40 protein-coding genes and 1 tRNA gene are annotated in these 48,322 nt (G+C 71.7%); 33 read left to right on the top strand and 8 right to left on the bottom strand.

The window, feature by feature from the left end:
* The first annotated feature begins 72 nt into the window (after window positions 1-72).
* The 5 genes from DEJ17_RS14780 (at window position 73) to DEJ17_RS14760 (ending at window position 5,990) form a co-directional block, all read left to right on the top strand.
* Complete coding sequence (locus tag DEJ17_RS14780; RefSeq protein WP_110894941.1) at window positions 73-1,104, top strand: NAD(P)-dependent alcohol dehydrogenase; 1,032 nt, start codon at window positions 73-75, stop codon at window positions 1,102-1,104.
* A gap of 130 nt (window positions 1,105-1,234) precedes the next feature.
* Complete coding sequence (locus DEJ17_RS14775) at window positions 1,235-2,617, top strand: MFS transporter (RefSeq protein WP_110894940.1); 1,383 nt, start codon at window positions 1,235-1,237, stop codon at window positions 2,615-2,617.
* A gap of 130 nt (window positions 2,618-2,747) precedes the next feature.
* On the top strand, window positions 2,748-4,175 hold the full coding sequence (gene glmU, locus DEJ17_RS14770) for a bifunctional UDP-N-acetylglucosamine diphosphorylase/glucosamine-1-phosphate N-acetyltransferase GlmU (RefSeq protein WP_110894939.1): 1,428 nt from the start codon (window positions 2,748-2,750) through the stop codon (window positions 4,173-4,175).
* Window positions 4,176-4,236: 61 nt separating this feature from the next.
* A complete protein-coding gene (locus DEJ17_RS14765; protein ID WP_110894938.1) occupies window positions 4,237-5,214 on the top strand; it encodes a ribose-phosphate diphosphokinase in 978 nt (325 codons plus the stop codon).
* On the top strand, window positions 5,211-5,990 hold the full coding sequence (locus DEJ17_RS14760; protein ID WP_110894937.1) for a putative protein N(5)-glutamine methyltransferase: 780 nt from the start codon (window positions 5,211-5,213) through the stop codon (window positions 5,988-5,990). The genes DEJ17_RS14765 and DEJ17_RS14760 overlap by 4 nt, the downstream gene beginning before the upstream one ends.
* 345 nt (window positions 5,991-6,335) lie before the next feature.
* Here the strand turns inward: DEJ17_RS14760 and DEJ17_RS14755 are convergent, their stop codons facing one another.
* Complete coding sequence (locus DEJ17_RS14755) at window positions 6,336-7,970, bottom strand: molybdopterin-dependent oxidoreductase (RefSeq protein WP_110894936.1); 1,635 nt, start codon at window positions 7,968-7,970, stop codon at window positions 6,336-6,338.
* Window positions 7,971-8,079: 109 nt separating this feature from the next.
* Here DEJ17_RS14755 and DEJ17_RS14750 point away from each other — a divergent pair, with 109 nt between their 5' ends.
* Window positions 8,080-8,817, top strand: coding sequence for a hypothetical protein (locus tag DEJ17_RS14750; RefSeq protein ID WP_146239732.1), 738 nt, complete (start codon window positions 8,080-8,082; stop codon window positions 8,815-8,817).
* A gap of 82 nt (window positions 8,818-8,899) precedes the next feature.
* On the opposite strand, the gene gndA is transcribed toward DEJ17_RS14750, so the two are convergent.
* Window positions 8,900-10,357, bottom strand: a complete 1,458-nt coding sequence (gndA, locus tag DEJ17_RS14745; protein ID WP_110894934.1) for an NADP-dependent phosphogluconate dehydrogenase — start codon at window positions 10,355-10,357, stop codon at window positions 8,900-8,902.
* Window positions 10,358-10,469: 112 nt separating this feature from the next.
* Here gndA and DEJ17_RS14740 point away from each other — a divergent pair, with 112 nt between their 5' ends.
* The 3 genes from DEJ17_RS14740 to DEJ17_RS14730 all read left to right on the top strand — a co-directional run bounded on the left by DEJ17_RS14740 (window position 10,470) and on the right by DEJ17_RS14730 (window position 11,763).
* Entirely contained in the window at window positions 10,470-11,009 is a 540-nt protein-coding gene (locus DEJ17_RS14740; RefSeq protein WP_110894933.1) for a gluconokinase, read from the top strand.
* A 122-nt stretch (window positions 11,010-11,131) separates the two neighbouring features.
* Window positions 11,132-11,389, top strand: coding sequence for a ribbon-helix-helix domain-containing protein (locus tag DEJ17_RS14735; RefSeq protein WP_258366833.1), 258 nt, complete (start codon window positions 11,132-11,134; stop codon window positions 11,387-11,389).
* Window positions 11,386-11,763, top strand: coding sequence for a type II toxin-antitoxin system death-on-curing family toxin (locus tag DEJ17_RS14730; protein ID WP_110894932.1), 378 nt, complete (start codon window positions 11,386-11,388; stop codon window positions 11,761-11,763). Before DEJ17_RS14735 ends, DEJ17_RS14730 begins: the two co-directional genes overlap by 4 nt.
* A 23-nt stretch (window positions 11,764-11,786) precedes the next feature.
* Here the strand turns inward: DEJ17_RS14730 and DEJ17_RS14725 are convergent, their stop codons facing one another.
* The 3 genes from DEJ17_RS14725 to DEJ17_RS14715 all read right to left on the bottom strand — a co-directional run bounded on the left by DEJ17_RS14725 (window position 11,787) and on the right by DEJ17_RS14715 (window position 15,086).
* The gene (locus tag DEJ17_RS14725) at window positions 11,787-12,386 is read right to left on the bottom strand and encodes a class I SAM-dependent methyltransferase (RefSeq protein ID WP_110894931.1); all 600 of its coding nucleotides are present in this window, start codon (window positions 12,384-12,386) and stop codon (window positions 11,787-11,789) included.
* Between the two features lie 157 nt (window positions 12,387-12,543).
* Window positions 12,544-13,983: a glucuronate isomerase gene (gene uxaC / locus DEJ17_RS14720; protein WP_110894930.1), complete on the bottom strand. Its 1,440-nt coding sequence runs from the start codon at window positions 13,981-13,983 to the stop codon at window positions 12,544-12,546.
* 11 nt (window positions 13,984-13,994) lie between these two features.
* Window positions 13,995-15,086 carry a LacI family DNA-binding transcriptional regulator gene (locus tag DEJ17_RS14715; RefSeq protein WP_181421223.1) on the bottom strand — a complete coding sequence of 364 codons (1,092 nt, stop codon included), beginning with the start codon at window positions 15,084-15,086 and terminating at the stop codon, window positions 13,995-13,997.
* 120 nt (window positions 15,087-15,206) lie between these two features.
* Between DEJ17_RS14715 and DEJ17_RS14710 the strand changes: the two genes are divergently transcribed.
* From DEJ17_RS14710 to mfd, 16 genes are all read left to right on the top strand, one after another.
* A complete protein-coding gene (locus tag DEJ17_RS14710; RefSeq protein ID WP_181421222.1) occupies window positions 15,207-16,562 on the top strand; it encodes an ABC transporter substrate-binding protein in 1,356 nt (451 codons plus the stop codon).
* On the top strand, window positions 16,562-17,584 hold the full coding sequence (locus DEJ17_RS14705; RefSeq protein ID WP_110860751.1) for a carbohydrate ABC transporter permease: 1,023 nt from the start codon (window positions 16,562-16,564) through the stop codon (window positions 17,582-17,584). Before DEJ17_RS14710 ends, DEJ17_RS14705 begins: the two co-directional genes overlap by 1 nt.
* Entirely contained in the window at window positions 17,581-18,540 is a 960-nt protein-coding gene (locus tag DEJ17_RS14700) for a carbohydrate ABC transporter permease (RefSeq protein ID WP_220033660.1), read from the top strand. The genes DEJ17_RS14705 and DEJ17_RS14700 overlap by 4 nt, the downstream gene beginning before the upstream one ends.
* A gap of 93 nt (window positions 18,541-18,633) precedes the next feature.
* Window positions 18,634-19,470, top strand: coding sequence for a sugar phosphate isomerase/epimerase (locus tag DEJ17_RS14695; RefSeq protein ID WP_110894929.1), 837 nt, complete (start codon window positions 18,634-18,636; stop codon window positions 19,468-19,470).
* Window positions 19,467-20,666, top strand: a complete 1,200-nt coding sequence (locus tag DEJ17_RS14690; protein ID WP_110894928.1) for a Gfo/Idh/MocA family protein — start codon at window positions 19,467-19,469, stop codon at window positions 20,664-20,666. The genes DEJ17_RS14695 and DEJ17_RS14690 overlap by 4 nt, the downstream gene beginning before the upstream one ends.
* On the top strand, window positions 20,663-21,550 hold the full coding sequence (locus DEJ17_RS14685; protein ID WP_110894927.1) for a sugar phosphate isomerase/epimerase: 888 nt from the start codon (window positions 20,663-20,665) through the stop codon (window positions 21,548-21,550). Before DEJ17_RS14690 ends, DEJ17_RS14685 begins: the two co-directional genes overlap by 4 nt.
* The gene (locus DEJ17_RS14680) at window positions 21,547-22,830 is read left to right on the top strand and encodes a mannitol dehydrogenase family protein (RefSeq protein WP_110894926.1); all 1,284 of its coding nucleotides are present in this window, start codon (window positions 21,547-21,549) and stop codon (window positions 22,828-22,830) included. Before DEJ17_RS14685 ends, DEJ17_RS14680 begins: the two co-directional genes overlap by 4 nt.
* A complete protein-coding gene (gene manD / locus DEJ17_RS14675) occupies window positions 22,827-24,179 on the top strand; it encodes a D-mannonate dehydratase ManD (protein ID WP_258366832.1) in 1,353 nt (450 codons plus the stop codon). Before DEJ17_RS14680 ends, manD begins: the two co-directional genes overlap by 4 nt.
* A 46-nt stretch (window positions 24,180-24,225) precedes the next feature.
* Window positions 24,226-25,383 carry a glycosyltransferase gene (locus tag DEJ17_RS14670; RefSeq protein WP_181421221.1) on the top strand — a complete coding sequence of 386 codons (1,158 nt, stop codon included), beginning with the start codon at window positions 24,226-24,228 and terminating at the stop codon, window positions 25,381-25,383.
* A gap of 25 nt (window positions 25,384-25,408) precedes the next feature.
* The gene (locus DEJ17_RS14665) at window positions 25,409-26,329 is read left to right on the top strand and encodes a hypothetical protein (protein ID WP_110894924.1); all 921 of its coding nucleotides are present in this window, start codon (window positions 25,409-25,411) and stop codon (window positions 26,327-26,329) included.
* 84 nt (window positions 26,330-26,413) lie between these two features.
* Entirely contained in the window at window positions 26,414-27,661 is a 1,248-nt protein-coding gene (locus DEJ17_RS14660; protein ID WP_110894923.1) for a sensor histidine kinase, read from the top strand.
* Window positions 27,658-28,314 carry a response regulator transcription factor gene (locus DEJ17_RS14655; protein ID WP_110894943.1) on the top strand — a complete coding sequence of 219 codons (657 nt, stop codon included), beginning with the start codon at window positions 27,658-27,660 and terminating at the stop codon, window positions 28,312-28,314. The genes DEJ17_RS14660 and DEJ17_RS14655 overlap by 4 nt, the downstream gene beginning before the upstream one ends.
* Window positions 28,315-28,322: 8 nt before the next feature.
* Window positions 28,323-29,297, top strand: coding sequence for a hypothetical protein (locus DEJ17_RS14650; protein WP_110894922.1), 975 nt, complete (start codon window positions 28,323-28,325; stop codon window positions 29,295-29,297).
* Window positions 29,298-29,624: 327 nt separating this feature from the next.
* On the top strand, window positions 29,625-30,254 hold the full coding sequence (locus DEJ17_RS14645) for a 50S ribosomal protein L25/general stress protein Ctc (protein ID WP_110894921.1): 630 nt from the start codon (window positions 29,625-29,627) through the stop codon (window positions 30,252-30,254).
* Window positions 30,255-30,283: 29 nt separating this feature from the next.
* A complete protein-coding gene (gene pth, locus DEJ17_RS14640) occupies window positions 30,284-30,868 on the top strand; it encodes an aminoacyl-tRNA hydrolase (protein WP_110894920.1) in 585 nt (194 codons plus the stop codon).
* A gap of 69 nt (window positions 30,869-30,937) precedes the next feature.
* Window positions 30,938-34,546, top strand: coding sequence for a transcription-repair coupling factor (mfd, locus tag DEJ17_RS14635; protein WP_110894919.1), 3,609 nt, complete (start codon window positions 30,938-30,940; stop codon window positions 34,544-34,546).
* 159 nt (window positions 34,547-34,705) lie between these two features.
* Here mfd and nhaA read toward each other — a convergent pair whose 3' ends face one another.
* Entirely contained in the window at window positions 34,706-35,884 is a 1,179-nt protein-coding gene (gene nhaA / locus DEJ17_RS14630; RefSeq protein ID WP_110894918.1) for a Na+/H+ antiporter NhaA, read from the bottom strand.
* Between the two features lie 90 nt (window positions 35,885-35,974).
* Between nhaA and DEJ17_RS14625 the strand changes: the two genes are divergently transcribed.
* From DEJ17_RS14625 to DEJ17_RS14590, 8 genes are all read left to right on the top strand, one after another.
* Window positions 35,975-36,670: a MazG family protein gene (locus DEJ17_RS14625; RefSeq protein ID WP_110894917.1), complete on the top strand. Its 696-nt coding sequence runs from the start codon at window positions 35,975-35,977 to the stop codon at window positions 36,668-36,670.
* A 290-nt stretch (window positions 36,671-36,960) separates the two neighbouring features.
* Complete coding sequence (gene hisS, locus DEJ17_RS14620) at window positions 36,961-38,205, top strand: histidine--tRNA ligase (RefSeq protein ID WP_110894916.1); 1,245 nt, start codon at window positions 36,961-36,963, stop codon at window positions 38,203-38,205.
* Window positions 38,206-38,328: 123 nt separating this feature from the next.
* A complete protein-coding gene (gene eno / locus DEJ17_RS14615) occupies window positions 38,329-39,612 on the top strand; it encodes a phosphopyruvate hydratase (RefSeq protein WP_027464494.1) in 1,284 nt (427 codons plus the stop codon).
* Window positions 39,613-40,083: 471 nt separating this feature from the next.
* A complete protein-coding gene (locus tag DEJ17_RS14610; protein WP_110894915.1) occupies window positions 40,084-40,617 on the top strand; it encodes a septum formation initiator family protein in 534 nt (177 codons plus the stop codon).
* A gap of 76 nt (window positions 40,618-40,693) precedes the next feature.
* Window positions 40,694-41,242, top strand: coding sequence for a DUF501 domain-containing protein (locus DEJ17_RS14605; RefSeq protein WP_071406119.1), 549 nt, complete (start codon window positions 40,694-40,696; stop codon window positions 41,240-41,242).
* A 40-nt stretch (window positions 41,243-41,282) separates the two neighbouring features.
* Entirely contained in the window at window positions 41,283-42,758 is a 1,476-nt protein-coding gene (locus DEJ17_RS14600) for an NAD(P)/FAD-dependent oxidoreductase (RefSeq protein WP_110894914.1), read from the top strand.
* A gap of 71 nt (window positions 42,759-42,829) precedes the next feature.
* Window positions 42,830-42,903 (top strand) — tRNA-Leu (locus DEJ17_RS14595).
* 62 nt (window positions 42,904-42,965) lie between these two features.
* The gene (locus DEJ17_RS14590) at window positions 42,966-44,306 is read left to right on the top strand and encodes a threonine/serine exporter family protein (protein WP_110894913.1); all 1,341 of its coding nucleotides are present in this window, start codon (window positions 42,966-42,968) and stop codon (window positions 44,304-44,306) included.
* 67 nt (window positions 44,307-44,373) lie between these two features.
* Here DEJ17_RS14590 and DEJ17_RS14585 read toward each other — a convergent pair whose 3' ends face one another.
* Together DEJ17_RS14585 and DEJ17_RS14580 are read right to left on the bottom strand one after the other, a co-directional pair.
* Window positions 44,374-46,035, bottom strand: a complete 1,662-nt coding sequence (locus tag DEJ17_RS14585) for a class I adenylate-forming enzyme family protein (protein ID WP_110894942.1) — start codon at window positions 46,033-46,035, stop codon at window positions 44,374-44,376.
* 223 nt (window positions 46,036-46,258) lie between these two features.
* A complete protein-coding gene (locus tag DEJ17_RS14580; RefSeq protein ID WP_220033659.1) occupies window positions 46,259-48,115 on the bottom strand; it encodes an Ig-like domain-containing protein in 1,857 nt (618 codons plus the stop codon).
* Between the last annotated feature and the right edge of the window lie 207 nt (window positions 48,116-48,322).

Genomic DNA, 48,322 nt, shown 5'->3' with positions numbered 1-48,322 from the left:
AGATGTGTATAAGAGACACTCCACCACCCACACGTCCGGCCGCGACGACGCGGCCGAGGAAGCGAGAACCGCATGACCTCCACCCAGCGCACCAGCGTCCTGCTCGGCACCCAGGACCTCACCGTCGAGGACCGCCCCGTCCCCGCCGTCGACCCCGGCGACGTGCTCGTCCGGGTCGCCGCCGTGGGTGTCTGCGGCTCCGACGTGCACTACTACCGCCACGGCCGCATCGGCGACTTCGTCGTCGAGGAGCCCCTCGTCCTCGGGCACGAGCTCTCCGGCACGATCGAGGCCGTCGGCGAGGGCGTCGACCCGTCCCGGGTGGGGGAGCGCGTCGCCATCGAGCCGCAGCGCCCCTGCCACCGCTGCGCGCAGTGCCTGGCCGGTCGCTACAACCTCTGCCCGCACATGCGCTTCTACGCGACGCCGCCGGTCGACGGCGCCTTCACCGAGTTCGTCACCATCGAGGCCGAGTTCGCGCACCTCCTGCCCGACACCGTCTCGTTCGAGGCCGGCGCGCTCCTCGAGCCCCTGTCCGTCGGCATCGCCGCGGTCCGCAAGGCCGGCATCGTTCCCGGATCGTCGGTGCTCATCGCCGGTGCCGGTCCGATCGGCATCATCTGCGCGCAGGTCGCGAAGGCCTTCGGCGCGTCGCGCATCGTCGTCAGCGACCTGGTGCCGGAGCGTCGTGCTCGGGCGCTCGAGTACGGCGCCACCGAGGTCGTCGACCCCACCGCCGTGTCCGTCGCGTCCGACATCGTCCCCGTCGACGCGTTCATCGACGCCAGCGGAGCGCCCCGCGCGGTGTCGGACGGCATCAAGGCGGTCGGTCCGGCGGGTGCCGCGGTGCTGGTCGGGCTCGGCAACTCCGAGATGTCGCTGCCGGTCGAGCACATCCAGAACCTCGAGGTCACGGTCACCGGGATCTTCCGGTACACGAACACGTGGCCGGTCGCCATCGAGCTGGTCGCGTCCGGGCAGGTCGACCTCGACTCGCTCGTCACCGGTCGCTTCGGGCTCGACGACGTGCGCGAGGCCCTCGAGAGCGACACCGACCCGGAGTCGCTCAAGTCCGTCGTCTACCCCGGCGGCGTCCCCGCCTGAGCGCGCGGGCTCTCGACGCACCCACGGTGCGGACTGGAGGCACGGGGCGGGCCCGTCCCGCGCCTCCCGTCCGGCGCGTGACCCGGAACGGGGCCACCGGCGCGTCACCGGGACGCGCTACGGTTCGCGCATGACCGCTTCACCGGCCGCCGTCGTGCCGCAGCGCACCGACCGGCGCGCGCTCGTCTCCTGGGCGCTCTGGGACTGGGGTTCCGCCGCGTTCAACGCGGTCGTCACCACCTTCGTGTTCAGCACGTACCTGGCCAGCCGGGCGTTCGTGGACCCGGCGCTCGTCGGCGACACGTCGGCCGCGGGCAAGGCGGTCGTGGAGCGGGAGCTCGCGCACAACGCCGCCGTCGTGTCCACCGCACTGACCATCGCGGGGATCGTCGTCGCGCTCGTGGCGCCGGCCATGGGGCGGCTCGCGGACTCCTCCGGGCACCGCCGCCGGTCGGTCCTCATCGCCACGATCGGCGTCGCGTTGTCGATCGGCGGCATGGTCTTCGTCGCGCCGAGCCAGCCGTACCTGCTGCTCGGCGCAGCCCTGCTCGGCATCGGGACCGTCGCGTACGAGATCGCGAGCGTGGGCTACAACGCCATGATCGGCCAGGTCGCCTCCGGGGAACGCACCGGCCGCGTCTCCGCGATCGGGTGGGCCGCCGGGTACTTCGGCGGCATCGTGCTGCTCGTGCTGCTGCTCGTGCTCTGCATCCAGGACTTCCGGGGCGACGGGGTCGTCGGCGGGCTCCTGCAGCTGCCGGCGACGGTCGCCACCGGGCAGTGGGACGTCCGCGTCGCGATCGGCATCGCCGCCGTGTGGCTGGCCGTCAGCTCGATCCCGCTGTTCCTCACCGTGCCCGAGGCGGTGCCCGACCGCACCCGTGGAGGCGGCGTGCTCAGTGCCTACGCGGACCTCGGCCGTGACATCGCACGGCTGTGGCGGGAGCGGCGCAACGTCCTCGCGTTCCTGCTCGCCAGCGCGGTGTTCCGCGACGGCGTCGGGGCCGTCTTCACGTTCGGCGGGATCGTCGCCGCCCAGGTGTTCGGGTTCAGTCCGTCCCAGGTCATCCTGTTCGCCATCGCCGCGAACGTGGTCGCCGGCATCGCGACGTTCGTGTCCGGACGGCTCGACGACCGGTTCGGGTCGCGTGCGCTCATCATGGTCTCGCTCGTCGGACTCGCGCTGTGCGGGATCGGGGTCTTCGCCGCCGGCAACGAGACGCAGTGGTTCTGGGTGCTCGGGCTGACGCTCGCCGTGTTCGTCGGCCCCGTGCAGTCGTCGTCCCGCGCCTACCTGGCGCGGCTGGCGACCCCGGGCCGCGAGGGCGAGCTGTTCGGCCTCTACGCCACCACGGGCCGGGCCGCGTCGTTCCTCGCGCCGGCGCTGTTCGGCGTCGCGGTGACCGTCGGCGGGTCGACCCGTTTCGGGATCCTCGGCGTGGTCGTCGTCCTCATCGCCGGGCTGGTGCTGATGGCCTTCGTCAAGCGGGAACCACAGGTCCCGCTGCCCTGACCCGGCGTGCTGTCGGCCCGGCCTGGAGGCGCAGCGTGCCTCCCTCCACAGGCTGCGGTTGTGCGCACGGTTCCGCCCAGGGCCGTGGTCGCGTCGCGCGTCCCGGGCCGCGGTGCGCCAGGATGGGTGCATGACCGACCAGCGCATCGCCGTCGTCGTCCTCGCCGCCGGGCAGGGCACGCGCATGAAGTCGTCCACGCCCAAGGTGCTGCACCGGCTCGCCGGGCTGCCGCTCATCGGGCACGTCCTGCGCACGGCGTCGTCGCTCAGCCCCGAGCACGTCGCCGTCGTCGTGCGGCACGAGCGCGACCGGGTGGCCGCCGAGGTCGTCGAGCGTGCCCCCGACGCGATCGTCGTCGACCAGGACGACGTCCCCGGCACCGGCCGTGCGGTCGAGGTGGCGGTCGAAGCGCTGCCCGCCGACTTCGACGGCGCCGTCGTGGTGCTCTCCGGCGACGTCCCGTTGCTCGACGCGGCGTCGCTCCGGCTCCTGGTCGACGCCCACGTCGGCGGAGGCAACGGGGCGACCTTCGTGAGTGCCATCGCCCCGGACCCGACCGGCCTCGGACGGATCGTTCGGGATGCCTCCGGCGCCTTCGTCAGCGTCGTCGAGCACAAGGACGCGACGGCCGAGCAGCTGACCATCACCGAGGCGAACGCGGGCATCTACGCGTTCGACGTGGCACGCCTCCGCGCCGCCCTGCCGTCGCTCACCACGGCGAACGCCCAGGGCGAGAAGTACATCACCGACGCCCCCGCGCTGATCAGCGAGCGCGGCGGGCGCATCGACGTGGTCACCCTGACCGATCCGTGGCTCGTCGCCGGCATCAACGACCGCGCGCAGCTGTCCGACGCCGCACGCGAACTCAACGCCCGGATCGTCCGCCGCCACCAGCTCGCCGGCGTCACCGTGCAGGACCCGGCGACCACCTGGATCGACCTCGACGTCACCATCGAACCCGACGCCGAGATCCTGCCCGGCACCCAGCTCATCGGTGCCACCGCGATCGCCGCCGGTGCCGTCGTCGGGCCGGACTGCACGCTCCGCGACACCGAGGTCGGTGCCCGCGCCACGGTGAACCGGGTCGACGCGACCCTCGCGGTGATCGGTGACGGTGCCTCCGTCGGCCCCTTCGCCTACCTGCGGCCGGGCACGATCCTCGGCGACGACGGCAAGATCGGCACCTTCGTCGAGACGAAGAACGCCCGGATCGGCCGCGGCAGCAAGGTCCCGCACCTGTCCTACATCGGCGACGCCGAGGTGGGCGAGGACTCGAACATCGGCGCGAACACCATCACCGCGAACTACGACGGCGTGCACAAGCACCGCACCGAGGTCGGCTCGAACGTCCGTACAGGCTCGCACAACGTGTTCGTCGCCCCCGTTAGGATTGGTGACGGTGCGTACACCGGCGCCGGGACCACCGTCCGCAAGGACGTTCCGGCTGGATCGCTCGCGATCAGCTACGCCCCACAGCGCAACACCGACGGATGGGTCGAGGAACACCGACCCGGCACACCGGCGGCCGAGGCTGCTCGGCTCGCGAACGGCGAATAGATCCCGGCGACCACCCGTCGCCGACATCGACCCCTCGTGGGTCAGGGAGTGAGCACCGCACTTGTCCGGAATCAAGACAACCGGCCAGAAACGACTCGTCCTCGTCTCGGGGCGAGCACACCCGACGCTCTCTGCCGAGATCGCGGAGGAGCTCGGGGTCGACCTCGTGCCGACCGATGCCCGGACCTTCGCGAACGGTGAGCTCTACGCCCGCTTCGACGAGTCGGTCCGTGGCTGCGACGCCTTCGTCATCCAGTCGCACACCGCGCCCATCAACGAGTGGCTCATGGAGCAGCTCATCATGGTGGACGCCCTGAAGCGTGCCTCGGCGAAGCGCATCACCGTCGTCGCGCCGTTCTACCCCTACGCCCGCCAGGACAAGAAGGGCCGCGGCCGCGAGCCGATCTCGGCCCGTCTCGTCGCCGACCTGTTCAAGGCCGCCGGCGCGCACCGGATCATGAGCGTCGACCTGCACGCCGCGCAGATCCAGGGCTTCTTCGACGGCCCGGTCGACCACCTGTTCGCCATGCCGGTGCTGCTGGAGCGCTTCCGGCAGATCCTCGACCCGAAGACCCTGACCGTCGTGTCGCCCGACATGGGCCGCGTCCGCGTCGCTGACATCTGGTCCGAGAAGCTCGGCGCCCCGCTCGCCATCATCCACAAGCGCCGTGACCCGCTCGTGCCGAACCAGGTCTCGGTGCACGAGATCGTCGGTGACGTCAGCGGTCGCGTGTGCCTGCTCGTCGACGACCTCATCGACACCGGCCGCACGATCGCCAAGGCGGCCGAGGCGCTCAAGAACGCCGGCGCCACGGGTGTCGTCGTCGCCGCGACCCACGCCGTGTTCTCGGACCCCGCCACCGAGCTGCTGCAGAGCGAGTTCATCGACCGCGTGGTCGTGACCGACACCCTGCCGCTGCCGATGGAGAAGCGCTGGGACCGCCTCGAGGTCCTGCCGATCGCCCCGCTCATCGCCCGTGCCATCCACGAGGTCTTCGACGACGGCTCGGTGACCTCGATGTTCGACGGCGCCGCTTGACCCACCCCGCGCGTGACGCCCTCGCGGCCCGGCTCCGGGCCGCGGGGAGCGTCTTCGCCGAGGACGAAGCCGACCTGTTGCTCGAGGCCGGCGACGGTGAGCCGGTGCGGCTCCGGACGCTCGTGCAGCGCCGACTGGCCGGTGAGCCGCTCGAGTACGTGCTCGGTTGGGCCGCCTTCGACGGGCACCGCATCCGGGTGACCCCCGGGGTCTTCGTGCCGCGCGCCCGCACCACCGTCGTCGTCGAGCAGGCTGTGCGGCGGTTGCAGCGCTACGACCGCGTGGTCGACCTGTGCTGCGGCGCCGGTGCGATCTCGGTCGCCCTGTTCGGTCGTGTCGGCGCACTCGACCTCGTCGCCACCGACATCGACCCGGACGCCGTCGACGTCGCGGCCGAGAACATCGGCGACCGCGGCATCGTCGTCGCCGGTGACCTGTTCGCGCCGCTGCCGGAGCGGTTTCGCGGGGCCGTGACGGTCATCGCGGTGAACGCCCCCTACGTGCCGACGGGCTCCATCGAACTCATGCCCACGGAAGCGCGCGAGCACGAACACCGCGTCGCCCTCGACGGTGGTGCGGACGGCCTCGATCTGCACCGGCGGATCGCGGCGGGCGCGGGGGAGTGGCTCCGCCCCGGTGGCGCCGTCGTGATCGAGGTGTCCGAGGCCCAGGCCGAGGCGTCCGCCACTGCTTTCTCGGCCGCCGGCTTCTCCGCCGTGGTCGAGCGGGACGCCGAGGTCGACGGCACCTGCGTCGTCGCGACCCTGCCTGCCTGACCCTGAGCCTGCCCGCCGAACCCCGGCGTCGAGCGGTCACGACATGCCGCTCAGGTTCGCTGAGGCGGCACGAAGTGTCGCCTGCGCGTCCGCGAACCGACGCTTTCTGCACCCCCGGCGCGAGGCACGCAGCGTGTCGCGAGGCCCAGGGTGAGGGGCGGGACGGGCCGGCACCGGGCCTCCAGGCCGTGGCGTGATGGGAGCGCGCCGGTGCCGAGCGGTCACGACATGCCGCTCACGTTCGCCGAGGCGGCACGAAGTGTCGCCCGCGCGCCCGCGAACCGACGCTTCCTGCGCCCCCGGCGCGACGCACGTGGCGTGTCGCGCCACCCCGTTCCCGCACCGTCAGCGCGCGTCGACCGTCACCGTGTGCCAGCCCGTCGCCCCGTTCGGTGCCGGCGGCCGGTCCACGCTCGTCTGCACCTCGCCGTCGGCGCTGGTCGCCCGCACCTCGATGCGGTGCGAACCGGCGGGGGGCGTCCACCGCACCACCCACTGTCGCCAGGTGTCCGCGGAGACGGAGTCGGCGAGTTCGGCGCGCTGCCAGTCGCCGCCTCCGACGCGGACCTCGACGGCCTTCACGCCCTTGTGCGGCTGCCACGCGACCCCGGCGATCGCCACGGGCTTGCCCGCGGTCACCGTCGACCCGTTCCGCGGGGTGTCGATGCGGGACTCGAGCTTGACCGGGCCACGCTCCGACCAACCACGCGGTGTCCAGTAGCCCTGCGCGTCGGCGAACCGGGTGACCTCGAGCTCGGTGACCCACTTCGTCGCCGAGACGTACCCGAACAGGCCCGGCACGACCATCCGCACCGGGAACCCGTGCTCGGTCGGCAGGGGCTCGCCGTTCATCCCGACCGCGAGCAGCGCCGCGGTGCCGTCGTCCTGCAGCACGTCGAGCGGGGTGCCGGCGGAGAATCCGTCGATGCTCCGTGAGAGCACCATGTCGGCATCGCCCGTCGGACGTGCCTGGGCGAGGAGCTTCCGGATCGGGTAGCCCAGCCAGCGGGCCGTGCCGATGAGGTCACCGCCCACCTCGTTCGACACGCAGCTCAGGGTGGCGACGTGCTCCTCGAGGGGCAGCGCGAGCAGCTCGTCCCACGTCAGCGTGATCTCGTTCTCGACCGCGCCGTGGATGCGCAGCGACCATTCGGCGGGGTCGACCATGGGCACACGCAGGGCCGTGTCGATCCGGTAGAAGTCGGCGTTCGGCGTGATGTACGGGGTGATGCCGTCGACGTCGAGCGACGCACCCGCGGGGACCGCCGGTGCAGCGGCCGCCGCCGCGGGCAGCCGGATGGCCCGCCTGGCAGCAGCGGCCGCCTGCATCGCGGACGAGCCCAGCCGGGAGGCGGTACCCACCACGACCGCGACGGTCGCCGTCGCGACGCCCCAGACCAGGAACGTGCGGCGCTCCGCCGAGGCGGGGCGCGGTGCCGCCGTCGGCACGGTCGCCGCGGCCTCCCACCGGCGCAGCCGCTGGAGCAGCAGGCGCAGGACGACCACGGCCGCCGCGATGCCGAGGACCGTCGGGGCGCCGTCGAGCGTCCCGCTGCCCGAGCGGGTGCTGACGGCCAGCAGCGCCAGCACACCACCGGCGGCGAACACGAGGGCACCGAAGGGTGGGCGCACACGTTCGAGGACACCGGCACCGGCACTGATCGCGATGACGATCACCGTCATGAGCACGAACAGGGCGACCTTGTCCCCGGTGCCGAACACGGCGACCATGAAGTCCTTCGCACCCGGGGGCGCGAGGTCGATGACAGCGGACCCGACGGCCACCAGGGGGCTGCCCGCTCCGCCGAGCAGCAGCGCGCCGAACTCGGCGACACCGAGGAACGCAGCGGCGGCCACGACGCCGACGACGGCGGCGATCAGCGTCCACGATCGGGTGGTACGGCCGTCGGGCCAGCCCGGGCCGTCCGACGGGCTCGCCGTCGGTCGACCGATCGGTTCGTCCGTCGTCTCGGTGGTCACCGCCCGAGCGTAGGTCGCCCGGCCGCTCGTGGGCTGTGTGTGCGTGCTTCCCCGCGCGTTCATCGGGATCGGCCAGCAGGTGGCGCGCGGCTCGTGGGAGGATCGGACCGTGCTGCAGCGTCCGGATGGTGTCCCGCGGTCCGGTCGTGCCCGCGGTGCACGGCGGACACCGATGTCTCCGGCGCGTCGACTGGCCACCCTGCGCTGGGTCATCGTCGCCGTCTGGCTGGCCCTCCTGATCACCCGGATCGTCGTCGTCTCGACGGCGCCGGGTGTCGACCTCTCCTGGTACGGCATCGTCGAGTTCGGCGCGATCGCCCTCGGCGTCGTGGTCATCGTGGTCGCTGTCGTGCGGACCGCGACGGCACGGCGGCGGCAGGCGGACGAGGCGCTCGCGCTCGCCATCCGGCGGATCGACCCGACGGTGTGGCTCGTGCCGGCGGCGCCGACACCGGAACTCCGTGGCGTCGTCGACGAAGTCCGTCCGGACACCCACCTCGGGTCCCGCGTGACCTGGGCCTTCGGCGCCACCGAGGCCTCCCTGTGGGAACTCGACGAACGACGGGCGACCCGGCTGCTCGTGATCCGGTGGAGTCGCGTCGTGCACGTGGGGCTCGAAGACGTGGCGGAAGGCGTCGACGGCTCGGACGGCTCGGGGCGATCCGGCGGTTCCGGTGGTGCTCGCCGCGCGTGTGCGGTGGCGATCCACCACGTGCGGCCGGATGACACCCCGGCCGTGGCGACCTTCTTGGTCCGGACCGCTCCGGGTTCGCGTCGGCTGCTCGGGCGCGGTCCGCGGCTGGATCGACTCGTCGCCGACCTGGCGCGGGAACGCATCGTCGCCTGACGCGGCGGAGGGCCCCGGGGTCAGCGAGGCCCTCCTTGCGATGACCCTTACCGACCTCGGTGGTCGGCAGCGGGCGCGGTCATCAGTGCGTGGACGGCTCCTGCTCGACCTCGCGGCGATCGTCGTCGGACCACAGCGTGTGGAAGGTGCCGTCCTTGTCGATGCGCTGGTAGGTGTGCGCGCCGAAGAAGTCGCGCTGGCCCTGGATCAGCGACGCCGGCAGACGGTCGGACGCGAGCGAGTCGAAGTACGACAGCGCGGACGAGAAGCCCGGCGCGGGGACGCCCGATGCAGCCGCGATGCCGACGATGCGGCGCCAGGCGGCTTCGCCCTCGGCCACCGCGTTCGCGAAGTACGGGTCGGCCAACAGCGACTCGAGCTTCGGGTTCTCGGCGTACGCCTCGACGATGCGGTTCAGGAACTGGGCGCGGATGATGCAGCCGCCCCGCCAGATCCTCGCGACGTTGCCGAGGTCGATGTCCCAGCCGTACTCCTTCGCCCCGGCGATGATGAGGTCGAAGCCCTGCGCGTACGCGACGACCTTCGAGGCGTAGAGCGCCGCACGGACGTCGTCGGCGAAGGTGTCCGGCACCTCGGCGATCTGCGGACGGTTCTTGATCGACTGCTGCACGGCGGCACGCTGCGTCGGCTTCGACGAGACGGCGCGGGCGAACACGGCTTCGCCGATGCCGGAGACGGGGATGCCGAGACCGACGGCGTTCTGCACGGTCCAGACGCCGGTGCCCTTCGAGCCGGCCGCGTCACGGATGACGTCGACGAGCGGCTTGCCGGTGTCGGCGTCGCGCTGCTTGAGGACCTCGCCGGTGATCTCGATCAGGTAGGACTCGAGGTCGCCCTTGTTCCACTCGTCGAACACCTGCACCAGGTCCTCCACCGAGAGCCCGCCGACGCGACGGAGCAGGTCGTACGACTCGGCGATGAGCTGCATGTCGGCGTACTCGATGCCGTTGTGCACCATCTTGACGAAGTGGCCGGCGCCGTCGGTGCCGATGTGGGTCACGCACGGTTCACCTTCGGCCACCGCGGCGATCGACTTCAGGATCGGCCCGAGCGTCTCCCAGGCCTCCTTCGAGCCACCGGGCATGATCGACGGGCCCTTGAGCGCACCCTCTTCACCACCGGAGATGCCGGTACCGACGAAGTTCAGGCCCTTCTCGCGCAGGTCGTGCTCACGTCGGATGGTGTCGTGGAAGTTCGCGTTGCCGCCGTCGACGATGATGTCGCCCGGTTCGAACCGTTCGGCGAGCTGCCCGATCACGGCGTCCGTGCCCTTGCCGGCCTGCACCATGATGATGGCGGTCCGGGGCTTCGACAGCGAGGCGACGAACCCGTCGATGTCCTCGGACGCGATGAACCCGGCGTCGCCGTGCTCCTGGAGCAGTTCCTCGGTGCGGGCGTACGTGCGGTTGTAGACCGCCACCGTGTTGCCTTCGCGCGATGCGAGGTTGCGGGCGAGGTTCGAGCCCATCACTGCGAGTCCGACGACTCCGATGTTCGCCTGACCGTTGTTGTCTGCCACGAGGGTCTCCTTTGTCCTGACGTTGGCGCCCAACCTACGACCGGTGGTCTGGGATCGCACAGGTGTTCCGGGAACTGAGGACCAGAGTTCACCGGAGCAATACTGTGGAGGGATGAGCGAGCTCGCTGTCCACCCGCCCGTCCTCGTGATGGGGGTCTCCGGCTCCGGCAAGTCCACCATCGGCCAGGCGCTCACCGACGCCCTCGTCGCGCAGGGCGAACCGTGCGTCTTCGTCGACGCCGACGACCTGCACCCGGTCGCCAACAAGGAGAAGATGCGGCAGGGCATCCCGCTCACCGACGAGGACCGTTGGCCGTGGCTCGATGCCTGCGCCGAACGGATCGCCGCGGTCGAGTCGGACGGGTCGCGGTGCGTGATGGCGAACTCCGCGCTCAAGCGCGCCTACCGGGACCGTCTGCGCGAGTCCGCGCCGGGTCTCGTCATCGCCTTCCTCGACGGGTCGCGCGACCTCATCGCCGAACGGCAGTCCCACCGCCAGCACGAGTACATGCCGACGACGCTGCTCGACTCCCAGTTCGCGACCCTCGAGCGGCCGCAGCCCGACGAGGCCGCCGTCGCGGTGTCGATCGACGGATCGGTCGACGACACCGTGCGGGAGATCCTCGCCGCGCTCGCGGTCACCGCCGGCTGACGAACCTCGACGACCTGCGACGGATCCTGGCAGTTCCTCCACAGGGCGCAGCGCGGCCGTCGTCATCCCCAACCGATCCCCAGCACCGTCCGCGTCGAGGGGGACGCTCGTACCGTCGCTCCATGACCACGATCACTGCCGCCCGTTCAGGTACCACCTTTGATACCATCGACCCCATGGCCATGACCCTCCGACTCGACGATGCCGAGGCAGCGGCGTTGCGCAAGCGTGCTGACCTCGAGGAGCGCTCGATGCAGGACGTCGCCCGCGCCGCCATCCGCGAGTACGTCGAGCAGCACAGCCGCAGCGATCTGATCGACGGCATCCTCGACCGAGAACTCCCGCGCTACGCCGAGGCGCTCGAACAACTCGGCAAGTGATCTACCTCACGACCGACGAGGCATTGCACGTCGCTCGACGGACCCTGGGGGCCGACTCCGCGATCCGCGACGTCGGACTGCTCGAGGCGGCGGTCGCGCGACCCGCCGCGTCGGCGGGCGGGAGCGACGCCTACCCGACGCTGGTCGAGAAAGCAGCGGCGCTCGTCCACTCCGCCGTCCGCAACCACGCCCTCGTCGACGGCAACAAGCGCCTCGGGCTGATGCTGCTCGTGGTCTTCCTCGGTGTGAACGGGGCCCGGCTCCACGCCTCCAACGATCAGGCGTACGACTTCATCGTCGCGATCGCCGAGGGGGAACTCGATGCCGTGCCGGAGATCGCTGCGGCTCTGAGCACGATGGTCGCGGACGCCTGACCCGCCGCTGGAACGGACAGCGATCAGCGGCGCACCGCACTGATCGCCCCGTGCGGCCGGTGCCCCGGGTCCGTGCGGGTACGGACGTCCACGACGTCGAAGCCCGCTTCGTCCAGCAGCGCCACCAGGGACGCGACCGGCCAGCGGTACGCGAGGACGACCGCGTGGTCGAACGCTTCGGCCGCGGCGCCCTCGAAGAACCCGAGCAGCAGCCCGCCGCCGGTGGTGAGCACCCGGCGGAACTCGGCGAGTGCCCCACCGATCCGCGACGGTTCGTGGTGGATCACCGAGTACCAGGCCAGGACTCCGTCGATGCTGCCGTCCGCGAGCGGGAGCACGTCGAGCGAACCGACCCGGAAGTCGACCGAGGCGCCGTGCGTCCGTCGTGCGTGCTCGACGAACTCCGGCACCGCGTCGATGCCGCTGACACGGTGCCCCTGCCGTGCGAGGTGCGCCGTCCAGTGCCCGGGGCCGCACCCCGCGTCGAGCAGGGGACCGCTGCGACCGGCTGCCCAGGCGTCGACGAGGGCTCGGTCGTCCGGGTGGACGGCGTCCATCGACCCGAGCAGCGCCGCGTACTCGTCAGCTCGAGCGCTGTACGCCGCCGGCACCCGCTCCGTCATGCGCCGACCGTACCGCCGCAGCGCCGAACCGTGCGAGGTTCCGTGTTCCGTGCGACCCGGCAGCCCTCGCACCGAGCACGGAACCTCGCACCACCCAGCAGCACCAAGCACGGAACCTCGCACCGCGCGGCAGCACCCCCGCCGCGGCCACCCCGCGTCAGAGCTTGAACGTCGCCCGCGGGATGTCGGAGACGATGCGCTGCGCGGTGCGCACGGCGTCCTCCTCGGAGACCTGGCGCGTGACCACGAGCGATGCCAGGTACGCCGCGTCCGCCCGCCTGGCCATGTCGTGCCGCGCCGGGATCGAGCAGTACGCGCGGGTGTCGTCGATGAACCCGGAGGTCTTCGTGAACGACGCCGAGTCGGTGACGGCCGACCGGTAGCGGCCGATCGCTGCGGGGGTGTCGATGAACCACCACGGTGCGCCCGCGTACACCGCGGGGTAGAAGCCCGCGAGCGGTCCGATCTCGCGCGAGAAGACGGTCTCGTCGACGGTGAAGAGCACCAGGTGGAACCCGGGAGCGGTGCCGAAGGACTCGAGCAGCGGCCGGAGCGGCTCGGTGAAGGACCCGACGGCCGGCAGGTCGTGCCCGGTGTCCGGCCCGAAGCGCTCGAGCGTCGGGGTGTGGTGGTTCCGGATCACCCCGGGGTGCAGCTGCATGACGAGGCCGTCCTCGACGCTCATCTCCGCCCAGCGGTAGAGCATGTCGTGCCGGTACGCCGTTGCCTCGGCCTCGGTGACCGACGACGCATCGTGCAGCGCCGCCGCGTGGATGCGTTCCCGCTCGTTCGACGGCAGGGGAGCGGAGCCCGCGTCGAGCACCCCGGTGTCCGTGGCGGTCGCGCCGTGCTCGATGAAGTACCGGCGACGTGCGCGGAGAGCCGCCAACAGCCCTGCGTGGGTGCCCGTGTCGATGCCGGCGGCCTCGCCGATCGACGCGACCACGGGCCTCCAGTCCGACCGCGTCGGGTCGAACACGGCGTCCGCACGGAACGTGGGGAGCACCCGGCCGGTGAAGCCGCGGTCCGCCGCGAGCTGCGCGTGCGCAGCGAGGTCGTCCGCCGGGTCGTCCGTGGTGGCGAGCACCTCGATGCCGAAGGCGTCGAAGAGCGCGCGTGGCCGGAAGGCGGGGGACGCCAGCAGGCCGGCGATGTGGTCGTACTGGTCGTCCGCGTTCGCGGCGGACGGCGCCTGGTCGAGTCCGAAGACGTCGTGCAGCTCCGTCTCGAACCAGTAGCGCACGGGGGTCCCGAGGAAGTCGTCCCAGTGCTCCGCCAGCTGCCGCCAGATGGTTCGGCCTGGAGGCACGCCATGCGTTCCCGACAGGTCCGCGCGTCCCAGCGCGGCCAGGTCCACCCCGTTCGCGTGCAGCAGGCGGAGTACGTAGTGGTCGGGGGTGATGAGCAGCGACGCGGGGTCGCTGAACGGCTGGTCCGAGGCGATCAGCGCCGCATCGACGTGCCCGTGCGGCGAGATGATCGGGGCATCCCTGACCGTTTCGTACACGGTGCGTGCCACGGCTCGCGCCCCGGGGTCGGCGGGGAACAACCGATCGGGGTGCGGTGTGAGCCGGGTGGTGCTGCTGGTCTGGGTCATCATCGACTCCTTCAGGACGGACGGTGTGCCGAGGCGGGTGCGGGCCCGGTCGACTCGCGCACGGTCAGGTGGGTGGGCAGGGCGACCGCGCCGGACATGTGCTCCCCGGGCAGTTCGTCGGCGGGCAGGGCGCCGAGCCGTCCGAGCAGCATCCGGATCGCGACCCGGCCGGCCCGCTCGATCGGCGACGTCATCGTGGTGAGCGGTGGGTTGCAGAAGTCGGCGCCGAAGATGTCGTCGCAGCCCACGATGCTCATGTCCTCGGGGACGCGGAGCCCGCGCTCCCGCAGTCGGGCGAGCATCCCGATGGCGATCAGGTCGTTGAAGGCGATGCACGCGGTCGCACCGGCGTGCACGGCGGCGTCGGCGGCCGCGGCGCCGGAGTCGACGAAGGGTGCGTGCGGCCCGACCCGGGCGACGCGGATCCCCAGGCGCTTGGCGACCTGCACGAGCGCGCGCCAGCGACGCTCGTTGGACCACGAGCTGTCCGGCCCGGCGACGTACAGGATCTCCCGGTGTCCCAGCGACACCAGGTGCTGCACCGCCTGCTCCACCCCGCCGGGGGTGTCGATGAGCACCGAGGGCACGCCGGTGGGCCGACGGTTCACGACGACCAGGGGGACCCGCTCGGCGAACCGTGCGATCTGCGCGTCGGACAGGCGTGACGCCGTGAGCACGACCCCGTCGGCCTTCGCCCCCACGGCGGTGAGTGCGGCCATCTCGGCGTCGGCGGACTCCTCGGTGTCGACGAGCAGCTGCGTCCAGCCGGCCCCGGCGAGCTGGTGCTGGGTGCCCCGGATGACGTCGAAGTAGAACGGGTTCGTGATGTCGGACACGAGCACGGCGACGGCGCGGGTGCGGCCGGAGGTCAGCGCCCGGGCCTGCGAGTTGGCGACGTAGCCGAGCTCGCGGGCCGCCCGCTGGATGCGCTCCTGGGTGACGGGGTTGACCCGGTCGGGCAGGGACAGGGCGCGGGAGACGGTGGACGCGGCGACCCCGGTGGCGTCGGCGATGTCGCGGATGGTGACGCGACGCGCGGCACCAGCGGCGGTGCCCGCGGCACCGCCCGTGCGCCCGCCGCCGTCCGTCGAGAGGTCCTTCACGAGGCCGAACGTATTCGCGTCTGGCAACAAGTGGCAACCGGTTGCCGCATGTTGCCAACGGCGGAACAGTGGTGCCACCGAGCAGCGCCGCTCGGAGGAGGTCTCGAGGAGGAAACCCCCGTGAAGACGCGAAGACTGCAAGTCCGCACCCTCATCGGTGCCGTCGCCGTGGTCGCCCTCACCGCACTGTCCCTGCAGGGATGTGCCGTGGTGAACGGCAGCGGCGACGACCCGAACACCCTCCGCGTGATGATGGGCGCGGACACCACCTACCCCAAGGAACGCAAGCAGTGGCAGCGGGAGACCGCCGCCGAGTTCAAGCGCACGACCGGTGCGGACATCCAGTGGGAGACCTACTCGTCCGCGCAGGAGGAGTTGACCGCGATCCAGACGAGCGTCATCTCCGGGCAGGGCCCCGACGTCTACGCGATCGGCACCACCTTCACCCCGACCGCGTACGCCACCGGTGCCTTCGTCGAGATGGGCACGAAGGAGTGGGACGCGATCGGCGGCAAGGACCAGTTCGACCCCGCGTCGTTCGGCATCTCCGGTCCGAGTGCGTCGAAGCAGATCGGGATCCCGTTCGCCAGCCGTCCGTTCGTGATGGCGGTGAACAAGGACCTGCTCGCGAAGGCCGGCATCACCGACATGCCCACGACGTGGGACGAGCTGACTGCCGACGCGAAGGCCACCACGGGTGACGGACGCCACGGTATGGCGATCGCCTACGCCGACGGCTTCGACCCCTGGAAGTTCGTGTGGGGGATGGCCCAGAACGCGGGCAACACGATCGTCGACGGTTCGAAGGCCGAGATCGACAGCGAGGCCGTCGAGAACGCCTACCGCACCTACTTCGACTGGGTGACGAAGGACGGTGTCGTCGACCCGGCCGCGATCGGGTGGAACAACGCCCAGGCGCTCGCACAGTTCACCGAGGGCAAGGCGGCGTTCTTCCCGATGACGACCACCACCGCCATCAACTCGTTCCAGGACACCGAGGTCGACGGCAAGTACGAGTTCGCCCTGCTGCCCACCGTCCCGCCGGGGGCGTCCGAACGGCCGTCCGACGGCATCGAGGCAGCCAGCATCCTGTCCGGCGACAACTGGGTCGTCGCCGACTACGGCACCAAGCAGGAGCTGTCGTTCGCGTTCGTCGAGCAGCTCAGCGCCCCGAAGGCCCAGCTCGAGTACTACGACCTGTTCGGCAACCTGCCGACCAACGCCTCGGCCGCCGCCGACCTGGCGGCCGACAACCCGCAGCTCAAGCCGATCATCGACGCCGGTCGCCTGTCCAAGCCGACCGCGTTCACCGGCGCCTGGTCCGACATCCAGCTCGCCCTGGTCGACGTGGTCGTGCAGTCGATCCCGTCGCTGAAGTCCGGCGAGGTCACCGACGACCAACTCCGCAAGCGACTGCAGGACGCCCAGAAGGACGCCCAGGCCACCCTCGACCGTCAGAAGAACGGAGGTCTGTGATGACCAGCACGCAGACCAGGCCCCGCACCGACGCGGCGCCGCCCCGGCCGGTCCGCCCGGCCGGCAAGACGCCCCTCTACAAACGGGAGCGCCCGCTGTGGATGCTCCTGCCCGGCGGGGTCCTCATGCTCGCCGTCATCGTGGTGCCGCTCCTGGTGGGCTTCTGGATCGCGATGCTCGACCTCGACCAGTACACGCTCCGCCAGTGGTTCAGCGCCCCGTTCGTCGGGCTGGCCAACTTCACCGAGGCGTTCACGAACTCGCCGCTGCTGCACTCCATCTGGATCTCGGTGTCGCTGTCGGTGCTCGTCACGGCGGTGACCGTGCCGATCGGGGTCGCCGCCGCGATCTCGACGCAGAACCGGTTCCCCGGTCGCGGGCTCGTCCGTTCGATCTACCTGATCCCGTACGTGCTCCCCGCGTTCGTCGTCGGCACGTTCTTCCGCACGATGCTCCAGCCGCAGGGGGTCGTGAACTCGATCCTGCACACCGACGTGCTGTGGCTGAACGGCTCGGCGTCGTACTGGGCGCTCGCCGGCGTGATGATCTGGACGAGCTGGCCCTTCGTCTACCTGCTGTCCCTGGCCGGCCTGCAGGCCGTGGACAACGAGGTGCACGAGGCCGCCGCGCTCGACGGGGTGACCTGGTGGGCGAAGCTGCGGTACATCATCTTCCCGTACCTGCGCGGACCCCTCAGCCTCGCGGTGATCATCTCGATCCTGCACAACATCAACAACTTCACGCTGCCGTTCGTGCTGTTCGGCATCCCGCTGCCGTCCAGCGTCGAGGTGATGCCCGTCCTGACGTACATCGCGAGCTTCCAGTCGTTCCGCTTCGGCCTGTCCGCGGCGATGGCGATCTGCTCGCTCGTGATCGTGGCGATCCCGCTGTTCGTCTACCTGCGGGCGGTCAAGCTCGACACCGGCGACGACGCCGGCCCCAACCGGAAGCAGCGTCGCGCCGACCGCGCCACGCTCGCAGCCGCCCCGACCGCCGCCGACATCGACGGAGCACGCGCATGACCACCCCGAGCACGTCCTTCAGCACCCGCACCCGCCCCACCGCGACGCTCACCGAGAGCATCACGACCGGCGACGGCGGGCGACGGAGCAAGCGCCCCTACGACACCGACGTCACCCGGCTGCTGCCGCGCTGGCTGCTCGTCACCGTCATCGCGGTGATCATCGCGTTCATCGCCGTCCCGGTGCTCTACATCCTGTTCGGCTCGGTCAACTCCGACGTCGCCGTCGCCCGCGGCGAGTACTTCCCGTCCGAGTTCACCCTGTCGAACTACGTCGAGATCTGGTCCACCGTCGCCCTCGGCGAGGGACTGGTGAACTCGATGCTCACCGCCGGTGCCGTCGCCGTCGCGAGTGCCGCGCTCGCCGTGTCGACGGCCTACGTGCTCGTCCGGTTCCGGTTCCTCGGGCGGCTGACCATCCTGCGTGGGCTCCTCGCCCTGCAGTCGATCCCGGGCACGCTCCTGCTCCTGCCGGTCTTCGTGGTGTTCTCGAACATCGCCAGCGCCACCGGCGTGCAGATCATCGGCACCCGTTGGGGCCTGTTCGTCACCTACCTGACCTTCGCCCTGCCGTTCTCGACGTGGGTGATGGTCACGTACCTGCGCGGCCTGCCGAAGGAACTCGAAGAAGCGGCGCGCATCGACGGCGCCAGCTCGACGAAGATCCTGACGAAGATCGTGCTCCCGCTGTCGTGGCCGGGCATCGTCGTGTCCGCGATCTTCGCCTTCCTGCTCGGCTGGAACGACGTCCTGTTCTCCACGATCATGACGACCCCGAACACCCGGACGGTCGCCGTCGTCCTGCAGGTGCTCGGCACCACCCAAGAGGGCGGCGCCGTCCCGATCTACGGCCAGATGATGGCCGCTTCGATCGTCTGCGCGGTCCCCGTCGTCGCCCTGTACCTGATCTTCCAGCGCTACCTGGTCGGCGGGCTCACCGCCGGCTCCGTCAAGTAGCGCTGTGCAGTCTGCCGATTTGTCCACAGACTGCCTGGAGGCGCGGTGCCAGCCCGCCCCGCGCCTCCAGGCTGGTCGCATGAAGGGAATGCAATGACCCAGCCCAGTTGGGAACTCTCCGGTTTCGGCGACGAGATCGACGCCGACCCGGTCGTCCAGGTCGCGGTCCTGCAGGCGCTCGGCGCGAGCGCCATCGAGGTCCGCAGCGCCTGGGGTGTGAACGTCGTCGACCTCGACGAGGACCAGCTCGCCGGCCTGCACCGCTTGTTCGAGGAGCGCGGACAGACCGTGTCCGCGATCGCGTCACCGATCGGCAAGGTGCCCGTCGACGAACCCGTCGAGCACGAGGTGTCACGGCTCGCCCGTGCGATCCGTGCCGCGCACGCCCTCGGCACGACGAACATCCGGATCTTCTCGTTCTACTTCGAGGGCCGCACGCCCGACGACGTCCGCGACGACGTCCTCGTTCGGATGCGGGCGCTGGCCGACCTCGCCGAGCGCGAAGGGGTGACCCTGCTGCACGAGAACGAGAAGGACATCTACGGCGACGTCCCCGCACGGGTGCTCGACATCGTCGAGAGCGTCGGGTCCTCGTCCCTCCGCCTGGCCTGGGACAACGCGAACTACGTACAGTGCGGCGTCAAGCCGTTCACCGACGGCTGGGCACAGCTCGCCCCCTACGTCGACTACCTGCAGGTCAAGGACGCCGTCGCTGCCGACTCGTCGGTGGTGCCGGCGGGCGAGGGGGACGGCGAGCTGCTCCAGACCCTCACCGCGCTCCGCGACGCCGGCTACTCCGGGTACGCCTCGCTCGAGCCGCACCTCAGCGACTTCACCTCCCTCGGCGGGTTCTCCGGCCCCGCGGCCTTCGGTCGTGCCGGCCGGGCCTTCCGCACCCTCACCGACCAGATCGGAGTCACCCTGCGATGACCGAACCCACCACCCCGCTCCGCCTGGCCGTCGTCGGCGCCGGCGTCATCGGACGCCACCACGCCACGGTCGCCGTCCACCACCCCGACCTGCAGGTCGTCGCCCTCGTCGACTCCGTGCCCGAAGCCGCCACCAGCGCAGCGGACGCGGTGCAGGAGCTGGGTGCCGCCAGGCCGATCACGACCTCCACCATCGAGGAAGCGATCGAGCAGACCGACTTCGACGTCGTCGCCATCTGCTCCCCGTCGGGCATGCACGTGCAGCTGGCCGAGGCCGCCCTGGCCGCCGGCAAGCACGTCGTCATCGAGAAGCCGCTCGACACCACGATGCCCCGGGCCCGGCAGATCGCGGCGCTCGCCGCAGCGGCTCGCGACCGTGGGCTCGTCACGAGCGTCATCAGCCAGCACCGCTTCGACCCCGCGTCGGCCGCCGTCGCCCGGGCCGCGCACGACGGCGGGTTCGGCACCGTGACCTCGGGGCTCGCGAGCGTCGCCTGGTACCGGTCACAGGGGTACTACGACTCCGGTGACTGGCGCGGCACCTGGGCGCTCGACGGCGGCGGCGCGGTGATGAACCAGGGCGTGCACACCGTCGACCTGCTCGTCTGGGCGCTCGGCCGCCCGGTCGAGATCTCCGCGCAGACCGGGCTCCTCGCGCACGACCGCATCGAGGTCGAGGACACCGCCGTCGCCACCGTCCGGTTCGCCGGCGGGGCGCTCGGAGTCGTCCACTGCACGACCGCCGCGTACCCGGGGCTCTCCGCCCGGTACGCCGTGTACGGCACGCACGGGTCCGCGATCGTCGACGACGACCGGCTCGCGTACTTCCACATCGCCCCGGACACCGCGACCCTCGAGTCCGCCGCGACCACGTCGAACGCCACCGCGGTCGCCGGTGCGGTCGACCAGAAGGACCAGGTCGTCCCGCCCGAGCACGTCGTCGGCGGCCCGGCTGAACCCGACCACTTCGCCGCAGGGCACGCTCGGCAGTACACGGACATCGTCGACGCGATCCGGCAGGGGCGCGAACCGGGCGTCACCGTCGACGCGGCCCTGGTGTCGCTCGCCACCGTCCGCGGGCTGTACGTCAGCGCGACGCTCGGACACCCCGTGCGCATCGACGACGTGATCGAGGGGAAGTACGACGACGTGGTGCCCGTGGTGGGCGCTGCTGCAACCGAAGGAGCAGTCCGATGAAGTTCTCCGTGTTCACCGCCTCCACCCCCGACTGGACCCCGTCCGAAGCCGCCCAGACCCTGGCCGCGCAGGGTTGGGACGGCATCGAGTGGCGCATCGTCGACGACCGCCCGGCCGACGGCGTCCAGGTCCCTGCGGAGCGCTCGTTCTGGGCGGGCAACAACTCGACGTGGCAGTACACCGGCATCCGCGACCGGGTCGGCGAGATCGCCCGGGTCACCGACGCCGCCGGGCTCGAGTACTCGGGCATCGGCGGCTACCAGCCGGCCGCCGACCACGACGGCGTCGAGACGATGCTGCGGGTGACCAGCGAACTGGGTGCCCGGCAGGTCCGCGTCACGATGCCGAACTACCGGGCCGAGAAGGAACGCACCGGCGAGACCTACCCCCGACTCTTCGACCGCACCCGCACCGACCTCGAGTGGGCGGCGGACCGCGCGGCCGAACTCGGAGTCAAGGCGCTGGTCGAGCTGCACCACATGACGATCACGCCGTCGGCCTCCGCGGCACTCCGGCTGATCGACGGTCTCGATCCGGCGCACGTGGGCGTCATCCACGACCTCGGCAACCTCGTGATCGAGGGGTACGAGGACCACCTCGCCGCCTTCGAGCTGCTCGGGCCGTACCTGGCGCATGCGCACGTGAAGAACGCCCGCTGGGTCGACACCGGAGACACCCGTGCCGACGGCAGCTCGATCTGGCAGCACGAGTGGGCGCCCCTGCGGACCGGCCAGGCATCCGTGTCCGAGTACCTCGACGCGCTCCGCCAGGTGGGCTACGACGGGTGGGTCACGATCGAGGACTTCTCCACCGACCTGCCGCTCGGGGCCCGCACCGCCGACAACCTGGCGTACCTCCGCTCGCTCGTCCCGGTGACCGCATGACGGAGCGCCGTCCGGGCATCGTCCACCTGGGGGTCGGGGCCTTCGCGCGCGCCCATCTCGCCTGGTACACCGCCCACACCACGGGGGAGCCGTGGGGCATCACCGCCTTCACCGGCCGCTCGCCCGCGGCCGCGGACGCGTTGGCCGCGCAGGACTGCCGCTACACGCTCGTCACCCGAGCCGCGTCCGGGGACGGAGCCGAGGTGGTCGACACGATCGTGGCCGCTCACCCGGGCAGCGACGACACGGCCTGGAGGCACGTGGTCGCGTCCCCGGAAACGACCATCGTCACGCTGACGGTCACCGAGCAGGGCTACCGGCCCGGTTCCGACGTGCCGGCGCGGTTGGTCGCGGGGCTCGACGCCCGCCGTGCCGCCGGCTCCGGGCGCATCGCGCTGGTCAGTCTCGACAACCTGACGCGCAACGGGGTGGTCCTGCGCGGTGCCGTAATCGACGCCGTCACCGACGACGTCCTGCGCGACTGGATCGAGGCGAACGTCGCGTTCCCGAGCTCGATGGTCGACCGGATCACCCCGGCCACCACCGACGACGACGTCGCGCACCTGTCGGAACTGCCGGGTGCGCTCGCCGGAGACCGGGTCCCCGTCGTCACCGAGCCGTTCGCGGAGTGGGTGCTCGAGGACGCCTTCGACGGGACCGACCGCCCCGCGTGGGAGACCGCCGGGGTGCGCGTCGTCGACGACGTCACCCCGTACGAGCAGCGGAAGCTCTGGCTGCTCAACGGCTCGCACTCGCTCCTTGCCTACCTGGGCTTGCAGCTCGGCCACGACACCGTGGCCTCGGCGATGGACGACCCGGTCTGCCGCACCGCCGTCGAGCAGCTCTGGGACGAAGCCGCGCTCGAGCTCCCACTGCCCGAGGCCGAGGTCACCGACGCCCGAGCGGCCCTGGTCGAGCGGTTCGCCAACCCGCGCATCCGGCACACCCTGCGGCAGATCGCGTCCGGCGGCTCGCAGAAGCTGCCCGTCCGTGTCGTCGACGTCGTGCGGCACCGGCTCGCTCGTGACCCGTCGGCCGGCATCGGCACCGGAGCGGCCACCGCCCTCGCCGCGTGGTGGTTGCACGTCGCGGAGCAACCCGACCTGGTGGACGACCCTGGTGCCCCCGGGCCAGACTCGGACGTGCACGACGTCCTGGCCGTCGTCGCACCCGAACTCGACACCACCCCCGTGGTCGCCGCCGTGACGGCGGCGGCTGACCGCATCCGCACCGCCGCGGCACGCGCCCGCGAACGCTCCAACGGAGGAGTCCACGCATGACCGACACGAACACCACGAACCCCGCGGCTCCTGTCCCCGGCGCCACCGACAGCGGACCGGCCGAGACCACCGCCGGCCGACCGGACACCTGGGCCTCGGCGGACCGCGGGCAGCTCATCGAGCGCGCCGAGGTCATCGTGACCAGCCCGAACCGGAACTTCGTGACGCTCAAGCTCACGACTGCCGACGGCGTCACCGGGCTCGGCGACGCCACGTTGAACGGCCGTGAGCTCGCCGTCTCCGCGTACCTGTCCGAGCACGTCGTCCCGCTGCTCGTCGGCCGCGACGCCAGCCGCATCGAGGACGCCTGGCAGTTCCTGTACCGGTCGTCGTACTGGCGCCGCGGTCCGGTCACCATGGCCGCGATCGCCGCCGTCGACATGGCCCTCTGGGACATCAAGGCGAAGGTCGCCGGGATGCCGCTCTACCAGCTGCTCGGCGGTGCATCGCGGACCGGGCTCATGGCGTACGGCCACGCCTCGGGCAAGGAGCTGCCCGAGCTGTTCGACTCCATCCGCGAACACCAGGAAGAGGGTTACCGTTCGATCCGGGTGCAGACCGGTGTCCCCGGCCTCGAGTCCATCTACGGCATCGCGTCGAACAGGACCACCGAGGGCAACGCCGGCGTCCGCTACGACTTCGAGCCCGCCCAGCGCGGTGCGTACCCGGCGATGGAGGACTGGGACACCCGCGCCTACCTGCGCCACGTGCCCACCGTGTTCGAAGCCGTCCGCAACGAGTTCGGTCCCGAACTGCCGCTGCTGCACGACGGCCACCACCGGATGACGCCGCTGCAGGCCGCCAAGCTCGGCAAGTCGCTCGAGCCGTACGACCTGTTCTGGCTCGAGGACTGCACCCCCGCCGAGAACCAAGAGGCCCTGAAGCTCGTCCGGCAGCACACCACGACGCCGTTGGCGATCGGCGAGGTCTTCAACACCATCTGGGACTTCAAGGACATCATCCGCGACCAGCTCATCGACTACGTCCGCGGTGCCGTCACCCACATGGGCGGCGTCACCCCGCTGAAGAAGACGATGGACTACGCCGCGCTGTACCAGGTCAAGTCCGGGTTCCACGGGCCGACCGACATCTCCCCGGTGGGCCTCGCGGCCCAGATGCACCTCGGGCTGGCGATCCACAACTTCGGGATCCAGGAGTACATGCAGCACGGTCCGCAGACCAACCAGGTGTTCGAGCAGACCTTCACCTTCACCGACGGTTACCTGCACCCGGGCGACCAGCCGGGGCTCGGGGTGTCGCTCGACGTCGACGAGGCCGGCAAGTACCCCTACGAACAGGCCTACCTGCCGTTCAACCGCTTGGCGGACGGCACCGTCCACGACTGGTGAGAGAACGCCTATGTGATATTCTCAATATATGATCCGACGGCCGCCTGTGTTCGATGTCCTCCATGTCTCGAGCGCCCACCCCTGGACGGACGTGCGGGTGCATCAGCGCGAAGCGGCCAGTGCGGCGGCGATCGGGTACCGCACCGGTCTCATCGCCGTCGCTCGCCAGGGTGAGCGACGCGATCCGCACTGGACCGTTCCCGACGAACAGACCGGCGTCTCGGTCAGGCGGATCACGCGCCGGCCACGCCTGCGCCGGATCCTCGTGTCGAGTCTGCAGGTGATCACCCTGGCGCTCCGGACGTCGGCACCGGTCGTCCACCTCCACGACCCCGAACTCCTCTGGGCCGTGCCGGTGCTCCGGTTGGCGGGTCGCAAGGTCGTCTACGACGCGCACGAGGACCTGCCCGACCAGGTCCGGGGCAAGGAGTACCTGCGGGGTGGTCGGCGGACGGCTGCGATCGTGCTCGCCCACGTGCTGGTCCGTGTCGCCTGCGGCAGCGACCGTGTCATCGCTGCCACACCCGTGGTCGCCCGCCGGTTCCCGGCGCGGAAGACAACCGTCGTCCGAAACCTCCCTCGCGTCCGCGCGCACGACCTCGGAACGGAACTCGCGCGGGCACCCCGGGCGGTCTACCTCGGATCCCACTCGCGGGACCGGGGGCTCGAGGCGCTCTGCGCGATCGCGGACATTCCCGAACGCACGTGGGAGCTCGTCACGGCCGGCCCGGTCGAGCACGGGGGACACCGGGCCGCTTTCGACGAACTCGTCCGCGCAGGAGCGATCGACCACCGCGGAGTCCTCCACCCGACCGATGCCCGGAACCTCCTGCTCGAGTGCCGCGTGGGACTGCTGCCCCTCCGTCCGACGCCCGCGTACCGCACGTCCATCCCGACCAAGCTGTTCGAGTACATGGCCGCCGGGCTGGCCGTGGTGGCCACCGACGTGCCGTTCTGGCGCGAACTGCTCGCCGGCGTCGACTGCGTCACCTGGGTCCCGGCCGACGACGTGACGGCCCTCGCCGAAGCCGTCGGCCGGTACATGGACGACCCCGATCTCGCCGTGGCCCATGCCGGTGCCGGGCGGGACGCCGTCGTCGAGACGCTCCGGTGGGAGATCGACGAACCCGCGCTCCTCGCCGTCTACGCAGACCTGCTCGGGGGAGCGCCGCTCGACGGCCTCGTCGCACCACCGCGTTCCTGAACCTGCCGTCGGGCAAGCTGGCGGCATGAAGTTCGCGGACGTCGCCAAGGAACTGCTGCTCGTCACCCCCGGGGACTTCGTGGCCGAGCGCACCGCGAGGCAGCGCGCCGTGCGGAAGGACGACCGGGCCCTGGCCACGGCGATCGGGAAGCTCCGCAAACCCGCCCCGGCCGCGTGGGTGATCGACCTGCTCGCCCACGACGGTGCACTCGACGACGCCGTGGACCTCGGCCCGGCGCTCCGCACGGCCCAGGCGGACGCCGATCCCGACGCCATCCGGACCCTCCGTCGGCAGCGCGCCGAGGTCGTCGACGCCCTCGCACAGGCCGGCGCGGACCTGGCCTCCAACGCAGGGCACCCGGTCACCACGGCGGTGATCGAGCAGGTCCGGTCGACGATCGAGGCGGCGATGGCGGACCCGCACGCCGGCGCGGCCGTCCGGTCGGGACTGCTCGTGACCGCGCTCGAGAGTGTGGGGTTCGACGCGGTCGACCTCGACGGGGCGCTCGCGGATCCGGACGCCGTCCCCGATGCCTGGTCCGGCAGCGATGCCCCACCGATCCCCATCTCCCAGGCGAGGGGTGCGCGGAAGGCGAGCCGTGCCTCCAGGCCGGCGCAACGCGACGAGCCGGAGCCGGAGCCCGAACCGGAGCCCGAACCCGAGTCGGAACCGAAGCGTGACCCGGCCGCCGACCGGAAGGCAGCACGCCAGGCGGAGACCGCTGCACGTGCGGAATCGCGCGACGCCGACGCGGCACTCGACGCGGCCGAGGCCGATCTCGAACAGGCGGAGGAGCGCCGCGCGGAGCTCCAACGTGCCCTCGAGCAGGCCGAAGCCGAGACCACCCGGCTCGAGGCAGCGCGTGACGAGGCCGAGGCGGCGAGCGACCGGGCGCGGGACGTCCTCCGGGCTGCGCAGGACCACCGTCGGAAGGTCGGCCGCTGAGCCGTCCGACACGACCTCATCACCTCGGATGAAAAGTGGCCGCACGGCTCGGTCCCCGTCCGGCGCCGCCCATACGCTCGCGGTATGACCTCCTTCCTCCGCCGGTACCGCCAGCTGCTGACACCCGCAGCCGGTGCCGTGTACCTCGCGCTCTGGATCGTCGCCGAGGCCGGCCGTGCGGAACTCGCCGAGCATGTCGTGGTGGTGGCGGCCTTCGCGGTGGCGATCGGCCTCGCCGCTTGGATGCCCGCGACAGCCCTCGGGCTCGTCGTCGGAGTCCCGGTCCTGCAGGCTGCACGCCTGCTCACACGGCCGACCGACACCACGTGGCCGGAGTACCTGGCGATCGCGATCGTCGTCGGCGTCGTCGGCGCCGGGCGGTCCGACCTGCTCCGCTACCTGGCGGTCCCCGTGCTCCTGCTCGCGAGTGCGGCGGCCGCCTGGGCGATGGCGGTCCCGACCGCTGCCGACCAGGACGTCTGGGGCAGCTGGGCGGGGAACTCCGGCGGGACCCGGTCCGACCTCGTCACGATCTCGTTCGCGTTCGTCGGGGTCAGCGGTGTCACCTGGGCGGTCGGAGTGGCCATCGGGGCCGCGTGGCGGATCGGCCTCGCCCGGGTCCGGGTGGTCGAGGCGCAACGCCGCACCGAGGTGACCACGACCGAGCTCCGCGCCGAGCAGGACCGCGCGCGGATCGCCCGAGACGTGCACGACTCGCTCGCCCACTCCCTGGCGGTCGTCGTGTCCCAGGCCCAGGGTGCCGCGGCGATCGCCGTGCGGGACGAACACGCCGCCCGGGCTCTGCAGGACATCGCCGACGTGAGCCGCTCGGCACTGGGTGACGTCCGGGCCCTGGTGGAACGCATCCAGGCGAGCGACGACGCCGACCGCCACGGACTGCTCGACGTCCCCGACCTGATCGAGGACATGCGGGAGCTCGGGATGACCGCGACGTTCGAGGAGCACGGCGCCGGGCTGCTGCCCGCGAGCAGCGCCAGCGCGGTACACCGGATCGTGCAGGAGAGCCTGACGAACGTGCTGAAGCACCAGGGGCGGACAGCGACGGCTCGGGTCGGGCTCGACTGGCGCGGCCCGGGGCTCGGCGTCGTCGTGACGTCACGGGGGAGCGAGCCGCTCGTTGAGTTCGACGGCGTGGGGTCCGGTGTCGCCGGGATGCAGGAGCGTGCCCGACTGGCCGGCGGCTGGCTGCGCGCCGGTGCCGGCGACACCCCGGACGAGTGGGTCGTCACCGCGTGGCTGCCGACGACCGCCGCGGTGCCGACCACGGCGACGGCCGACACCGAGGACGTCCTGCCGGAGCACGTCCGATGAGCGCCGTCCGCGTCGCCGTCGTCGACGACCAGCGACTGTTCGCCACCGGGATGCAGATGCTCGTCGACGCCCAGGCCGACATGACCTGCGTCGGGACCGCCGGAGACGGTGCCGCTGCCCTCGAGCTCTGCGCCGCCGAGCGCCCCGACGTGCTGCTGCTCGACCTGCGGATGCCGGTCATGAACGGCATCGAGACCCTGGCGCGTCTCGCCGCCTCGACCCAGGACCGCCCGCGGGTCGTCGCGCTCACCACCATCCGCCGCGACGACGCCGTCCTCGCAGCACTCCGTGCCGGCGCCGCCGCGTTCCTGACGAAGGACGCCCTGCCCGACGTCGTCACCGCGACCATCCGCGACGTGCACGCCGGCCGACCGGCCCCGACCGAAGCCGAGGCGCTCGACCTGCTGCGCGCACAGGGCACCCCGGCCGTGACCGACCGACGCGACGAGGTCCTCGACGCGCTGACGGCCCGCGAGCGCGAGGTCTTCCTGCTCGTCGCGAAGGGGCTCAGCAACGCCGAGATCGCCGCGTCGGTCTTCCTGAGCGACGCCACCGTGAAGACCCACGTCCGCGCCGTCCTGACGAAGCTCGGACTCCGGAACCGGATCCAGGTCGTCATCACCGCTCACGAACGCGGCCTCGTCCGCGCTTAGGGGGAACCATGCAGATCACGAACCGGGTCGCGAAGACCGCCACCCTCGTCGTCGTCCTCGCGGGCCTCGCCACGGCGATCGTCCACGGTCTGCCGGAACCGGCCGACGTCCCGGTCGCGCCCACCGTCGAGCAGGACAGCAGCTCGTGGGCGATGCCCCTCGATGCCTTCGTCGCGCCGTCCTCGTCGAAGACCACCTACGCCGAGAACCTGGTGGCCGAACCGTGTCTGCGGCGGGCCGGCATCGACGACCCGGTGCCGTGGGCGACCGCGGCCGGGTTGCAGGCCGACCACGACGCGGCCGACACCGCCGCTCGGGCGAACCCGTCACCTGCGCTCGCGACCACCCGACCCCTGACCGCGGCGCTCGCCGAGGCTCGCGGCTACCACGGGCCGTCCGCCGCCGGTGCGAACCAGGAGGGCATGCGGCAGTGGGGGTACGACCCGGACCGCCAAGCCGCGATCGCCGCGCTTCCGGACGACGTGGCTGCCCGCTGCTGGGAGACAGCCCGGAAGTCCCTCGGCACCACGTTGCGCGGCACCGAGCAGACCGCGTCCGAACTGGCCCAGCGCCTGACGTACCTGGCGGCGCTGGACGCACGCCAGGACGACCCGGTCCGCACGGCCGCGGCCGGGTGGCGCACCTGCATGGCGCCGTCGGGTGTGCCGGACCTGCCCGAGGGTCCGGAGGGCATGCCGACCCCTTCGATGCACGTCAGCGCCCGTGACGGCGACCAGGTCGTGCTCTTCTCGGACGGCCCGGGGAAGGCCGAGGTCGCCGTCGCCGAACGAGACGTCGCCTGCCAGGTGTCGTCCGGCTACCGCCGCGCGCTGTACGCGGCGGAGTGGGAACGGCTGCTGCACGTCACCGCGACCGACGCGGCCACGCTCCGGAAGGGCTCGACGCGGCAACCGCAGGTGGATGCCCGTCTCGACCGGGTGATCGCGCGGCTCGCCCCGGCGGCACCGGCGGGCGTCGACTGACGCGGCGGTCGCGGGGAGCGGTTCTGGGGGAGCGCCCCGCGCCCGCCGCGTGGGGACGACGGACGGGAGGCCCGTGGCGGGACCGCCACGGGCCTCCCGTCCGTCCCGGCGCACGTCCGGACCGTGGCGCGCGACACGCCCGGACGGTGCTGCTAGACTCAGTGCCTGACTTCGGCGAGGGCTGCGTTCGCGCGGCCGTGATCGACGCGGTGGGATACCCGGCAAGACCCTGGGATCGTTCCTCACGCGTGCACGCGTTCGAGTTGCAACACCACAGACCCCCACGATGCCGGCATCCCGGCGTCGTCCCCGACACCAGGAGGCACCATGGCCGACTACACCAAGCTCGCAGCGGAAGTCCGCACCAAGTTCGGCAAGGGCGCCGCCCGCAAGCTCCGCGCGGCCGACAAGATCCCCGCCGTCGTCTACGGCCACGGCACCGAGCCGAAGCACATCTCGCTGCCCGGTCACGAGACCATGCTGCTCGTCCGTACCGCCAACGCGGTCGTCGACCTCGACATCGAGGGTGCTGCGCAGCTCGCCCTCGTCAAGGACGTCCAGCGTGACCCGGTGCGCCAGATCATCGAGCACATCGACCTCGTGGTCCTCCGCCGCGGCGAGAAGGTCACGGTCGACGTGCCCGTCGTCATCGAGGGCGAGTCGTTCTCCGGCACCATCCACGTGCAGGACCTCAACACGATCTCGCTGCTCGTGCTCGCCACCGACATCCCGGAGCACGTCTCCGTGAACGTCGAGGGCCTCGAGGACGGCGTGCAGATCCACGCCGCTCAGCTCGAGCTCCCCGAGGGTGCCGAGCTCGAGACCGACCCCGAGGCGCTGGTCGTCGCGATCGTCACCCCGCGTGGCACCGCTGACGACGACGCCGCGGACGAGGCCTCGGCCGAGGCCGGCGCCGAGTCGGGTGCCGAGGGCGGCTCCGAGCCGGTCTCCGAGTAACACCCCTTCGAAGACATCTGGTCGACGCTGTGACGGATCGAATCCTCGTCGTGGTCGGGCTCGGGAACCCCGGGCCCGACTACGCCGGCAACCGCCACAACGTCGGCCAGATGGTCCTCGACGAACTCGCCTCGCGCATGGGTGCGAAGTTCAAGAAGCACAAGACGCCGAACCAGGTCGCCGAGGGGCGCCTGGTGCCCGGCGGCACGCGACTCGTGCTGGCGAAGCCCGGGTCGTTCATGAACACCTCGGGCGGACCGGTCTCCTCGGTGCTCGGTTTCTACAGCGCCACCCCGGCCGACCTCGTCGTCGTGCACGACGAACTCGACCTGCCGTTCGACACCGTCCGCCTGAAGGGCAACGGCGGGCACGGCGGCCACAACGGTCTGCGCGACATCATCAAGGCCACCGGCACGAACGAGTTCACGCGCGTCCGGGTCGGCATCGGACGTCCGCCCGGTCGGCAGGACCCGGCCGACTACGTGCTGCGTGACTTCTCCGCAGCCGAGAAGAAGACGCTGCCGATCCTGCTGGCAGACGCCGCCGACGCCGTACAGGCGATCGCCGAGGTCGGGCTGCTCGCCGCGCAGCAGCGCGTGCACGCCCCGTCCTGACCGATCGGCGCTGTTCGCCCGTCGCGCACGCCGCGGCCGGTGTCGGTGGCGGCCGGTACTATCTCCTGAGTGACGATCTCGGGCATCATCCCTGCGCTCTCGCGCGCCTCCGCCTTCGATCGCGTGCTGCGCGCCGCACCGCGCGACGCCGACTTCTCCGTCGTGGACGGCCTGCGCGTGCCGCTGCTCGGCGCGCTGCTCGCCGAGCGCAAGGGGCCGCAGTGCGTCCTCGTCATCACGGCGACCGGGCGTGAAGCCGAGGCCGTCCGCGAAGCGTTCGGCAGCTACGTCCCCGACGCCGACGTGCTCGAGTTCCCGGCGTGGGAGACCCTGCCGCACGAACGCCTCAGCCCGAGTGCCCAGACCGTCGGCACGCGCATCGCGACGCTCCGGAAGCTCGCGGCGTGGCAGGCGACGGACCCGGCCGAGCGCCGCCAGACCATCGTCGTCGCGAGTGTCCGCGCCGCGCTGCAGCCGATCGCGAGCAACCTGACGTCCCTGGCGCCGGTGGTGCTGCGGACCGACTCGCGGGGCAACGACCTGGCGGCGATCGCGTCCCAGCTGGTGGACCTCGCCTACTCGCGTGTCGACCTCGTCACCCGCCGTGGTGAGTTCGCGGTGCGCGGTGGCATCCTCGACGTCTTCCCGCCGACGGCCGACCACCCGGCACGCGTCGACTTCTTCGGCGACGAGATCGAGGCGATCAAGGCGTTCTCCGTCGCCGACCAGCGCACCACCGAGGACGACCTCGGGTCGGTCGAGCTCACCGCCTCGCGCGAACTCCTGCTCAGCGACGACGTCCGGCAGCGGGCGCGCGAGATGCTGCACGAGTTCCCGAACCTGTCGCAGATGCTCGCCAAGATCGCCGAGGGCATCCCGGTCGAGGGCATGGAGTCCCTCGCCCCGGCGCTCGTGCAGGACCTCGTGCCGATGACCTCCTACCTGCCGGACGACGCCACCATCGCGGTGTTCTCGCCCGAGCGGGTGAACGGCCGCGCGAATAGCCTGGCCGAGACGAACACCGAGTTCCTGCAGGCGGCCTGGAGCGCAGCGGTCGCCGGCGCCCAGGCCCCGATCGACCTCGACGCGGGCAACTTCCTGACCGTGCAGCAGCTGAAGAACACCCGCGGGCAGCGCACCTGGTGGACGGTGTCGCCGTTCGACTCCGGCCTCGACGAAGGGGACACCGAGCGCGTCCTCACGGACGCCGAGGCCGCTGCCGAGGCCGGCGAGTACATCCGCGTCCGGGCCGAGGCCGTCCCGAGCTTCGCGGGCAGCGCCGACGGGGCGATCGCGCACGTCAAGTCGCTGACCGACGACGGGTGGGCCGTCGTGGTGACCGCGCAGGGCCAGGGCCTCGTCGAGCGTGCGGTGCAGGTGCTCGCCGACGCCGGGGTCGCCGCCCGTGCCGACGCCGTGACCGCGCCGCCCGAGCCCGGCGTCGCCGTCGTGACGACCGCGACCGTCGAGCACGGCTTCGCGATCCCTGACCCCCGCATCGCGGTCCTGAGCGAGGCGGAGTTCTACGGCCGCAGCGTCCAGCAGGGTGCCCGCACCGTCAAGAAGCTCGCGAGCCGGCGCAAGAACGTCGTCGACCCGCTGCAGCTCAAGCCGGGCGACGTCGTCGTGCACGCGACGCACGGCATCGGCAAGTTCGTCGAGCTCGTCAGCCGCGAGGTCTCCAGCGGCGGCCGCAACGCCGTGAAGACGCAGCGCGAGTACCTCGTGCTCGAGTACGCGCCGTCGAAGCGCAACTACCCCGGTGACAAGCTCTTCGTGCCGACGGACCAGCTCGACCAGCTGTCGCGCTACGTCGGAAGCGAGTCCCCGACCCTGTCGAAGATGGGCGGCTCGGACTGGTCCGCCGCCAAGTCGAAGGCCCGCAAGGCCGTCCGCGACATCGCCGTCGACCTGGTCAAGCTGTACTCGGCGCGCATGGCGTCGAAGGGGCACGCGTTCGGTCCGGACACCCCGTGGCAGCGCGAGCTGGAAGAGGCGTTCCCGTTCGCTGAGACCGCCGACCAGCTCACCACGATCGACGAGATCAAGCGCGACATGGAACGCCCGATCCCGATGGACCGCCTGCTGTCCGGCGACGTCGGCTACGGCAAGACCGAGGTCGCGATCCGTGCCGCGTTCAAGGCCGTGCAGGACGGCAAGCAGGTCGTCATGCTCGTCCCGACGACCCTGCTCGTCCGCCAGCACATGGAGACGTTCCAGGAGCGCTTCGCCGGGTTCCCCGTGCACCTGCGCGCCCTGAGCCGGTTCCAGACCGAGAAGGAGTCGAAGGAGACCATCGCCGGGCTCGCCGACGGCACGGTCGACATCGTCATCGCGACCCACCGGATCCTGTCGCAGGGCATCACCTTCAAGGACGTCGGGCTCGTCATCATCGACGAGGAACAGCGGTTCGGCGTCGAGCACAAGGACCAGCTCAAGAAGTTCAAGACGAACGTCGACGTCCTGGCGATGTCGGCGACCCCGATCCCGCGCTCGCTCGAGATGGCGGTCACGGGCATCCGCGAGATGTCGACCCTCGCCACCCCGCCCGAGGACCGCCACCCGATCCTGACCTTCGTCGGACCGCAGTCCGACCTGCAGGTGGCGGCCGCGATCCGCCGCGAGCTGCTGCGTGAGGGCCAGGTGTTCTACGTGCACAACCGCGTGAAGGACATCCAGTCGGTCGCCGCGCACCTCGCCGAGATCGTGCCGGACGCCCGCATCGCCGTGGCCCACGGGCAGATGTCGGAGACCGTCCTGGAGCAGGTCATGGTCGACTTCTGGGAGCGCCGCTTCGACGTCCTGGTCTCGACGACGATCATCGAGACGGGCCTCGACATCGCCAACGCGAACACGCTCATCATCGACAAGGCGGACAAGTACGGTCTGTCGCAGCTGCACCAGTTGCGCGGTCGTGTCGGCCGTGGTCGCGAGCGCGGGTACGCGTACTTCCTCTACGACTCCGACAAGCCGCTGTCCGAGACCGCGCAGGACCGCCTCGAGACGATCGCCGCGAACAACGAGCTCGGCGCGGGCATGCAGGTCGCCATGAAGGACCTCGAGATCCGCGGGGCCGGCAACCTGCTCGGTGGGGAGCAGTCCGGCCACATCGCGGGTGTCGGGTTCGACCTGTACCTCCGCATGATCGGCGAGGCGGTGTCGCAGTTCCGCGGCGACGTCGCCGAGGGGCAGACCGAGCTCCGGCTCGAGATCCCCGTCGACGCGCACATCCCCGAGGACTACGTCGAGTCCGAGCGGCTCCGGCTCGAGGCGTACCAGAAGCTCTCGGCGGCCTCGGCCCCGACGGCGCAGCCGAACGCGATCGACATGGTGCTCGACGAGCTCACCGACCGCTACGGGCAGCCTCCGCAGGCCGTGCAGACCCTGGTCGAGGTCTCCCGCCTCCGTCGCATGGCGCAGCAGGTCGGCCTGTCCGACGTCGTCGTGATGGGCTCGAACCTGCGGGTCGCCGGCAAGGAGCTCGCCGACTCGTCGCAGGTGCGCCTCAAGCGCATGTTCCCGGGGGCGCGCTGGTTCCCGCAGCAGAACGCGACGAGCATCCCGATGCCGCGACCGCACGACCAGGCCCTGCCGGACGACGCCCTCATCCAGTGGGTGGAGAGCATCCTCACCGCCGTGTACGGGGCCACGACACCGGCGGAGGCGCCGGCCGCGTAGACGCGAGTGGAGACGGCCTGGAGGCACGGTGCGGGCCCGCACCGTGCCTCCCGTCTGTCCGTGACCACGTCCACGGCGCGCACGCCGTTCGCGACGATCCACGCGTCGAACGACGCGTGCTCTGTCGCGGAACGGGTGCGAACCGCGGCCCGCGAGTCGCTACTCGGTGTCCTCGGCCTCGGACAGCTCGCGGCGTGCGCGGTACGCCCGCGCCCGCAGGGTGACGACGACGGCCGACGCCACGATGGCGATGCCCGATCCGACCAGCACGGCGAGGACGCCCTCGTCGAGGATCTCCTCGTTGCGGGCGAACGCCAGCTCGTTCATGAGCAGCGACACCGTGAACCCGATGCCGCCGAGCACGCCGACGGTGATGATCGAGAAGAACGAAAGCGACGAGCGGCCGGGGGAGCGGAAGATCCGCGTGGCGATCGTGCCGAACAGTGTGATGCCGATCACCTTGCCGACCGGCAGGGCGAGGACGACCGCCCAGAACGTGGGGGAGAGCTCGCTGATGCCGACCGAGGGGATGATGACCGCGGCCGAGGCGAACGCGAACACCGGCAGCACGATCGCGTTCGACCACGGCTCGACGTTCTCGTGCAGGGTGTGGCCCGGGCGGCGGGGCAGCACGAGCCCGAGCGCCACGCCGGCGATGGTGGCGTGCACACCGGAGTGGTAGACGAGCCACCAGGTCAGGAGCCCGACCACGACCATCGCCACGATGATCAGCGTCTGGCCGCTGCGGCCCGGACGGAGCATCCGGCCGAGCAGCCAGAACGCCGCCAGCGTGACGACGGCACCGGCGAGGGCCAGGAAGTCGGTGTCGTGGGCGAACACCACGGCGATGATGATGATCGCGATGAGGTCGTCGAGCACGGCCAGCGCGAGCAGGAACACGCGGATGCCGCTCGGCAGCCCGCGACCGAACATGGCGAGCACCCCGAGCGCGAACGCGATGTCCGTCGCCGTCGGGATCGGCCAGCCGTGCGTGTACTGCGTGCCCGCGGTCACCAGCAGGAAGATGCCGGCCGGGACGAGCACGCCGCCGACCGCGGCGATGGCCGGCACGATGGCGGTCTTCGGGTTCGACAGTTCGCCGTCGACGAGTTCCTGCTTCAGCTCGATCGCGACGAGCAGGAAGAAGACCGCGAGGAGGCCGTCGCTGATCCAGTGCGCGATCGACAGGTCGAAGCCGAGGGCACCGAGCGGCAGGTGCGCGTCGAGCAGCCGTTCGAGGCCGGGGCCCACCGGGGAGTTCGCCACCACCAGTCCGAGCACGGCGGCGGTGAGGAGCGCGATGGCGCTGAAGCGGGGGGAGCGGACGAGGGACGACATGGATCTCCGTCTCGAGGGGTCGGGTGAGTGTCCGTCGACCAGACTTCCCGACACACCACCGCCAGTCTACGGGAGTGGGACCATGGCCGGATGACCGCCGTACCGGACCTCGTGACCGTCGTCGACCGCCTGCTCGCCGAGGACGGCGGGTGCGTCTGGAACCGGGCGCAGACCCACGCCTCGCTCGCCCGGTACGCCGTCGAGGAGTCGTACGAACTCGTCGACGCGATCGACGACGGCGACCCGGACGACGTCCGCGAGGAACTCGGGGACCTGCTCTACCAGGTGGTCCTGCACGCCGGGATCGCCGCTCGGGCGGGGGACTTCACCCTCGAGGACGTCGCCGCCGGGGTGCGGGACAAGATGACGCGGCGGCACCCGCACGTGTTCGGCGACGAGACCGCGGACACCGTCGAGGACGTGGTGCGGGTCTGGCGTGCGGCGAAGGCGGCCGAGAAGGCGAGTCGGCGGAGTGCGTTCGACGGGGTGCCGCGGGCGATGCCACCGCTGGAGCGCGCGGTGAAGCTGCTGGAGCGCCTGGAGGAACGTGGGGACGCGGACGCGGTCGTCGCGTCCGTCGTCGGTTCCGGTACCGGCGTCGGCCGGGAGGCCCGTGGTGCGTCCGCCGCGCCCGCTGCGGATGACGGAGGGGGCACGGTGGACGCCGAGTGGGGGCGAGCGGTGCTCGGGGAGGTCGCCGCTGCGGCGCGACGCGGCGTGGATCCGGTCGCGAGCCTGCGGGCCGCGGTGTCGGCGCTCGAGGTCGCCGGTCGCGCGGCGGAGTGATCCCTGGTGCGCGACGTCGTTCCGGGCCTGCGGCATCGTTCCGGGCAGGGGAGAACGGGCGCCCTCCCAACCCGAAAAAGAGAGGGCGCCCGCGAGCGGGCGTCGGCTCCACCAGGGAGAGGGGCCGACAGGGAAGCCCGCTCGAACCGCGGGACGCACTGCAGCACGTCGCCCCGCGAACGGTCCGGAGCGTGGATCAGGCACGATCCGGACCGAGGTTCTGCATGCAGTATGCCAGTAGGTCGGCGGGCGCGCAAGTCGAAAGACGCCCGTCTGCCAGAATTGACCGCATGGCAACGACCGTGACGGCACCCCGTGGCATGCGTGACTTCCTCCCGGCGGACAAGGCCCGGCGCGAGCACGTGCTCGGTGTCGTGCGGGACGTCTACTCGCGGCACGGTTTCGACGAGATCGAGACCCCGGTGGTGGAGGACGCTGCGCGGCTGCACTCCGGGCTCGGCGGCGACAACGAGAAGCTGGCGTTCGCGGTGATGAAGCGCGGGCTCACCACCGAGGACCTGCAGGCCGCCGAAGCCCCGCTGGACCTCGCCGACCTCGGTCTCCGGTTCGACCTGACGGTCCCGCTCGCCCGGTTCTACGCCTCGCACCGTGCGGAGCTGCCGTCGGTGTTCCGATCCGTGCAGATCGCGCCGGTCTGGCGTGCCGAGCGCCCGCAGAAGGGCCGCTACCGCCAGTTCGTGCAGTGCGACATCGACATCCTGGGGGAGCCCGGGCAGCTCGCCGAGATCGAGCTCATCCGCGCGACGACCGCGGCCCTCGACGCCCTCGGGGTCAGCGGCACGACGATCCGGATCAACGACCGCCGGATCCTGCTGGCGCTCCTCGCGTCGTGGGGGATCACCGAGCCCGCCGCCGCCGACCGCGCGCTCATCACGATCGACAAGCTCGACAAGATCGGTGCGGACGGCGTCGCGGCGGAACTCCGCAGCACCGTGGGTGCCGACCTGCCCGGGCTCGAGGACACCATCCGCGCGCTCGAGGCCGCCGACTGGGCGTCGGTCGAGGGGGCGCCGTGGCTCGACGCCGAGGCCTTCGCCGACCTGCTCCGCCTGCGCGAGGCGCTGCCCGGGGTGGACCTGCGGCTCGACCCGACGCTCGTGCGCGGCATGGGCTACTACACGGGCACGATCTTCGAGGTCGCGCACCCCGACTTCGGCTACAGCCTCGGTGGCGGGGGCCGGTACGACGGGATGATCGGCCGGTTCCTCGGGCAGGACGTCCCCGCGGTCGGGTTCTCGCTCGGGTTCGAGCGGCTCGTCGACCTCGTGACCCTCCCGGAGTCCGCCGAGGCCGACGCCGTCGTGCTCGTGTACGACAAGGACGTCGACCCGGTCCGGCTCGCCGCGCTGAAGACCGAGGCCCTTGAGTCCCACCGGCGCGTCCGGCTCGAGCGTCGCACGAAGAACACGAAGAACCTGCTCGCCGGCCTCGCCGCCCAGGGCTTCACGGCGTTCGCGACCGTCTCGGCGGACACCGCGTCGCTCGAGGGCGTCGAGTTCCGCCCGCTCGACTGAGCACCCAGTCCTCGTTCCAGCACGGACTCGTCCACAGCCCGGCGTGACGGCCGACGTCGTGTTCACCTCCGCTCGCTAGGATCGACACCGCAATCACCACAACCAATGTGTAGGGAGTACCCCGTGGCCCTGATCGATGCCGTAGGCGCACGCGAAGTCCTCGATTCCCGAGGCAACCCGACGGTCGAGGTCGAGGTCCTCCTCGACGACGGCGTCGTGTCCCGCGCGCTCGTCCCGTCCGGTGCATCCACCGGCGCGTTCGAGGCGTACGAGCTGCGCGACGGCGACGCCTCGCGCTACGGCGGCAAGGGCGTGCTCAAGGCCGTCGACGCCGTCCTCGACGAGATCGGCCCGGCGCTCGAGGGCTTCGACGCCACCGACCAGCGCCTCGTCGACGCCGCGCTCATCGAGCTCGACGGTACCGAGAACAAGTCGCGCCTCGGCGCGAACGCGATCCTCGGCGCCTCGCTCGCCGTGGCCCGTGCCGCAGCCGACTCGGTCGACCTGCCGCTGTTCCGCTACCTCGGCGGCCCGAACGCGCACACGCTGCCCGTCCCGCTGATGAACGTCGTCAACGGTGGTGCCCACGCGGACACCAACGTCGACATCCAGGAGTTCTTCCTGGTGCCCTACGGCGCCGAGTCCTTCTCCGAGGCACTCCGCTGGGGCGTCGAGACCTACCACGCCCTCAAGGGCGAGCTGAAGAAGCAGGGCTTGGCCACCGGCCTCGGCGACGAGGGCGGCTTCGCGCCGGAGCTCGCGTCGAACCGCGCCGCGCTCGACTTCCTGCTCACCGCGATCGAGAAGGCCGGCTACACGCCCGGCAAGGACATCGCCGTCGGCCTCGACGTCGCCTCCACCGAGTTCTTCTCGGACGGCAAGTACCAGTTCGAGGGCAAGCAGCTCTCGAGCCAGGAGTTCACCTCCTACTTCGCCGAGCTCGTCGCGAACTACCCCCTCGTCACCATCGAGGACCCGCTGGCCGAGGACGACTGGGAAGGCTGGTCGCACCTGACCGCCGAGCTCGGCGACAAGGTCCAGATCGTCGGCGACGACCTGTTCGTCACCAACCCGAAGCGTCTGCAGCGGGGCATCGACGAGAAGGCCGCGAACTCGATCCTCGTCAAGGTCAACCAGATCGGCACGCTCACCGAGACGCTCGACGCGGTCTCGCTCGCGCACCGTCACGGCCTGACCTCGATCCTGTCGCACCGCTCCGGCGAGACCGAGGACACCACGATCGCGGACATCGCGGTCGCGGTCGACGGTGGCCAGATCAAGACCGGCGCCCCGGCCCGCTCGGACCGCGTCGCGAAGTACAACCAGCTGCTCCGCATCGAGGAAGAGCTCGGCGACGCCGCGGTCTACGCCGGTCGCTCGGCCTTCCCGCGCGCCGCGTCGCTGTAACCAGTCGACCAGCAGTACCTGCACCACCGAGACGCCGTCCTCCTCCGGGAGGGCGGCGTCTCGTCGGTACGGGGCCCCGAAGTGCCGAGCGGCCAGGACGTGCCGCGCGCGCTGCGCCGAGTGGTCGCGAGTCGTCGGCTGGCCCGGGCCTGACCGACAGGACGTGACCACCGGACGTGCGTCGGGCGGTGTGTGGTGACCACTCCAGGTGCGGGCCGGCCGGGCGGGCCGGAGCCGAGCCTCCCGGCAGCCTCGATCGGACCCGGACCCGGACCCGCCCGCCGTCTGCGTGACGCCGTCGTGTCAGTCTGACGCCGCGAAGTCCGTGAGACGCCGGCGAATCCGGAGGCGTCTCGACGAGACGACGGCGTCTTCAGCTGGGCAGAGACGTGACGACGCGAGTCGCTGGGAGGGCGCCGAACGGCCGCGTGCCGGGCGGCCGGACCGACCGTGCCGGGTTATCGTCGGACCGTGCCCAGCCAGAAGCCCCGCGTCCGCCGCGTCCCCGTGGCGATGCCCGACGGCAGCACGCCCGCGCAGCCCTGGTACCGCTCGATCCACTTCTCCGGGTTCAGCCTGCTCATGCTCGCGATCATCGTGCTCTTCGTGGTGGTGCTCGCGCCGTCGCTCCGGACGCTCATCCAGCAGCAGGAGCAGATCGCCCAGCAGCAGCAGGAGGTCGCGAGCCAGAAGGCCGACGTCGCGCAGAAGAAGCAGGACGTCGCGCGCTGGGACGACCCGGCGTACATCGAGGCACAGGCCCGCGACCGGCTGCTCTACGTCTACCCGGGCGAGGAGAGCTACCTCGTGATGGGCACCGAGGACAAGCGGGCCGAGAAGACCCCGACCACCGACTCAGGCACCCCCGTGAGCGCGAAGGTGCAGACGCCCAAGGTCGACTGGGTGCAGGCGATGCTCTCGTCGGTGCTGCAGTCCGGGCTGACCGACGAGCGGGCCGCCGACCTCGTCGCGCCCGACGTCGCCGGCACGGGCGAGAGCAAGTAGTCCCGGGACGCAGGGCGCGGAGCCGTCCGGCCCGACGGTGCGAGGGGTTCCGCTTCTCCGGTAGGCTCACGTTCCCGTGACGACCCCACCCTTCGACCCGCCCTCCGACCGCGACGTCCAGGTCGTGTCGGCGCAGCTCGGCCGACCGGCACGTGACGTCATCGGGATCGCGGCACGCTGCGTCTGTGGCAACCCCACCGTCGTCTCCACGAAGCCCCGGCTGTCGAACGGCACCCCGTTCCCGACGTTCTACTACCTGTGCCACCCCGCGGCCACCGCTGCGGTCAGCACCCTCGAGGCCAACCAGGTGATGCCCGAGCTGGCAGCCCTGCTCGAGGACCCCGAAGTCGCCGCGCAGTACCGCGCGGCGCACGAGTCCTACCTGGCCGATCGCGAGTCGATCGAACACGTCGACGAGATCGACGGCATCAGCGCCGGTGGCATGCCCACCCGCGTGAAGTGCCTGCACGCCCTCGTCGGCCACGCCCTCGCCGCCGGACCCGGCGTCAACCCCATCGGTGACCTCGCGCTCGAGCGCGCGGACTGGTCGCCCTCCCGGTGTGAGTGCCGGGCGTATGATGACGGTGCAGACGCTGGAGTCGGGGCGGGTGGCGGCGAAGTCTGACCCGACTCCCGCACACCCCCATCCAAGGAGATCATCCCCCGTGCCCAAGATCCTCGTCGTCGGCGGCGGTTACGCCGGTTTCTACACCGCATGGAAGCTCGAGAAGCACCTTCGCCAGGGCGAAGCCGAGGTCGTCATGGTGGACCCGCTGCCGTACATGACGTACCAGCCGTTCCTGCCCGAGGTCGCCGCCGGTTCCATCGAGCCGCGCCACGCGGTCGTCGCGCACCGTCGTCACCTCAAGAAGACCCGCGTCGTCACGGCGAAGGTCACCAAGGTCGACCACGCCACCAAGACGGCGACGATCACCCCGACCGAGGGCGAGGCGTGGGAGGAGTCCTACGACCAGATCGTCATGACCGCCGGCGCGGTGTCCCGCACGTTCCCGATCCCGGGCGTCGCGGACGAGGCCATCGGCCTGAAGACCATCGAGGAAGCCGCGTCCATCCGTGACCGCATCCTCAGCAACTTCCACAAGGCGGCGAACCTGCCGGCCGGTCCCGAGCGCGACCGCCTGCTCACCGTCGTCGTCGTCGGTGGTGGGTTCGCCGGCATCGAGGTGTTCGCCGAGCTCCGCTCCTTCGTCACCGACCTGCTGAAGAGCCACCCGCAGCTGTCCTTCGACGACACGCACTTCCACCTGGTCGAGGCGATGGGCCGCATCATGCCCGAGGTCTCGCTCGAGACCTCGCACTGGGTGCTCAAGAACCTCGCCGAGCGTGGCGCGGCCGTGCACCTCGAGACCCAGCTGGCCTCGGCCGTGGGTGGCGTCTGCGAGCTCAAGACGAGCGACGGCGCGATCGAGACGATCCCGTCCGACCTCATCATCTGGACCGCCGGTGTCATGGCGAACCCGATGGTCAAGGGCACCGACTTCCCGCTCGAGCAGCGTGGCCGCATCCGCGTGCAGCCCGACCTGCGCGTGGTCGACGACAACGGCGTGATCGCCGACGCTTGGGCCTGCGGCGACGTCGCAGCCGTGCCGGACCTGACCGGCGGCGGTGTCGGCGGGTTCTGCGTGCCGAACGCCCAGCACGCCGTGCGCCAGGCCAAGCAGCTCGCGAAGAACGTCGTCGCGACCATCCGTGGCGAGGCGACGACCGACTACAAGCACGAGAACCTCGGTGCCGTCGCGGGTCTCGGCCTGGGCACCGGTGTGTTCCAGTCCGGCAAGTTCGCCATGAAGGGCTTCCTGGCCTGGGGTGCGCACCGCGGCTACCACGGCCTGGCCATGCCGTCGTGGGAGCGCAAGTGGCGCGTCATCGGCGACTGGGTCGGGGGCTTCTTCCTGGGCCGCGACATCGTGTCGCTCGACGACCGCGAGACCCCGCGTGCCGCGTTCGAGGCGTTCGCGTCCCGTCCGAAGCCCGCCGCCGAGACCCCGGCCGCGCCCGCCGCAGCCCCGGCTCCGGAAGAGGGCAAGGTGGCCGGCGCCGCCGGCCCCGTCTACGGCGAGCCCGCGAAGGACGTCTCCAACGCCCCTGAACCGGTGAAGGCCGAGGCCGACGCCAAGTAGCACCACTCGTCACGAAGGCGGTCACCTGCGAAGGGTGGCCGCCTTCGTGCATCGGTAGGCTGTTGCGGCCCGCCCCCGTGGCCCAATCGGTAGAGGCATGCGACTTAAAATCGCCGAGTTGTGGGTTCGAGTCCCACCGGGGGTACCGAACACCGCACGCGACGCGCGCGCCGCGCGGAACCCGCACGCCCAGTAGCATCGACGATCGTGGTCGGACTCGGAAGCGCACTCGCGAACCTGCAGAACACCCTCCGCCGACCGGAGGCCCACGTCGAGGTCGTCGACGGCGAGACCGTCCCGGTCGGCATGCTCCTCGGCACCCTCGGAGCCCTGCTCCTGGACGCCGGCAGCTCCGTCACCGACGTCCGGTCAGCGCTCGAGAAGGCCCGGGACGCCGCCGGGGTCGGACCGACGCTCGCGATCGGCGTCCTGCCCGCCCTGGTGATGGTGAGCGAGGTCTCGACGGGCGCCGCCACCATCGTCAACGCCGAGGGCGTCGAACTGTCCTCCCGCCAGGCCGCCCGCGCCAACCGCGTCGTGCTCGGGCTCGAGAGCGGCTCCATCGCCCTCGCCGAGATCCCCGCCCGCGTCCGGGCCATCCGCGCCGGCACCGTCCCGCCGCCCGCCCTGCCGTGGATCCTCGGCAACGCCCTGACCTCCGCCGGCCTGGCCGTCGTCTTCCGCTGCCCCTGGTGGGCGATCGTGCTGGCGCTCGTCGTCGGTGGCCTGGTCGGCGTGATCGGCCTGCTGCTCCGGCGCTTCCGCGAGGCCGTGGCGATCATCCCGTTCCTCGCCGCGTTCGTGTCGACGGCGATCGTCGGCCTCGTCGCCGCGGGCACCGGGTTCGAGCAGGTCCCGCTCTTCGCGGTCTGCGCCCCGGTGGCGGTGTTCGTCCCCGGCGCCCTCATCACCAACGCGTTGCTCGAACTCACGGCCGCGGACATCGTCACCGGGTCGTCGCGGCTGGTGCAGGGCCTCATCATGCTCGGCTTCATGGCCGCCGGCATCGCATCCGGCAGCGCCCTGACCGGATTGCACGTCGACCCGTCGTCGGCCGCGCTCGTCGGCGAGGTCGCCGGGGTCGGCACGGACCTGGCGGGGTGGGAGTCCGTCCCGGTCTACTGGGTCTCGTGGGTCGCCGTCGTCGTGTTGGCGGTCGGCCTCGGCCTGGTGTTCCGGTCCGGGTGGCGTCTGACGCTCGTGTCGGTGGCGGTCATGGTCACCGCGTACGCCGTGGTGAGCGGGACGACGCCGCTCTGGGGCAGCGTCGTCGCGACCGGGGCCGCGGCGGCACTGCTGTTCGTCGCGACCCGGTTGCTCGAGCGGCTCGTGCCGGCGATCCCGGCGACGGTCTCGTTCTTCCCGGCGTTCCTGCTGCTCGTGCCGGGGACGGTCGGGCTGGTGGCGGTGGCCACCTTCGATCCGGAGGCGCTCGCCACCCCGCTCGCGACCTTCGTCAGCCTGTGCATCGGGACGAAGATCGGCGGGCTCCTGCCCGGCCTCTTCGCCCGCAACGCGCCCCGGCGCGCGGTGGACGCGACCAGCTGACGGCCCGGAGGCCCGTGGCGGCGCCGCCACGGGCCTCCAGTCCGTCACCGGCCGGGTACCGGGCCCGCTACGGCTCGATCAGCCGGCCTGCTGCCTGGTCCGCCGCGGCCGTTGCCTTCGCCAGGTAGTGCACCTTCTTGCCGGTGGCGTTGTAGGGGACGTCCGCGACGAAGCGGTACCGCCGTGGGCGCTTGTAGCGGGCGAGGCCGGGGTGGGAGCCGGTCCACTCCTCGAGGACGGCGGCGGCGTCGGTGTCGTCGGTCGGCAGCCGGTCCCCGGCGCGGACGACGTAGGCCGTGACGACCTCGCCCCACTGCGCGTCCGGCACGCCGACCACGACGGAGTCGGCGACCCCCGGGTGCTCCTGCAGCACGGCCTCGACCTGGACGGGGTGCACGTTCTCGCCGCCGGAGATGATCATGTCGTCCTTGCGGCCCACGATCGTCACCCGCTCGTGCTCGTCCCACGTGGCGAGGTCGCCCGGGTAGAACCAGCCGTTCGCGAACTTCTCGGCCTCGAGCCCGGGGTTCCGGTACGAGTAGCCGGACTTCACGGTGCGCACGGCGAACTCGCCGATCTCGGTGCCGTCCTTCGCCACCGTGTCGGTCGGGTCGGCCAACCGGTTCTCGTGGACGCGGACGACGGCGACGTCGTCGTCGGTCGACGCGCGGCCCGTGGAGCCGGCGCCGTCCGGGAAGTCCTCGGGGCGCAGGAACGTGTTCCAGAAGGTCTCGGTCGTGCCGTAGCCGTTGAAGATCCGGGGCGAGAGCAGTTCCTGGTAGCGCAGGGCCGCGGCACGGTCGAGCGGCGCTCCCATCGTCACGATGCCGTTGAGGCTCGACAGGTCCCTTGCCCGACGTTCCTGGGCATCGGCGAGCTGCACCAGGTTCGGCGGTGCTCCGATCAGGAACGTCAGGCGCTCGGACTCGACCAGGTCGAGCACGCGGTCGGCGTCGAAGTGGCGCAACGTGGTGAGCTCGGCGCCGACGTAGAACACCGGGTTCGGGCCGCCGGAGAACAAGCCGCCACGGTGGAACAGCGGCGACATGTTGAGCGTCTTGTCGAACGGGCTGAGCGGGAAGTGCATGACCACGTCGTGCGCGCTGAGCACCTCGACCAGACTCGGCAGCGGCACGGGCTTCGGGCGACCGGTGGTGCCCGAGGTGTACAGCCGGGTGGACTCGTCGTAGGTGCTGCGCGGGCCGATCGCCGCGAGTTCCCCGGGCGAGAGGGGATCGGACGCGACCAACTCGGCGAACCGGTCGCCGTCCCCGCCGACCGGGACGACGTGGTCCGGCCGGTGCGGTGACGACTCGAGCGCCGCGTCGATCTCGCTCGTCCGGACGGCGTCGTGCACCAGGACGGCGGGCGCGGAGTCCTCGATGATGAACGCGACCTCGTCGGGGGCGAGCCGGAAGTTGGTCGGCGAGAACACGGCCCCGACGCGGTGGCAGGCCAGGTAGAGCATCGCGAACTCGGGCGAGTTGAACAGTTCCACCATCACGACCGCGCCACGTCCGGCGCCGTGGTGGAGGAGCCACCCGGCGATCCGGTCGACGACGTCACCGAGTTCGGCGTAGGTCCACGAGCGGTCCGTCTCCGGATCACGCAGCGCGGGCCGTCCGGCGAAGCGGTGGGTGTTGCGGACGAAGCCGTTCGCGTAGGTGAAGCTGCCCTCGAACACCTCGCGGAAGCGTGTCGCGTCGTAGTCGGACCGGGTGTCGGTCATCATCGCTCCTGCCGCGGTCGTGCGGTGCGGCGCGCACCGTCGGTGCTGCGCGCGGGCACCGATCGCGCGTCCTGCTGCACCGCTGGTCCGGTGCGGCGGGCGTCGTCCGTGCGGTGTGACGTGCACCGCTCGTCACACTAGCCCGCGCTCCGCGAACCGGCTCTGATGTGCGTCTTCTGTCCCACGGTCGGTGCGGAGTGCCGCTCTGGAGGCCCGGTTCGGCTCAGACGCGCGCCGCGCGCCGGTCGGTGCGCAGCCAGACCAGGGCCGCGATCGCGGCCGCAACACAGGCCGCGGCGCTCCCGACGAGCAGGGCCGGTGCGGCGTGCGTGCCGGTCGCCCCCGAGTAGACCGCCGTGGTCAGCGCCACGGCGACCACCGCGAGTGCGACGTACCGACCGCGGGAGGCGGCGAGCATCGCGGCGCCGGCGGAACTCGCGACGGGCAGCAGGGTCGCGACCACGGCGCCGAGGCCGCCGACGCACAGCGTGATGGCGAACTCCGACCCGAGCGACCCCCAGAAGCCCGCTCCCAGGAGCAGGCTGTGCAGCGCCCAGCCGGCCGCGGCGAGTCCGAGCAGGGCCAGTACCCGCCAGGTCGCACCCCGGGCGCTCTCGGCGATCCCGGTGCCGAGGCGGAGCGGGCCGGTCCCCAGGCCGGGGCGGCCGGACGGCACGAGGAGGACACCGACGATGAGGGCGGGGGAGAGGTCGGCCGCGCGGGTGATCCCGCACGCCACGAGCGCTGCGAGCACGAGCCACGGCGACACGCGGAACCCGACGGTCCGGTGATCGGCCCCGGCCGCCCACCGCGTGGCGAACACGACGGCGGCGGTCAGGACCGCGGTGCCGGCGAGGACGGCGATCGCCAGACGGGCGTACCGGGCCTCGAGCTCGACGCCGACCCCGAGCAGGGTGCACAGCGCCGCGACCGACACCGCGATGGTGATGGACGCCCAGGTCGGCAGGAGGTCGTCGCCACGGGCGCGGTCGGACCGCGAGCGGTTGCGGCCGAGCAGCGCGGCGAACGGCGAGCGGAGTCGGCCGCGGGCGACGGCGGCGACGAGGGCGAGCGGCGCCGCGACCAGCAGGAGGAACCCGGCGGCGACGGCGGTGGCGATCAGGACGGTCCGCCACGAGAACGCGGCCTGGATGGTCGGGACGGTGCGGTCGTACGTGGTCGCCGCGGTCCAGTCTCCCGCGGGGCCGGACCAGTCGGGGTGGCCTCCGGCGCTGCCGACGCCTGCCGGAGTGTTGCCGGTACCGGTGCCGTTGCTGGACCCGTTGCCGTTGCCGACTGCGGCGCTGTCGTCGCCGCCGTCGCCCCCGGGGTGCGTGCTGTTGCCGGTGCCGCCGTGGCCGGTCGTGCCGGGGGTGCCCGCCGTCGCGCTGGACCCCGGCGGCGAGGTGCCCGGTGTCCCCGGGGTGTCCGTGGCGCCCGGCGCCGGTGCTGCGGTCGGGGCCGTGGTGGTGGACCGCACCGTGACGCGCACGGCGGCCGACGACCGGGAGTAGTTGCCCGCGACGTCGTGCTGCGTCGCGGTGAGCTGGTGCCCGCCGGCGCGCAACGTCGACCCCGTGGTGGAGCACGACCATGCGGCGTCCGACCCGACCACCACGCCGCACACCGGAGCGCGGTCGACGTACACCGTCACGCGGGCACCGGGCTCACCGGTCCCGGCCACCGTCGTCCCGCGGGTGCCGATGCGCTGGCCGTCGTCCGGTGTCGTGATGCGCGGGGCGGCCGGCGCCGTGCGGTCGACCGTGACCGTCACGGGAGCGGAGGCCGCGCTCCGCAGGTCGGACCGGTACCCGTCGGCCGTGCTGGCCGTCTGCGACGCCGTGACGGTGAACCGGCCGTCGGCCCGGGTCCCCAGGGCGGCGACCCACCGGCCGTCCGCACCGACCCGGGCGGTCTGCTGCGCCGAGGACCCGGACACCGAGAGCGTCACGGTCGATCCGGGGTACCCCGTGCCGGAGACCGTCCCGCCGGTGGGCCCGGCGGACGCGAGGGTCGGCGGGACGATGACGTCCGACGCCGGTGCGCTCGAGACGGGCAGCGCGGCGACGAGGTCGCGCACCGTGAAGACCTGTTGCGGTCCGGAGCGGACGGTGCCGAGGCAGGCCCAGGACCCGTTCGGGTCGACCCGGGTCGTGCACCCGGACGAACCCGTCGTCGCCGGGCCGGTCACCCGGACGGTGTGCCCGGGGGTGCCGGTGCCGTGGAAGCGCGTCGTCCCCGTCGTGACGTCACCCGGGTCGGCGATGGCTGTCTCTTATACACATCT

Origin of the sequence: Curtobacterium sp. MCSS17_011, assembly GCF_003224275.1 — a bacterium.
Taxonomy (GTDB): Bacteria; Actinomycetota; Actinomycetes; order Actinomycetales; family Microbacteriaceae; genus Curtobacterium.
This window is presented reverse-complemented; position numbering and strand designations above follow the sequence as displayed.

Excerpts from the sequence above, each read along its gene's own strand:
- DEJ17_RS14780 (WP_110894941.1), top strand. The coding sequence starts at position 73 with ATGACCTCCACCCAGCGCACCAGCGTCCTGCTCGGCACCCAGGACCTC.
- DEJ17_RS14775 (WP_110894940.1), top strand. The coding sequence starts at position 1,235 with ATGACCGCTTCACCGGCCGCCGTCGTGCCGCAGCGCACCGACCGGCGC.
- glmU (WP_110894939.1), top strand. The coding sequence starts at position 2,748 with ATGACCGACCAGCGCATCGCCGTCGTCGTCCTCGCCGCCGGGCAGGGC.
- DEJ17_RS14740 (WP_110894933.1), top strand. The coding sequence starts at position 10,470 with ATGAGCGAGCTCGCTGTCCACCCGCCCGTCCTCGTGATGGGGGTCTCC.
- DEJ17_RS14735 (WP_258366833.1), top strand. The coding sequence starts at position 11,132 with ATGACCACGATCACTGCCGCCCGTTCAGGTACCACCTTTGATACCATC.
- DEJ17_RS14725 (WP_110894931.1), bottom strand. The coding sequence starts at position 12,386 with ATGACGGAGCGGGTGCCGGCGGCGTACAGCGCTCGAGCTGACGAGTAC.
- uxaC (WP_110894930.1), bottom strand. The coding sequence starts at position 13,983 with ATGACCCAGACCAGCAGCACCACCCGGCTCACACCGCACCCCGATCGG.
- DEJ17_RS14705 (WP_110860751.1), top strand. The coding sequence starts at position 16,562 with ATGACCAGCACGCAGACCAGGCCCCGCACCGACGCGGCGCCGCCCCGG.
- DEJ17_RS14700 (WP_220033660.1), top strand. The coding sequence starts at position 17,581 with ATGACCACCCCGAGCACGTCCTTCAGCACCCGCACCCGCCCCACCGCG.
- DEJ17_RS14695 (WP_110894929.1), top strand. The coding sequence starts at position 18,634 with ATGACCCAGCCCAGTTGGGAACTCTCCGGTTTCGGCGACGAGATCGAC.
- DEJ17_RS14690 (WP_110894928.1), top strand. The coding sequence starts at position 19,467 with ATGACCGAACCCACCACCCCGCTCCGCCTGGCCGTCGTCGGCGCCGGC.
- DEJ17_RS14685 (WP_110894927.1), top strand. The coding sequence starts at position 20,663 with ATGAAGTTCTCCGTGTTCACCGCCTCCACCCCCGACTGGACCCCGTCC.
- DEJ17_RS14680 (WP_110894926.1), top strand. The coding sequence starts at position 21,547 with ATGACGGAGCGCCGTCCGGGCATCGTCCACCTGGGGGTCGGGGCCTTC.
- manD (WP_258366832.1), top strand. The coding sequence starts at position 22,827 with ATGACCGACACGAACACCACGAACCCCGCGGCTCCTGTCCCCGGCGCC.
- DEJ17_RS14665 (WP_110894924.1), top strand. The coding sequence starts at position 25,409 with ATGAAGTTCGCGGACGTCGCCAAGGAACTGCTGCTCGTCACCCCCGGG.
- DEJ17_RS14660 (WP_110894923.1), top strand. The coding sequence starts at position 26,414 with ATGACCTCCTTCCTCCGCCGGTACCGCCAGCTGCTGACACCCGCAGCC.
- DEJ17_RS14655 (WP_110894943.1), top strand. The coding sequence starts at position 27,658 with ATGAGCGCCGTCCGCGTCGCCGTCGTCGACGACCAGCGACTGTTCGCC.
- DEJ17_RS14650 (WP_110894922.1), top strand. The coding sequence starts at position 28,323 with ATGCAGATCACGAACCGGGTCGCGAAGACCGCCACCCTCGTCGTCGTC.
- DEJ17_RS14645 (WP_110894921.1), top strand. The coding sequence starts at position 29,625 with ATGGCCGACTACACCAAGCTCGCAGCGGAAGTCCGCACCAAGTTCGGC.
- nhaA (WP_110894918.1), bottom strand. The coding sequence starts at position 35,884 with ATGTCGTCCCTCGTCCGCTCCCCCCGCTTCAGCGCCATCGCGCTCCTC.
- DEJ17_RS14625 (WP_110894917.1), top strand. The coding sequence starts at position 35,975 with ATGACCGCCGTACCGGACCTCGTGACCGTCGTCGACCGCCTGCTCGCC.
- hisS (WP_110894916.1), top strand. The coding sequence starts at position 36,961 with ATGGCAACGACCGTGACGGCACCCCGTGGCATGCGTGACTTCCTCCCG.
- DEJ17_RS14585 (WP_110894942.1), bottom strand. The coding sequence starts at position 46,035 with ATGACCGACACCCGGTCCGACTACGACGCGACACGCTTCCGCGAGGTG.